The organism is Bacillus cereus group sp. BceL291 (assembly GCF_051776705.1).
GTDB classification, from domain to species: domain Bacteria; phylum Bacillota; class Bacilli; order Bacillales; family Bacillaceae_G; genus Bacillus_A; species Bacillus_A cereus.
In genome coordinates, this window is the sequence record NZ_JBPWAP010000042.1 from 1 (window position 1) to 48,432 (window position 48,432).

The window sequence follows — 48,432 nt, forward strand, 5'->3', positions numbered from 1 at the left end:
GTTCATCCTGAGCCAGGATCAAACTCTCCAATAAAGTTAGTTTGTCTAGCATCTAAAATAAAAATTGACGTTTCACGTTGTTTGTTTCGTTCAGTTTTCAAAGAACTACTTCGTCGCTCAGAGGCGACTTTATTAATATAACATTTCGTTATATTTTCGTCAACAACTTTTTTCAATAAGTTGTTTTTCGTTTGTTTTGTTTGTTACCTTTCGTGGCAACGAATATAAATATACCAGTTTGATTATTAAAATGCAATAGTTTTTCTAATAAAATTTTTAACTTAGTAAAAAAGTATAAAAACAGCACATTTCTTCTATATAAATATAATTTCTCGCACTATCAAGATTTACTATACCCACGCAACTCATGCTCAAATAAAAAAAGCTTTGGAGAAATCTCCAAAGCTTAGTCTTGTTTATGGCGCATAGCAGGGAATAATAATACATCACGAATAGATGGTGCATTTGTTAATAACATAACTAGACGATCAATACCGATTCCTAATCCACCCGTAGGAGGCATACCGTACTCAAGAGCTTCAATATAATCGTCATCCATCATGTGAGCTTCGTCATTACCTTGTTCGCGCTCTTTTAATTGCGCTTCAAAACGTTCTTTTTGATCGATTGGATCATTTAACTCAGTGAATGCATTTGCATGTTCACGCGCAACGATAAATAATTCGAAACGATCTGTAAATCTTGGATCTTCATCATTCTTTTTCGCAAGCGGCGAGATTTCTACCGGATGACCGTAAATAAATGTTGGTTGGATTAATTTATCTTCTACTTTTTGTTCGAAGAATTCATTTATAATATGACCAACTTCCATTGTATCTTTAATTTCTACATTATGTTCTTTTGCAAGTTCACGCGCTTCTTCTACACTCATCGGATTCCAGAAATCAGCTCCAGAGTATTGCTTAATCGCATCTACCATATGAAGACGTGTCCATTCTGGTTCTAGATTAATTTCATAATCACCATACTGGATTGTTGTTGTACCCAGTACTTTTTTCGCGATATGAGCAACCATATCTTCTGTTAACTTCATAATATCTTTATAATCAGCGTATGCTTCATATAATTCAATCATCGTAAACTCAGGGTTATGACGAGTTGATACACCCTCATTACGGAATACACGGCCGATCTCATATACTTTTTCTAAACCACCCACAATAAGACGCTTTAAATGTAGCTCAATTGCGATACGCATATATAATTCCATATCTAACGCATTATGGTGTGTAGTGAAAGGACGCGCAGAAGCTCCACCTGCAATTGCATGCATCATAGGTGTTTCCACTTCAAGATAACCGTTGTCATCTAGGTATCTTCTCATCTCACGAATGATTTTACTACGAGTAACGAACGTTTCACGACTTTCCATACTTGTAATTAAGTCTAAGTAACGTTGACGGTAGCGTTGTTCAACATCTTTTAATCCATGGTATTTATCTGGTAATGGACGAAGAGATTTCGTTAATAGCGTAAAGCCTGTTGCTTTTACTGAAAGTTCTCCAACGTTTGTTTTGAACACTTTACCTTCAATACCTACTAAATCACCTAAATCTGCTGTTTTAAATAATTCGTACTCGTCATCTCCAACAGCATCTTTACGAACATAAATTTGAACTTGTCCATGTAAATCTTGAACATGTGCAAATCCAGCTTTCCCTTTTCCGCGTTTTGTCATAATACGACCAGCGATAGAAACAGCGATTTCCTTCTCCTCTAATTCCTCTTTAGAGAACTCTCCATATAGACTCACTAAGTCAGTTGTTGAATTTGTGCGTTCAAATCTTTTACCGAACGGGTCAATTCCTTGTTCACGTAAATTATGTAGCTTTTCACGACGAACAATCAATTGGTCGTTTAATTCTTCGTGGTTCATGTTATCCATGATATTGATATCACTCCAGCTCTATTTAATTTTACAATATATACAGTATAGCATTTTCTACTCAACTAGAAAAACTGCCAGCAACTAACTGGCAGCTCTTCTTTCTTTCACGTAATTATAGGAAGTGTATAGAAGAATGTCAATCTCCTATGTCCATTATTAACCAACGTAAATTGTTTGTTGTTTCGCTTCCACTTCTTCTACAAATGTACCTAACACATTCGCAAGGTCTTCCCGTGTGTTACAAGCATTAATACCATTACGTACACTCGCATTACCACGAACACCTTTTAAATACCAAGCTGCATGTTTTCTCATCTCTCTTACAGCGACACTTTCATTCTTTAAGTCGATAAGACGATCTAGATGCAACATACATACATCAATTTTCTCGCGCACTGTTGGTTCCGGCATTAATTCACCTGTCTCCAAATACTTTACCGTACGATAAATCATCCACGGATCTCCAAGAGCAGCACGACCAATCATAACACCATCTACACCAATTTCATCAAGCATACGCTTTGCATCTTGCGGCGTTGCGACATCACCATTTCCGATAACCGGGATATTTACAGATTGTTTTACTTGTTTAATAATATCCCAATCCGCTTTTCCTTCATACATTTGCACTCGTGTACGTCCGTGAACCGCCACAGCTTGGCCACCAGCACGCTCAACAGCCCTAGCATTTTCTATTGCGAAAATATGTTCTTCATCCCAACCGATACGCATTTTAACTGTAACCGGCTTTTCAACAGCATCTACAACCGCTGCTACCATTTCATATATTTTATTCGGGTCTAAAAGCCACCTTGCTCCAGCATCACATTTAACGATTTTCGGCACTGGACAACCCATATTAATATCAATTATGTCTGCTGTCGTATATTTATCTACATATTTCGCAGCATCTACAAGAGTTTCTTTTTCTCCACCAAAAATTTGTAAACTTAATGGCTTTTCTCTCTCGTCGATATATAACATATCTAATGTTCTTTTATTATTAAGTAATATTGCCTTATCACTTACCATTTCAGCACAAACTAATCCGGCACCAAATTCTTTTACTGTTAAACGGAATGCAGAGTTACACACTCCCGCCATCGGTGCTAGTACAACCGGATTTTTCATCTCGATATTTGCAATCTTTAACAATCAATCTACTCCTTCCTGTACAATCACTTTGGCATTAATTCCTCTATCGAAACATTTAATGCCTTAGCAACTTCTACTACAAAATCTTGAGAAGGCGATCTATTCCCTCTCTCAACCTCACCTAAAACAGATACAGATACCCCTAGTGCTTTAGCAAAACCTTCTTGTGTGTAACCTTTTAGCTTTCGAAAAGCACGAATGCGTCTTCCCCATTTTTCTGCTTCCATACCGTTACTCCCTCTCGCCTTTTCATTTCTTCTACTTGTGAACATGAAATGTTTTGTTTTATGTCTTGATTAATTTCTAACAACGGAACGATAACAAAAGCTCTTTCAAACATCCGCGGATGCGGAACAATAAGATTCTCTGCTTCAATATTCTCTTGATTATAAAGTAAAATGTCAAGGTCGATAGTCCTCGGCCCCCACCTAATTTCCCTTTTTCTTCCTAGGTCATTTTCTACTTTTTGTGTTACTTTCAATAATTCTTGTGGTGATAAATTGGTAGAAATTTTTATAACTAAATTTAAAAAGCAACTTTGGTCAGTATAGCCAACTGGCTCAGTTTCATATACAGATGAAATATCATCAACCTGAATATAAGGATTTTTATTTAAAAACTGAATCGCTTCGGTTAGATACGTATAACGCTCTCCAATATTTGATCCTAATGCAATGTAAGCTATATTGTTCATGGACGTTCTCTCGTAATTTCTACTGCTACAGCACGATAATGACCCGGTATCGGTGGATCCGGCTTAATTACCTTAATTGTACAGCGCGAAATACTTTCATATTGTTTTAATATATCTGCAGCAATATTTTCAGCGATACTCTCCACAAGCTTATACTTTCTATCCTCAACAACTTTTCTACATAATTCGAAAAGCTCTCCATAATTGACCGAATGCTCTAAGTCATCACTTTCCCCTGCACGCTTTAAATCCAACTCCACCGTTAAGTCAACTTTAAATCTCTGACCTAATTTATTCTCCTCTGGGAACACGCCATGATAACCATAAAACTCCATATCATGGATATAAATTTTATCCAATTACCTTACCCCCTTACCAATCATCGCATCCATCATTTTAGCCATACGCGCCATTTCTTTCACATCATGGACACGAACAAACTCACAGCCCTTTTCAATACCAAGACAAACAGTAGCTCCCGTTCCCTCAAGGCGTTCCTCTACTGGCAAATCTAATACGTGCCCAATAAAGGACTTTCTCGAAGTACCTAAGAGAACCGGATAACCTAGCACATTTAACTGTTCTAAATTACGCATCGCCTCTAAGTTCTGCTCAGGTGTTTTAGCAAAACCGATACCTGGATCTAAAATAATATTCTCATCTCGCACACCAGCATTTTTAGCAATTTTAATACTGTCATACAAATCAGCAATCATATCCGCCATTAAATTACGATAATTCATGTCATCGCGGTTATGCATTAAAATGATGGGTACATCGTAATGAGCTGCGACTTCAGCAATTTTCGGCTCCGCCTTCGCTCCCCAAATATCATTAATAATATGAGCACCAGCCTCAATTGCTTGCTTTGCAACTTCAGCTTTATATGTATCGATAGATATAGGCAATTTTACTTCTTTTGAAACTGCTTGAATCATCGGGACAACTCGCTTTATTTCTTCTTCTACTGATACTTTAGCAAAACCCGGGCGAGTAGATTCGCCACCAATATCAATAATATGAGCACCTTCACCTTGCATTTCTTTTGCGTGACGTACCGCAGCATCTACCTCGTTGTAACTCCCACCATCAGAAAACGAATCTGGTGTTACATTTAAAATCCCCATAATTAATGTCTTTTCATTTAAATTCAATGTATATTCGCCGCAGCGTAAATCATAATCCCACTTCAAACTACACATCTCCTCTTCGTAATTCATTTTTGCTCCATAATTTCTCTCTTTGCATTCCATAAAGGTACATTAAACTTTTTGTAACCACTCCTACTTTACCCGGGAAATCCTGCGCTTCTATACGATAAAGCGGAACAATTTCTTGAATGGAGTTTGTTACGAAGACTTCATCCGCTGAAAGCAGCTCATCTTTTGTAAAGAAACCTTCCTTTACTTCTATATTTAATTCTTCAGCACTCTTTATAATAAACGCACGAGTGATACCATTTAAAATCCCTGTCTCTAACGAAGGTGTATATAAAACATCACCTTTCACAAAAAATAGATTGGAAACAATACCCTCTGCAACATAACCTGCTTCAGTAAGAAAAATACCTTCCTTACTCACAACATTTCCAATTTCACGCTTCCCTAAAATATTATTTAAATAATGATGAGACTTCAGACGAAATGTTCCTTCCGGTGTATTTCGCACTTGTTTTAGAATAACACCTTCTTTTTCCACTACATCTCCTGGAGCTGTTAAAGGTTTTATAAAAACAATAACCGAAGGCTCTTCATACATTTCCGTTTGTAATCCTATTTCATCTATACCCGCTGATACATTAAAACGTACATATGCATGCTTCAATTCATTCTTAGCGAGTAAATCTTTCAAAATAAGCATCACGTCATTTTTTGTCATTGTCCATTTAATTTGCAATGTATCCAGCGCTTCTATTAAACGGTCATAATGATCATCCAATAAGAAAGGGTGACCATTATAAATACGAAACGTTTCAAAAACTCCAAGACCATATAAATAACCATGATCATAAGGAGAAATTTTCGCTTCACTTGCTTCTACATACTGACCATTTACGTAAATTAACATAACGTTGCACTTGGACTGTATTTACAAATGAAATTCTGTAACAACTCTTTCCCATGAGAAGTCATAATAGATTCCGGATGGAATTGCACACCCTCTATCGGCAATGTCTTATGACGAAGTGCCATAATTTCTCCTTCCTCTGTCCAAGATGTTACCTCTAAGCAATCGGGTAACGTCTCTTTCTTAACAATAAGGGAATGATAGCGCGTCGCAGTAAACGGATTAGGAATATCCGAAAAAATCGTCTTTCCATCATGATGCATAAGCGACGTTTTCCCATGCATTAATCGTTCTGCACGGACAACCTCTCCACCAAACACTTGTGCAATGGATTGATGCCCTAGACAAACTCCAAAAATCGGAATCTTTCCAGCAAAGTATTTAATAACTTCCATACTAATCCCCGCTTCATTAGGACTACATGGACCTGGAGAAATCATTAGAAAATCTGGTTTCATATTCTCAATATCTGAAATGGTCACTTCATCGTTACGTTTAACAACGAGCTCTTGTCCAAGTTCTCCAAGAAACTGCACTAAATTAAATGTAAAAGAATCATAATTATCAATCATTAATATCATTTCTCTCACCTAACCGTTTCTTCGCTACGTTCTTTTGCACGCCATAAAGCAATCGCCTTTTTTAACGACTCTTTATATTCATTTTCTGGATTTGAATCAATTACAATTCCCGCCCCTGCTTGTACATGAGCTTTTCCATCTTTAGCAAGAAGCGTTCTAATTACAATATTCAATTCTGTATCTCCAGAATAACCAATCCAACCGATTGAACCTGTATAAATCCCTCTTCGCACAGGTTCTAATTCCTCAATAATTTCCATCGTACGTATTTTCGGGGCACCAGTAATTGTTCCCCCAGGGAATACAGCCTTCACTAAATCAAAAGCATCTTTATCTTCTTCCACCTCACCACGCACATTAGAAACAATATGCATAACATGTGAGTATTTCTCAATTACCATAAATTCATCCACTTCTACAGTGCCATATTTACAAACACGTCCTAAATCATTTCTTTCTAAATCCACAAGCATTACATGCTCTGCTCTTTCTTTTTCGTTCTCAATTAATTCTCTTGCTAATTCTTCATCCTCTTGCTCATCCGCGCCTCTAGATCTCGTTCCAGCAATTGGTCTTGTACTTACTTCAGTTCCTTGTTTCTTAATTAACAACTCTGGCGATCCACTAACAATTTGAAAATCCCCAAGCTCCAGGTAACCCATATATGGAGATGGATTAATTTCACGAAGACTTGTATAAATTTCTAGTGGGTGTGTCTGTAACGTTCTTTCTTGTCTCGTCGACAAGTTTACTTGGAACACATCACCCGCCCCAATATATTCTTGAATACATTCAACTGCCTTCATAAAGCTGGCTTCAGTAAAAGCAACTGCTTCACTTTTCTTTTCAGGACTTTCAAAGGGCACAGTCACTTCAGGCGCTTCTGTCATCCAAAGACTCTTCCACTCATTTAGCCGTTCTTTTGCCTCTTCATATTTATCTACATAATGCGTAATAACCCATAACACTTGTTCTTTTTGATCATAGACAAATACGTCATCAAATAATAAAAAGAAGATGTCAGGTATATTAATATCATCTTCCGCAAGAGAAGGCAGCTTTTCAATATAACGGATACAGTCATAACTGAAATAGCCAATTGCACCACCTTGAAAAGGCGGATACTCTGGGTTATAGTCCGTCTTCCATTGTTCCATATATTCTTGCATTAAATCTAACGGATTCCCTCGTTTTATTGTTTCCTTACCACTTTCACTTATATGTAACGTTTCATCCTTCCCTCGGATTACCGCTACTGGGTTCAGCCCTACAATGTTATAACGACCGCCACGGCCGCTTTCTAACAAAGTATGTTGCGATTTACCCTGAGAAAGAAATTTATATTGCTTAAAGAAATCTAACTGATATGGAATAGAAAGCGCTAAAGATTTTCTTCGTTGCATATCAACACCCCGTCTTCTTTTATCCCACCCTCTTAGATTAACCAGCTCAAACTACATAAGTTATTTATATAGAGATTGATTATACTCGAAGGCTAGTGAAAATAATTTAATTATACTACCTCTTATTTTACATGAAGTTTTCTAGTCATTCACTCTTTTCCTATTTCCAATCCCAAAAGAAAAAGCACCCTTTTTCAAGGATGCTTTTTCAATCGCGTTTAATTATGATTCAAATTGATAAAGTGGTGTACTTAAATAACGTTCACCGTTACTCGGGATAATAACAAGTACCTTTTTCCCTTTACCTAACTTTTTCGCAACTTCTGTTGCTGCATAAATAACTGCGCCTGAAGAGATACCAACTAAAATACCTTCCTCTTTAGCCACTCTTCTCGCATATTCAAATGCTTGCTCTGTTTTCACTTGAATAATTTCATCATATACTTCTACATCCAACGTCTCCGGAACAAATCCCGCCCCAATTCCTTGGATTTTATGTGGACCTGGTTTCCCACCAGATAATACTGGTGAATCTGCAGGTTCTACTGCATAAATTTTAATATCTTTATACGCTTCCTTCAGTACTTCACCAGCACCAGTAATCGTTCCACCTGTACCAATACCTGCAATAAACGCATCTAATTGGTCACCCATTTGTTCAATAATTTCTGGACCTGTTGTTAAACGGTGAATTTCTGGATTCGATTGGTTTTTGAACTGTTGTGGTATAAAGTAGCCATGCTCTTTTGCTAATTCAGTCGCTTTACGAATTGCTCCACCCATTCCTTCAGGCCCTGGAGTCAATACTAATTCCGCACCGTAAGCACGTAATAAATTACGACGCTCAATACTCATTGTTTCTGGCATTACTAAGATTGCATTATATCCTTTAGCAGCCGCTACCATCGCTAAACCAATTCCTGTGTTACCACTTGTCGGCTCAATGATTGTATCGCCCTCTTTTAATAATCCATTTTTTTCAGCATCTTCAATCATAGCTAATGCGATACGATCTTTAACGCTACTCCCCGGATTCATAAATTCTAATTTTAAGTATATATCTGCGCTGTCTGATTCTACGATGCGGTTCAACTTAACGATCGGCGTTTTCCCGATTAATTCTGAAACTGATTGTGCCACTCGCATTCCTGTCACTCCTAACACCGAGTATTTTTATTGGTTTTATCTATATTTAGATTTTGTCAGAAAATTCCCTGTTTGTCAATTCATTTGGAGGATTGCTCCTCTTAATTCCCTTATTACAAATTCTCGATTAAATTTGTAATATCTTCTTTAGAGAACTTGTATCGTTCATTACAGAAATGACAGTGAACTTCCGTCTCTTCCTCTTCTTCACGAACTTGCTCTAACTCTGTTTTACCTAAACTAATTAACACACTCTCAATACGCTCGCGTGAGCATGTGCAATTAAATTGAACATCCATTGTTTCTAATACTTTTACTTTATCTTCTCCAAGAACTGCATATAGTAGCTCTTCCGGAGAAAGTCCTTGTTCAATCAACGTTGATACAGGTGGAATCTTTTGTAAACGGTCTTCAATAAATGAAATCGTTTCATCTTGCGCACCCGGCATAATTTGAAGGATGAATCCACCTGCCGCTAATATGCTATCATCTCCATTTACAAGAACACCAACACCTACAGAAGAAGGCGTTTGTTCAGAAACTGCAAAATAATACGTAAAGTCTTCTCCTAATTCTCCTGAAACGATTGGAGATTGACCAATAAACGGCTCACGCATTCCAATATCTTTAATTACAGTTACAAACCCCTCTGTACCTACCGCTTGATATACACGTAACTTCCCTTGTTCTGTTCCTTCAAAATCAACATGCGGATTCGTTACATAACCACGTACATCTCCATTTGCATGAGCATCTACTAAGATAGGACCAATCGGACCGTTACCTTCTACCTTAATCGTTAACTTTTGCTCACCTTTTAACATTGCGCCCATCATTGTACCCGCAGTTAAAGAACGCCCTAGTGCCGCTGAAGCTGTTCTCCATGTATCATGACGTCTTTGCGCCTCACTTACTGTATTTGTTGTACGTACACTATACGCACGCACTTCTCCATCAAACGCTAACGCTTTTACTAAATAATCTTTCATACGTATTTATTCACCTTTCTCATGCTGTAAATTTGCATTACGTTCATATAACATGTATAAACCTTTTAACGTTAAAAATGGATCTACAATATCAATTACATTCGATTCTTCGGAAATTAATTTTGCTAATCCACCTGTTGCAATAACTTTAGGTTCTTGTCTAGCTTCTTCTTTCATACGCTTAACAATACCTTCCACTTGTCCAACATAACCATAAAGAATACCCGATTGCATCGCACTTACTGTATTTTTCCCAACTACACTGCTTGGTTTTGTAATTTCGATACGAGGAAGTTTTGCTGCTCTGCTATATAAAGCCTCTGCTGAAATCATAATTCCTGGCGTAATAACTCCACCCATATAATGCTTTTCTTCGTTAATATAACAATATGTAGTAGCCGTACCAAAATCAACAATAATAAGCGGACTTCCATATAAGTGGATTCCTGCTACTGCATTTACAATTCGGTCTGCGCCTACTTCACGCGGATTTTCATATTTAATATTTAGCCCTGTTTTTATCCCAGGCCCTACTACAAGCGGTTTAATTTTAAAATATTTTTCACACATGCGCTCTAAAGCAAACATAATTGGTGGTACGACTGAAGACACAATAATACCTTTCACATCTTCAAACGAAAGACCTTCATGCTCAAGCAATTGCTTTACAAGCATTCCATATTCATCTTCTGTCTTATGACGATCTGTTTCCATGCGCCAATGCTGACGAAGTTCCCCCTCTTCAAACACACCTAGTACAGCATTTGTGTTCCCTACATCCAATACAAAAATCATATTCTCACCACTTATCTTATTTAATCTATATTTGTGCAGTATGTATAAAACTTATAAAAACATCATATCACACATACTTATATAATCAGCTTTCCTATCCTCATCATTTTACAAAAAGATTGCTCTCTATTTCAATTTTTAATACTAGTTTTACTTAAATTACTTTATCCACTAAGTTCTCAATAGTAATTAACAAAGGTTTTAACAAACAAAAAAGGAGTGACGATAGTCACTCCTTCGTTTCTTACTTATCTTCTTTATCTTCATCGTCTTTCTTCATGTTGATGTTTACTTTCACATCATCTGAAGATGTTGGACGTTCTGGCAATCTGCCGTAATCACATAAATGATTGATTTGCTCAGCATCTAACGTTTCTACTTCAAGTAACGTTTTTGCAATAAGATCTAGCTTATCACGATTTTCAGTAAGAATGTCTTTTGCACGAGCATAACATTCTTTCATAATCGTTTGCATTTCTACATCGATATCGTGTGCAATTGCATCACTGTAGTTTTGCTCTGAATGGAAGTCTCTTCCTAAGAACACTTGACCACCTTGCGAACTACCAAATTGCATTGGTCCAAGCTTATCACTCATACCGAATTCTGTAACCATGCGTCTTGCAATGCCCGTCGCACGTTGGAAGTCGTTGTGAGCACCTGTACTCACTTCACCAAATACAATCTCCTCAGCTACTCGACCACCAAGTAAACCAGTGATTTTATCAAGTAACTCTGGCTTTGTCATGAAGTAACGATCTTCTTTCGGAAGCATTACTGCATATCCACCAGCTTGACCACGAGGGACAATTGTTACTTTATGAACGACATCAGCTTCATCAAGAACAACACCAATTACAGTATGACCCGCTTCATGGAAAGCAACGATATTACGTTCTTTTTCAGAGATAACACGACTTTTCTTAGCCGGACCTGCAATAACGCGATCCGTTGCTTCATCAATGTCACTCATATCAATTTTCTTCTTATCTTGACGCGCAGCTACTAAAGCAGCTTCGTTTAATAAGTTTTCAAGATCAGCACCAGAGAATCCTGGTGTACGAGTTGCAATTGCTCTTAAGTTGATATTCTCATCAAGCGGTTTATTACGAGCATGCACCTTCAGTACAGCTTCACGGCCATTTACATCTGGACGATCTACTGTAATTTGACGGTCAAAACGACCTGGACGTAATAATGCTGGATCAAGAATATCAGGACGGTTTGTCGCAGCGATGATAATAATACCTTCGTTTGCACCGAATCCATCCATTTCAACAAGTAATTGGTTCAACGTTTGCTCACGCTCATCATGGCCACCACCAAGACCTGCGCCACGTTGACGCCCTACTGCATCAATTTCATCAATGAAAATGATACAAGGAGCATTTTTCTTTGCATTTTCAAATAAATCACGTACACGTGATGCACCGACACCCACAAACATCTCTACGAAGTCAGAACCACTGATAGAGAAGAATGGAACGCCAGCCTCACCTGCAACAGCACGTGCTAATAAAGTTTTACCTGTACCTGGAGGTCCAACTAATAGGACACCCTTTGGAATACGAGCACCAACTTCAGAGAACTTACGAGGGTCTTTCAAGAATTCAACTACCTCAACAAGTTCTTGTTTCTCTTCATCCGCACCAGCAACATCTCTGAAACGAACTTTTTTCTTTTCATCATTATATAACTTCGCCTTACTTTTCCCGAAGTTCATAACACGGCTACCGCCGCCTTGAGCTTGGTTTAATAAGAAGAAGAATAAAATGAAGATGATGACAAATGGAATGATTGAAGTAAAGAATGTTACCCAGGCACTTGTTTCTTCTGCTGGTTGATACTTAACTTCGGCACCTTTCGCTTTATCATTAATTTTCTTTTGTAATTCCTCAGTATTTGGTGCATAAGTAACAAATTGTTCTCCTTGGCTAGAGTTATTAAATTGTCCTTTTACCTCAAATACACCATTTTTCGGTTGAAGTTGCACATTACGCACTTCACCGCTTTCTAGTTTAGTAATGAATTTGTCGTAGCTAACTGATGTCGTTTTTTGTGTCGAACCATTAAAATAGCTCACGATTCCAATTACTACTAAGAATATCAGTAAATAAAAGATGGTATTACGGAAGATACGATTCATTCCTAACCTCCTCTCACGGCATAAACACTATAGTAAATCGTAACATAGAAAAACTTTCCTATACAATTGTGAAGCCTATATTTAATTAATTTGAGTAAACGCTTGGTTTTAATACGCCTACATAAGGAAGATTACGGTACTGCTCTTTATAATCTAATCCATATCCTACTACAAATTCATGTGGAACAGTAAATCCAACATAATCCGCTTTCAGATCAACCTTACGGCCTGTTGGCTTATCTAATAATGTAACAATTTTTACAGACTTCGCTTTACGATATTTGAATAAGTCTACTAAGTAGCTTAGTGTAAGACCACTATCAATAATATCTTCGACGATTAAAATATCGCGACCTTCTACAGAAGTATCAAGATCTTTTAAAATCTTCACTTCGCCTGTTGAAACTGTAGAGTGACCGTAACTAGATACAGCCATAAAATCCATTTCAAGATATGTATCTGTTCTCTTTAATAAATCTGCCATGAATGGCATTGCGCCTTTTAATACACCAATTGCAAGAGGTACTGTGTTTTTATAATCCTCTGCAACAATTGCACCTAGTTCGCGCACCTTTTCTTGTATTTGCTCTTCAGAAATTAATACTTTTTCGATATCTTGATTCATCATTTCATTATCCTCCCGGAAGACTCCTTGCTTTTGTAGTGAATAATCATATATTTATCCTTCTTTGCCATCTCTTTCGAAATTGCAAATGCAGATCGCTTCAACAAGGGTACCCAAATAATGGTCCCACTTGCATCACAAACGACCGGCCATTCTTCTCTTTTTTCTTTCGGTACTTTTGCTTCGATAAAAATAGCTTTTATCTTTTTCGTGCCATTCATACCTTGTATTGACATGCGATCTCCATTTTCCCTAGAACGAATACGAAGTGGATATGATATATCATTATACTTAGCAACAAATACTGTTTCATTCATGTTACTTGGTATATCTTCGCTCACCTCTGTTACAAATTCATCCCCGTTCAATAGCGTAATGGTCCCGGGTACTGATAAATCTTGTAAAAAAGGAGAAACAATTTCTTGTTTAAATCTAAAGCTACACTCCTCGTATGTACGAACAATTTTCAAATCACCTGGAAAATCAAGTGAACCTGAAGGTTGTGTCCGCTTAAAAAACTCAATCACCTTGTCAATATGTATGGAAGAAAGAGAAGATGGAATCTTATATTCATAAAGATAGTTTAATATTAGTTGAATCCCTCTTCTTTGTAAAGGCATAGACATGGATTCAAAGGCAGGAATTGATAAGCTAATTTGTTTATCACTTTTTTTTGTAATTACTTTATTCATTTTCTCAAAAGCTAATTCCTGCAAATAAGCCTCATCCTCTTGCATCTGCACGCTAAATTTTTGGAATTTCTCATGCACTTGTGGATTTTCTTCTTTCAAATGAGGAAGGACATATTTACGTAATCGATTCCTTGTATATACTTCCTTTTTATTACTCGGATCTATACGTGGCATTAAATTTAGCTTATTACAGTAATCAACAATTTCTTCCTTCGTTACCCCAAGTAACGGCCTAATTAAATACCCATTATGAAAAGGACGCTTCACTGCAATTCCTGCATATCCTTTCGGAGTACTCCCTCTTACAAGACGCATTAAAATTGTCTCGACTTGATCATCTCCATGATGTCCAAGAGCAACATATCTTGCATCATATTTCTTCATTATTCTTTCCAAAAATGCATATCTGCATTCTCTAGCAGCAACCTGTGCATTCATTCCGTATTGCTGTTGATATTGTGATACATTAATCCTTATCGTTTCACAAATAATTCCCAGTTCTTCACAAAGGCCCTGCACAAACCGTAAATCCTCATGAGATTCATCACCTCTAAACATATGATCCACATGAGCTACTACAATTTCCAACTGTTTTTCCGCTCTTTTTTCTAATAAATAATATAAAAGCGCTAACGAGTCAGGACCACCAGAAACTCCCACAACAATTGTTGAATCATTCTTTAATACATCATGCTGCTTTACAAAGTCATCTACTTTTTCAACAAATGTATCTTTCAACTTCGTAATCACCTTTCATTAAACAAGAACAGCAACGTTAGTTGCCTTGTCTACAATGGTACAACTTTTACAAACATTGTGCAAAAAAAAGATATACAAAAATTACATTTTTATCTTACATCCTCCGTGTATATTCACAAAATTAATAACATTACCTTTTTCCACAAAAAAACCTAGGTATTCACCTAGGTTTTTAAAATCAAATTATAGATAAACATTCCACTTACATTTTACTGCGCCTGCATTCCTACAATCGGAATCGTAGCCCACTTCGGCATATTTTTCTTCACTTTTGCCACTACAATAGTCATATCATCATTTATATAACCATCACAAGAGCGAATCACTTCTTCCATAATGATATCAGCAATTTCTTGCGGGTCTTCGGTTTGCAATTCTTTAATTTTTCGTTTCATCCACAATTCATGATTCTCCACATGCTGTGCTCCTTCAAAAATCCCATCGCTCATCATAATAAGAATATCGCCCGTTTTTAATTGTTCACCCACCACATCAACTTCAACATCTTCAATGATTCCCATCGGCAAATTACTTGCTTCAATTTTCAAAATATTATTTGCGCGTTTAACAAAACTCGGCGTCGATCCAATCTTTAAAAACCTTGCACTCGCATCCCGCAAATCTACCATAGCTAAATCTAACGTCGTAAACATCTCTTCTGTCGTTCTCAAAGAAAGAATTGAATTGATAGACTTAATTGCTATTTCTTCATCAATGCCCGATTGGAGTATTTTTTGTAATAATTTCACCGTTTCCTTACTTTCCATATGAGCCCTTTGCCCATTCCCCATACCATCACTAATTGCAAGTGCATATTTACCAACACTTAAATCCATCATCGCATAAGAGTCACCCGAAACAAATCCACCGCCTTTTGCAGCTGTAGCCAATCCTGTATCAAGAGAATACGTCTTCGCCGAACCAAATGATATTAAACTATGGCCATTTGGATAAGAAGACTTTTCTTCATGTTTAACGACAATATTTTCTTTAAGGATATCCGAAAGCATCGGTGCAACTAACTTTTCACATTCACCATGTTCATTAGATGCAACTGGAATTAACATTTCAATATCAATACTTCCTCTATCTAAACAATAAATATCAACATGCTCTACTTCGACACCAAAATCACGGAATGCTTGCATAATCTGTTCTTCCTGCACTTGATGATTTTCACGCTCTCGTTGTATCTCCTTAGCAAAATCCTCCATAACCTTTGATACACCTAATAGTTGCTCCGCTACTATTCTACGATTTTCCTTCATTTGTTTTCGTAATTTTTGTCCCTCATAGAAGTGATCTAATTCACCCGCTACTAAATCCGTCACTTTTTTCCCTCTCACACAATGCTTGTCCCACTCACGAACTAATTTACGATTATGTTGCAGGGTTCCTTCTTCCGTTTCATTCATTATTTGTTTCATATAATCGTACGTTTTATCAAAATTCACTACCCAGCATTGATCCTTTTTAAAGCATGTTTGACATGTTTTCGCAGTAATTGTACTCAAAAACAAATCTGCTTCTGTCTCTTTATCTTCTTCCTCTACATACCCATATACAGAAAAGCTATTAGATAAAGCAGCAAATACATTTGCAAATTGGTTGATTTTATTTGCTGTAACATCACGCATCCTTCTTAAATATTGTTGTTGGTCTTGCGAATGCTCTTGTGTACCTGGCATAAATTTAGCAATACGATCCAAAACAAGCTTCGGTGTTAATAAGAAGATAACAATCGCTACACCTGACTCAATTAAAGTTGTTACAATATTTGTCTGTTTGTCCACATATAATGTAATTAAGCTTGTCCCAATTAATAAACCTAAACTAACACCTAAACGCTTCCCTTCTTTTAACAATCCACCAAGCAATCCAGAGAAAGCAAGAAGGCTAAGCTGAGACAAGCTAGACACATTTGCTAAACTTAATATTAGTCCTGTTACAACCCCTACTGTGGATCCTGTGGCAGCACCTGCAATAAATGCAAATACTAGCACTAAATACCTTGTAAAAATATGTTGAATAGAAGCATCATATACAAACCAATCTGTTGTACCCGTTAAAACAGATGCTAGTAATATAATCAAACAAACAATTTCTTCCGTCTCTAATGCCTGTTGTTTTCCTTTCCTTTCCACTAAAAGCGGGACGCTTTGTAAAAATATCATAGTTAATACGAAACTAAGCCCAGCCTCAATGGTACTAACGAGTAAATCGTACATGGTGACAGTTTGTTGCGCAAAATATACAACAACTAAGTGTGCGGTTAATGCGGAGATAAATACTTGAAATGGAACAAGTCCAACAGTTTTACGTGTAAATCGACTAAAGAAGATATTATAAATGAAGAAGGTAAAGATAGATGCAAAGGTAAAAAACAAATTATCTATCGATACCGAAAGAGCTCCTCCCATTAGAGCTAAAAATGCTAGCGGCATCTTATCCCGCTTCATAACATAAACAGCAGCAAAAAATGGCAGTGCAAACGGTAAAATATTTGTTAATATATATGCTCGTCCCAAAAGAAAACCAATAACAACAATAATAAATCCCCATCTAAAGAAAACTTGCTCAAATTTCATTCGCAACTTACTCGTCCACTTTATTCCTCCAAGCTGACTCTCATTCATTGCCAATGCACTTGTATTCATAGTATTCCTTCCTGCTTTAGGCATATTTTTAACACCACCTGCATAGTTTAATTACTGTCATTATAAAAGATGATTGTTGGTTTTTTTGTCAAAACAACAGTTTTCACTTTTATAATCGTTCGACTTTTTATTCGAAATAACTCTACAGATATACACGGTATGTAAGTTATTTTTGAGATTTTAATTAAATATTCAGAAAATATAGGGTGATTTTGTAGAAGTGTTGTATATCTTAATTTATTTAACAAAAAAAGATCATGCAAATTTGCATGATCTTTTTAGATGACCCGTACGGGATTCGAACCCGTGTTACCGCCGTGAAAGGGCGGTGTCTTAACCACTTGACCAACGGGCCGTTAAATTAAATATAGCGGCGGAGGGGATCGAACCCCCGACCTCACGGGTATGAACCGTACGCTCTAGCCAGCTGAGCTACACCGCCATGTCGTCTTATTTAACGGACAATTAGTATCTTACATCAGATACTAATTAAAGTCAACACATCTCAAAAACTTTTTTAAAAATATTTTTAACATATAAAAAAGCACCCTGAGCCATCACTCTGGGTACCTCTCTATATGTTAAAAACTAAACGTCCTTATTATCCACGACGCGCGCCACGGCCACCACGTTTAGACTCTGTGTTACGCTTTAAAGAAGTTAAACGATCTTCGCTATCTTTTAAGAAGCGTGCCATCTTTTGCTCAAATGTTTCTTTCGGAGCTCGGTCGTTACCGCCACCGCGATTATCTCTGTTGAAAGAGCGATTATTACGTTGTGGACGTCCAGAACGTTGTTGATCACCACCGCGTTGGTATTCACCGCGTGGACGATCTCCTTCTGTTTTTTCACGTTCTTTCGCTTTTTTGATAGATAAACCAATCTTTCCATCTTTTTCAACATTAATAACTTTTACTTCTACTTGGTCGCCCACTTTTAAGTGATCGTTAATATCTTTTACATAGTTATCAGCAACTTCACTAATATGAACAAGACCCGTTAAGCCCTCTGGCAGCTCCACAAAAGCCCCAAAATTTGTAATACCTGTTACTTTACCCTGTAACTTGCTGCCTACCTCGATTGACATAAAAAAAATGCTCCTCCTTAGTGGTTAAAAAGTCAAATTTTACTTTATTATATATAATCCTAAAATATAGTGTCAATAAGACATACTCTACTTAGAAACAGGAAAAATTATCTCCCCTTTACCAGAGAAGAAATAATCCCTTCTAGCAATCTTTAATACGTACTCTTCATCATTTAACTTTTGAACTTCGTCTTTTAGACTTTTTTCTTTATTCGTTAATGAATCCAGTTCTTTTTTCATGTCCTTAACTTTTGCTTCTTTTGCTTTAATGGAACTGTTTTGTTGATAAAACGTTACACTAATACTCGCAATAATTGTAAAAGTAAAGACAAGAAAAACCGCTAAACGGCGATAAAGTCGCTTCCTGTTCTCATCCGTTTGTATTATATGCTCTTTAACAGGATTTGGACTCTGTTTTTCGATTGTTCTTTGTCTCAGTTCCCTCATTTCCGAGGTCCCCCTAACTTCTTTTTTATATGCTCCCATAGTTGGAAGATATGTCCCTTCAATTTTGCTATATATTGCAGGAACCCTATATGTTTCACTATAAAAAGTTTAACACGATTAGGGAGAAGTTTCCATATGAGCGAAGCAATAAATCGAACAGGCCAGAAAAAAACTTTCCATATGAAAAGTAATATCCAAATCACCATTTTCCATAACACATGTCCAATTGAAAGCAGTATACGAAATAAGAATAATATAAATGCAATAAATAGCTGCGCTATAATAATAACAGGTTTTATCATGAGTAGCTGTATAATTCGAACAAAAAAATATGTTGTTTGCATAAAAATATAGATGAGAAAATTTAACAGCTTCATGTATAGTGCCTTCAGTAAGCTTTGATATGCCGCAAAACCACATAATAATGCCAAAAACACATATATACGTAGCTCAGCTTCATTTACGAGAAGCAATACATAAAAGACGGATAATGCTTGGACAATCCAAAATAATATATCATGTATAAATACAAGCCAACGTTTACGTTCTTGGCGCTTTAAAAAACGTTGATATGTATCTAAAGACGCTCCAATCCAAGCACCCATTCCAATCATTGAAAGCATTGTATACAACTGAATTGTTAAGCTCATTTAAACAACTTACTAAAGAAACCTTTAGTTTTTTCCCCTTGATTTTCATCAATATACAGCATCTCATTAACTTTCCCTTTAATCGACACAATACCTTTTTCCACATCTAAATTTTTCATTTGTAAATTTTGACCACGAATTGTTAAAAAACCCATTACGGTCTCTAGTAAAAACTCTTCGCTATCAAAACTCTCTACCTGCTTCACACCGGTAATATCAATTATACGCCTGCCACGCATAATAATGTCATGCTCTACAGAAACATTTTGTTGATTAGAAGACGTAGGTGAGTAACCATTATTCACGTAAATCCCCCCATAGGTTTTTACTAGCTAATAGTAATGTATGAGGGGATAAATGATTTTAGAACAAGCCTTCTTCCGCTTTTACTTTTTCTTCACGAACTAAGCTATACATATTTGCTGCATCTTCTTTTTTAGTTGTTTCTTTTAATTCATTTATTTTCACAGTCACTATTTTTTGACCAAAACGAATTGTTAATTCGTCAGCTACTTTCACATCAGAACTTGCTTTTGCCACTTGACCATTAATAGATATTCTTCCTTGATCAGCTACTTCTTTCGCTAATGTTCTTCTTTTAATTAAACGTGATACTTTTAAAAACTTATCTAGACGCATATCAAATCCCCCTATTAACGCTCTGTCTGTTTCGCTTCTTCCCATAAAACATCTAACTGTTCTAACGATAAATCTTTCATCTCTTTATTCATTTCAGCTACTTTTGCCTCCATGTATAAAAAACGACCAGTAAATTTCTCATTAGTTGAACGTAACGCCTCTTCTGGATCTATTTTGTAATGACGAGCTATATTAACAAATGCAAATAGTAAATCACCAAACTCACCCAGCATCTTTTTCTCATCCATATTTGTAACCTCTTGTTGGAACTCTTGCCATTCTTCCAAAGCTTTCTCTATCATCGGTTGCACATCAACCCAATCAAATCCAACCTTACCAGCTTTCTTCTGAATTTCATAGGCGCGTAGTAACTGCGGCAAACTTTTGGGAACGCCATTTAAAACAGATTCTTTCACGAATCCTTTTTCTTGTTTTTTAATTTCTTCCCAATTTGCAATCACTTCATCAGCGCTGTTTACATCCGTATTTCCAAACACATGCGGATGGCGACGAACCATTTTCTCAGATAGAGTTCGAATGATATCATCTATAGAGAACCAACCTTCATCTTCTCCGATTTGAGCATGAAGCATAACTTGTAATAATATATCACCTAATTCTTCTACTAAGTGATCATCATCCTCTTCATCGATTGCTTCCAACACTTCATAAGCTTCCTCAATTAAATATTTCTTTAATGATTGATGTGTTTGCTTTTTATCCCACGGACAACCATTTGGACCACGAAGTTCCGCAATAATTTCTCTAAGAACATCAAACTGTTGATACAAGGACGCACGCTCCTGAACTGGCGGCACGTACACACTCGTTAAATTATTCAATTCCGTTTCATGATCTAACATGTACAACGGTACCTTCTTTACTTGTTCAAATGAAGTTCCTGCAGCTGTTACGATATACACTTCATAATCATCTGGTAACATCTCCATTAATGTTAATTTCACATCAGATGCAACGAATGCATCATATACTTGGCAAAAGATTAAATGTTGACGCAGTTCTAATTGCCCTCTTTCAAATGATGTAGCATCAAGTAATTGGAATCCTTCAATCGGATCAATCTTTAGACTTGCAAACATAGGATCAAGGAAACTTTGTCCACCCTCAATTCGCACTTCAACATTTGAAACTTCTCCTTTTTCCAACAGTAGCTGAACTGTTCTTTCTGCTACAAGTGGATGCCCGGGAACAGCATAGATAATTTCTGTACCTTCAGCTTGTTCTAGCAATTTATTCGCAATTGTTTCATATACAATTTCAAACGTATCATGTGCTTCATATACAACATCAAAAGACGTATATTGTACGCCTTCTTTCTCCAATTCTTCTATAACTGGATGTTCTTTCGTTCTAACAAACAGATGGTCTGCTTCTTTTATTTTTCGATATACGCCCATCGTTAGCTGATCTAATTCACCAGCTCCTAAACCTAAAATAGTAATGATTCCACTCACAACCAGTCACCTCTATCCACTCTTCTTCAATGAACCTTCTTTTTTCTCTTGTTTCATAACGGTTCCTAATTCTTTTTTTGTAAATACACGTAATTTCAAAATAAAAAACATATATGTCAATCCGCCAATGGCTACACCTAACAACGCTTCAAGTGTCGCGCTTCCTCTATGTTCCGTATCAATTACTAATCCAGACATCTGTAACACACGTGTGAACATCATTAATACAAATCCCATACAGATACCACTAATTACTATCCCTAACATATTTCGCTTATTGATAAGTGACCCTGATACAGCTCTCGTAAGCAACAAAGTATTTAGTCCAGAGATTATAATTAACGCACATAAAGTCGCAAAGGCTGCACCTTTCACACCAAAATAAGGCATGAATATATAATTTAACGCTAACTTTAAGCAACCTCCAAATACAACAAATAATGCTGGCTTAAACGTTTGCCCCAATCCTTGTAAAATAGAAGCTGTCGTAATTGACAATGAACTAAATAAAATAGATAACGATAAAATAGATAAAACATCTGATCCATCACTGTTTTCAAACAACATAATATTCGTAGGTTGAATAATACAAGTTAGTCCAATAGCTGCTGCAAGTCCAATAACACATGTTATTTTCACTGCTAACTTTACCTTTTCTTGAATAAAGGAAAGATCTCCTCTTTCCTTCGCCGCTGTAATAATCGGAATAAGTGACAACGAGAAAGAAGTCGTCACAACAGTACCTAATTGCATTAGCGGAATACTTCTATCATAAACACCCTTTAATACCTTTGCATTTTCAACCTGTTCTCCCGCACCAATAAGTAAGCTGTAAAAGGACACTGAATCAGCCATCTGTATAAAAATAAGCACTAAATTACTAACACAAATCGCTAACCCCTGCCAAAAAAGGATTTTAACTATTTTCCTTTTACCCTTAATTCTCGCTGCACTTTTGAAGAATATAGAACGAAAATCTTGACGCATATACAATATAAGTACAATAATCCCAATAAGACCACCCGCAATTGAGCCTAACATAGCCCCTGCACCAACTGTATATAAATCAAATCCGTGAGCAATTAGGAATAGCGATAAAAATACAATAATAGAAACTCGAATTGTTTGTTCTATTACTTGCGAAACAGCCGTTGGCATCATATTATTAAATCCTTGAAAATACCCTCTTGCTACAGACAAAAATGGCATCAATAAGAATGAAAATGAAATAACACGTAGTAACTTATCTAAGTGTATATCGCCCATAGCTACCGCAATTGTTTCGGCCCCAAAAAACAATGTAAAGAAGCCTATAAAACCAATTCCTAATAAGAACCAAAAAGATACACAAATAATTTCTTCTGCTTCTTTTTGTTTTCCCCGCTCTAATCGTTCTGCAACCATTTTCGAAATGATAACAGGAAATCCATAAGTAGCTAAAATTAAACAAAATCCATAAAACGGGTAAATTTGTTGGTAAATATAAAACCCAATATCCCCCGCTATATTTTGATATGGAATACGGTAAAAAGCGCTTAATACTTTTGTAACGAAACTTGCAATCGTTAATATAATAGCCCCACGCCAAAAGGCTTGATACTTCTTCGCTTCCATACAAGAAAACTCCTTTTTCTATTCTCACCTCTCGTATTATATCATAAAGAAAAGAACAAACTCCCTTCCCAACACGGGTAATAATGAGTTCCTACACGTTAAAAATATTCAACGAAAAAAGGTAGCAAAGTGCTACCTTCATTCAATATACATATATCTCCAAATAATTGATTTCTCAAAAAGAAAGATCATAATTAGGAAAGATTGCTACTTCTAAAATCAATATACCCTTACTGTTCCATTTGTTTCGCTAAGAAACTGGCAGCAGTATTAACCGCTTTATGCTCGATCTCGCTTATAATAGCTTCTTTTGAAAAAATAATGACGGCTCCAATCGGATCTCCGTTTGCAACAATTGGTCCAACTGTATAAGAATGAACCTTTTCTGTTACACCATCAATAATGGAAATATCACTTTCATCCGTCATAATAACAGACTTTCGTTCTTCCATCGTTTTTTCAATTAAATCGCCAACACTTTTATTTAAGTATTCTTTTTTCGATACGCCTGATACTGCGATGATAGAATCTCGATCACACACAAGCACATTATGTCCTAAGCTGTCATATAAAGCATCAGCATATTCTTTTGCAAAATCACCTAGCTCACTAATTGGAGAATACTTCTTTAAAATTACCTCTCCATCGCGATCAACAAATATTTCTAGTGGGTCTCCTTCTCGAATACGTAAAGTTCTACGAATTTCCTTCGGGATTACGACCCTGCCTAAATCATCAATTCGACGTACGATTCCAGTTGCTTTCATTCTAATGCTGCCTCACTTTCTACTGATGATCAAAGTGGTGAATTTACCTGTTCATGTAAAAATCACCAACTGTTAGATATAGTATTTTACACATTAGTTCTTCTATGCACGTCGAATTGTATTTTTTTATCTTATTTTAGGCATTTATTACTTCTTTTTTTACATCTGGTAAGCCTTTTAATAAATTTTCAGCAATCGTTAACCACTTCGATGTCTCTAAGCCATTTGTTTTCATAACAATTTTCAATTGTGATCCTTCCATTCCTAAACCAATCATACGTCCAAAACTATTTCCGAGCATGAATAATTTTCCACCATCAATATTTTGACTTGCTTGTTCAGAAAACAGGAATGTTACTTCAAATTTATTCTGCTTAATTAATTCAATTTGTTCTTTCATTGCCAACACTTTAATATTTGCAATTTGTAATAAATAACCAACTTCTTGTGGATAATCGCCAAATCTATCGATCATTTCTTCCTGCAATTCTTCAATATCCTCAATTGCAGAAACACCTCTAAATTGTTTATACATCATAATTTTTTGCTTACTATCTGAAATATAAGCATCTGGTAAGTATGCATCTACCTCTAAGTCAATTTCAACATTAACTATATTTTCAGCCCCATCTGTTCCTCTACGCTGTTCAATTGCATCTTTTAACATTTGAGAATATAGATCAAATCCGACAGAATCAATAAATCCATGCTGTTCTGCCCCTAACAAATTACCTGCTCCACGAATAGATAAATCTCTCATCGCAATTTTGAAACCAGATCCAAGTTCCGTGAACTCTTTAATTGCTTGTAGACGCTTCTCTGCAACCTCTGACAGCACTTTGTCACGTTTATATGCAAAGTATGCATATGCAACACGATTAGAACGTCCAACACGCCCACGAAGCTGATACAACTGTGATAATCCCATACGATCTGCATCAAATACAATTAACGTATTTACATTCGGAATATCTACACCCGTCTCAATAATTGTTGTACTTACAAGAACATCATGCTGTCCTTCTAAAAATGATAGCATAACAGACTCTAATTCGCTTTCGTTCATTTTCCCATGTGCGTACGTTACGCGGGCATCTGGAACTAACATCGAAATTTCATCTGCTTTTCTTTCAATATCCTCTACACGGTTATATAGGAAGTAAACTTGACCACCTCTTGCAAGCTCTCGCTCTATCGCCTCTCGCATTAACGCTGGATTATACTCGACTACATACGTTTGGACTGGGAAACGATTTTCTGGTGGTGTCTCAATAACAGATAAGTCGCGCACACCAAGCATAGACATATGAAGCGTCCGCGGAATCGGAGTTGCCGTTAATGTTAATACGTCAACATTCGCCTTCAATTGTTTAATTTTTTCTTTATGTGTCACACCAAATCTTTGTTCTTCATCAATAATAAGAAGCCCTAAATCTTTATAAGTAACATCTTTAGATAAAATACGATGTGTTCCGATTACAATATCTACTGTTCCATCCTTTAAGCCCTTAATTGTTTCATTTTGTTGTTTCCTCGTACGGAATCTACTTAATAAGCCTATATTGATTGGATAATCTTGAAAACGCTCTCGAATTGTTTCATAGTGTTGCTGCGCAAGAATCGTTGTCGGTACTAAAATTGCAACTTGTTTTTCATCCATAATCGCTTTAAATGCCGCACGAATAGCCACTTCAGTCTTTCCATACCCTACATCACCACAAAGGAGCCTATCCATCGGGCGTCCGCGTTCCATATCTTTTTTAATCTCGTCAATAGAACGTAACTGATCCTCTGTCTCTTGGTATGGGAAAGATGATTCGAACTCTTGTTGTTCTGCCGTATCTGGCGTATATGCATAGCCTTTTGAAGCTTCGCGCTCAGCATATAGTTTAATTAGGTCATCCGCAATGTCTTGTACAGATTTTTCAACTTTCGTTTTAACCTTTTTCCAATCATTCCCACCTAATTTGTAAACTTTCGGATCCTTACCTTCAGATCCTACATATTTTTGAACTTGATCAATTTGTTCAATTGGAACGTATAGCTTATCATTACCTTGATATTTAATATTTAAATAATCTTTATGAACACCATTAATCTCTAATGTCTCAATACCTAAAAATTTACCTATACCATGATTTACATGAACTACATAATCTCCAACTTTTAATTCCGAATAACTTTTAATACGTTCAGCATTCGATAGCTTTTGTTTACGTTGTGATTTTTTAACTTTCTTATGAAAAAGCTCCTTTTCAGTAATGACAACAAGCTTTTGCATCGGCATTTCAAATCCTGCATGTAAATCACCTACAGCAATTTGTAACCTTCCAGGTAATAAAATATCTGTACCTTCTACAATATCTGCCTCAATATCATAATCACTTAAAATATGTTGTAATTTTTTCACACGTTCATCATCTGTTCCGAGTACAACAGTCGTAAAATGCCCTTCATTCCATCTATCAATTTCTGTTTTTAACAAATTCATCTGTCCATGGAAATCTTGCATTGTTTTACATGTTACATTAACAATATTTTGCGGATGTGTGTGTGCGATATGACGCAAGAATAACGTTAAATATACAAAACTTCTTTTTTTATGATGCAGAAACCCCTCGAATGGGTGAGAGAAAGATAAATCTTGAATAATTGTTCCTTCACCAAGAAGTGATATATACCATTCCGCCTCTTCTGTTTCAAGATGTGATGCTGTTTCTTGAATACGGGAAATCTCATCTAAAATTACAACACCATCTTCTGGTAAATAATCTATCAGACTAGCAGGTTCTTTATAGAAAATAGATAAGTATTTAAACATCTGTTCTATACTTTGCCCGTTTTTCAACATCTCAATTTCATGACTTACCGTCTCAAGCACTTTAGTCTTTAGTTTATCATCAGAAAGTTTTTGCATCGTCTTAGTCAAGCCTTCTTCAAGATGCTGAATTCCTGATTTTAATTCTTCCTGTGAAAATAAAAACTCTGTTGCCGGACCAAACCTAACGTTTTCTTTTTTACCTTGAGAACGCTGTTCATCCACATCAAATAATCGAATAGAATCGACTTCTGTATCAAAGAATTCAATACGAAATGGTAGTTCTTCAGTTAAAGGATAAATATCTAATATTCCCCCACGCAAACTGAACTCCCCTGGAGCTTCTACCATCGACTTACGTTCATAGCCAATATGATGTAAAGTATGCAAGAGCGCATCTAAATCAATCTCTTGCCCTAGATTGATTTCAACTTGCTTTTGCTTCCACAATTCTTTTATTGGTAAAAATCTACGCAATCCTGCCACTGGCGCTACAATGATTCCATTCTCTCCCGCAGCCAAGCGATTTAACACTTCTATACGTTGCGCCTTCAATTCTGGACTTGCAACTCCAATTTCCGATGCTATCAGTTCATTCACTGGATATAACCACACATCTTTTTCACCAAGTAACGCCACTAAATCTTCATGTACTTTTTGTGCTTGGTATAAGTTATGTGTCACGATTAATTGTGATTTTTTTGTTTTTTTATATAAAGCCGCCATTAATAATGAACGAGAAGACGTTGCCATCCCTGATATAAGTTGTTCTTTTAACCCATCTTCTAACCCATTAATAACCGATTGTATCTCTTCATTTTTATAAAATTGCTCTAATAAACCTATCATTTTTAAAACTCCTCTCAACATAAAGAGCAAGTCATTCTATTTTATGCAAATATTTTGGAAAAGGAAAACAGAAAAATGCTTTGGACATGCCAAAGCGACAACATTTTATTGCAGAAATTTTTCATACTCATAATACTCAGGATAAGATGCGAGCGTTTCTTGACACGATTCACAAATCGTTTTTATATATATATTTCCATTCTCATGAAAATGAATCATTTCTACTACTTCTTGCTCCGTTAGTTGAAATAAAACGTCGCTATATACTTTTTCTGCGTTAATGGAGCCTACATTACCTCCGCAGTGTCTGCAATAATAATACCCTTCCATACTAGCCTCCTAAAAATTCAATTACTACTAGTATGGGTAAAACAAAAGAGAAATATTCCCAATCTCATTTTTAACTATTGAAAGTATTCATGATTTGAAGAAAAGGCTTATTTAGCCACTCTTCACATGCATCCGCTGCTTTTTCAATAGAATGGTTAACATCCGGAATCTCTTCAGATGTAAAGCGTCCTAATACATAATCGACTACCTTCATTCCATTTTTCGGGCGATCAATTCCCATACGGATACGCTGAAATTCTTGTGTTCCTAAATGCGAAATCGTTGACTTTACACCATTATGTCCACCAGCACTACCTTTCATGCGAAGACGCAATTTACCTACAGGAATGTCTAAATCGTCGTACATAACAACGAAGTCCTCAACATCAATTTTATAATAATCCATAAGTGGACGAATACTTTCCCCAGATAAATTCATGTATGTTAGCGGCTTTAATAAGATTACCTTTTCTCCATTAACAAACCCTGCACCAAATACACCTTTAAATTTTTGTTCATTCAAAGAAATGTTCCAACGCTTCGCAAGTTCATCAATGGCCATAAATCCAATATTATGCCTTGTTAATTCATATTCTCTACCTGGGTTCCCAAGTCCTACTATCAATTTCATTCTTGTACCACTACTTTCTTTTTTCGATACGAAAAGACGTAACCAATTTTGGTTACGTCTCATTCTATCCAATTAATTGAATAATACACTCACAGATTCTTCTTCGTATACACGAATGATTGCTTCTCCGATTAATGGAGCAACTGAAAGTTCATGTACTTTGTCGATTTTCTTCTCTTCTGGTAATACGATAGAGTTCGTTACAACTAACTCTTTAATGTTTGAATTTTGAATACGCTCAATTGCTGGACCAGATAATACTGGGTGTGTACAGCAAGCATATACTTCAGAAGCACCGTTCTCAACAAGAGCGTTTGCTGCTAATGTAATTGTACCAGCTGTATCAATGATGTCATCAATTAAAATCGCTGTTTTGCCTTCAATATTACCGATAATGTTCATTACCTCTGAAACGTTCGGGCGAGGACGACGCTTATCAATAATAGCGATTGGCGCTTTTAGACGATCTGCCATTTTTCTCGCACGAGTTACACCACCATGATCAGGAGATACGATTACGATATCTTTAAGACCTTTTGTTTCAAAGTAATCAGAAAGAATCGGTACACCCATTAAGTGGTCGATTGGGATATCAAAGAACCCTTGAATTTGTGGAGCATGTAAATCTAGAGTGATTACACGAGTTGCACCTGCTGTTTCAAGCAAGTTTGCTACAAGTTTCGATGTAATTGGTTCACGAGAACGCGCTTTACGGTCTTGACGCGCATAACCATAGTAAGGAATAACAATATTAATTGTTTTCGCAGATGCACGTTTTAATGCATCGATCATAATAAGTAATTCCATGATATGTTCGTTTACTGGGAAGCTTGTAGATTGAATAATGAATACATCGCAACCACGGATACTTTCTTCAATGTTAATTTGAACTTCTCCATCACTAAAACGATCAACAGAACATTTTCCTAGTCCTACTCCAATATGCTTTGCAATCTGCTCAGCAAGTTCCTTATTAGAGTTTAAAGAGAATACTTTCAAATTAGAATTTAGATATTGAGTCGACATCTAGATTAACCCTCCACATTATTATGATTTTTTCTTATTCAGCAATTGATCAACATAGTCTTCTTTGTTAACTTGACGTGCACGTGCTACCGATAATGCTTTTGATGGAACATTCTCTGTAATTGTAGAGCCTGCCGCCACATAAGCACCATCTTCAACTGTTACTGGAGCAACAAGGTTTGAATTACATCCAATAAATACCCCATTACCAATCACAGTTTTGAATTTATTCTTACCGTCATAGTTCACCGTAATTGAACCACAACCAAGATTCACGTCTTCTCCAACTTGTGCATCCCCGATATAACTCAAGTGTGAAGCTTTACTTCTATTACCAAAGACAGTTTTTTTGATTTCCACGAAGTTTCCAACGCGTACTTCGTCTCCAATAACTGAATCTGGGCGAATATGTGCAAATGGACCAACCGATACTTCTGTACCAAGCTTACTATCATGTACAGTAGATTGTCGAATTGTCGTACGATCTCCAATTTCACTATCGCGAATTACTGTATGCGGTCCAATTTCACAATCAGAACCAATTACAGTGTTCCCCTCAATAATTGTTCCTGGATGAAGAACTGTATCGCTACCGATAATTGCATCAGCAGAAATATAAGTGTTACTTGGATCAATAATTGTAACACCATTTACCATGTTCTTTCGGTTGATACGGTTTTTCATAATAATTTCCGCTTGCGATAGAGCGACTCTGTCGTTAACACCTAACGTTTCATCGAACTGTTCTGTTTGATAAGCTGATACGATATGACCTTCATTTTTTAAAATCTCAATAACATCTGGAAGGTAATATTCACCTTGCACGTTATCATTTGAAACTTTAGAAAGTGAAGCAAATAAAGCCTTATTATCAAAACAATACGTACCTGTATTGATTTCTTTAATAGCTAATTCTTTCTCATTTGCATCTTTATGCTCAACAATCTTTTCAACATGACCATTCTCATTACGAACAATACGGCCATATCCAGCAGGCTCTTCTATGTATGCTGTTAGCACCGTCGCCATTGCTCCTGCTTCTTTATGTTGCTGAAGTAATGCTTCCATTGTTTCAGCAGTTATTAGAGGCGTATCACCACAAATAACTAAAGTTGTTCCTTCTTCATTTGCAAGTACACTTGCAGCTTGATCTACAGCATGTGCTGTACCAAGTTGTTCTGCTTGTAATGCAAATTCACTTACGTTCCCTAGCTGTTCTTGTACCATTTCAGCACCATGTCCAACAACCGTTACAAGTTTCTGCAATCCTAATTGAGATACTTGATCGACTACGTGTTGTACCATAGGTTTTCCACATACAGGATGCAGCACTTTGTATAGCTTAGACTTCATACGTGTGCCTTTACCTGCAGCTAGAATCACTGCAAATCTGTTTGACATATAGACCCTCCATCGCAACCTATTTATCCATTAAAGATATTATCCTAAATCATCATATATTTCAAGAAACACATTTTAACTATTAAATTTTACCATAATTCTTATAAGATGTTTTACTCTTTAGTATCTTTTTTAAGAAATAAGCTATACTATTTAAAATGATTTTGAAAAAATTAGTAGTTTCTTCTTTTTATGTTAATAAATTATACAGTTTCCAAATATAAAGCAAAAAAAACAAACCCCTGTAAATGCTTACAGGAGTTTGTTACAAAATTATAAGGCTTTTTGTCAAAAGCCCTTTTCATTCGAATTTTACGAAGCACCTGCTTCTTCAAACTCAACCTCTTCTAACTCGCCTAAACGATGATACTCTGTTAAAACCGCATCTTGAATTTTAGAGCGTGTACCAGAATTAATTGGATGTGCAATGTCACGGAACTCTCCATCTGGAGTACGTTTACTTGGCATTGCTACAAATAATCCATTATTACCATCAATTACACGAATATCATGAACAACAAATTCATGGTCTAGAGTAATAGAGGCAATTGCTCTCATGCGGCCTTCTGTGTTTACGCGGCGTAATCTTACGTCAGTCACTTCCATCTTGTGTTCACCACCCTTTTCTAAATAAGCGATATATTTGTATAAATTCCACAAATTTTCTATTTTCCCTTTAATTTTTTAAAAATTTTTAAGATAAAAATTTTTAAAGCAGTTGAATATAGAGATTAGTGGAGGTTATCGCTTACAAAAGGTTACTTAACTAGGGCGATTACTTCAATTTCAACGGAAACATCTTTCGGTAATTTTGCTACTTGCACACAAGATCGAGCTGGTTTATGAGTAGAGAAATAAGAGCTATACACTTCATTCACAGCATTAAAATCATCCATGTCCTTTAAAAATACTGTTGTTTTTACGACTGTATCAAATGAAGCACCTGCTTCCTCTAATACCGCTTGTAAATTTTGAAATACTTGTTCTGTTTGTACTGTTACATCTCCTGTTACAAGCTCCCCATTTGCCATCAATGGAATTTGTCCTGAGCTATAGAACATGTTATTTACAATAATCCCCTGTGAATAAGGTCCAATTGCTTGTGGTGCCTTGCTTGTTTGAACAACTTTCATACTTTTCACCCTTTTATTATTTATTTTACTCTTTAAAAATAGTGTACGAAAGGCAGTTTGTCCATCTATTTTATAATCTATAAATAAAATAAAAAAGATAGAGCTATCTGCTCTATCTTTTATTCCGCCTCTACAAGCCCTTCATCAAATGGTGCAAGAGAATAATTCCCTTTTTCCACTTGAATCGTTTTTTCTTTCACATCAACTTCCGATAGACGAATTAATGATACAAAATTATTAATTAGTCGTTCTTCAATATCTGTGGATTCTACTAATACACCAATACCAACAACATTAGCCTTGAATTCTTCTAGCATACTCATCATACCTTGAATTGTTCCGCCAGCTTTCATGAAGTCATCAATAATTAAAACATTCGACCCTTCTGGAAGACTGCGTTTTGCTAACGTCATTGTTTGAATTCGTTTAGAAGAACCCGACACATAGTTAATACTAACAGTCGGACCTTCTGTTACCTTATTATCTTTCCTTGCAATTACAACTGGTACATCTAAGTAATTTGCCACTGCATAAGCAAGTGGAATCCCCTTCGTTGCCACCGTCATAACTGCATCAATTGGTTGCCTAGCAAAAACAGAAGCAAACAAACGACCTGCGCCATTAATATGGCGAGGATTACTCAATAAATCTGTCATGTATAAGTAACCGCCAGGCAAAATACGATCTGGGTTTTCAAATAAGCCACAAAGCTCATCAATAATTAGATCTGCCTCTTCTTCACTTATATACGGTATATATTTCACTCCTCCTGCTGCTCCTGGTATCGTTTGCAATGTGCCGACCCCTTGTTGTTCAAACGTTTGCTTAATAATAACTAAATCTTCACTAATGGAAGACTTAGCCGATTGATACCTTTCAGCAAAAAAAGTGAGAGATACTAGCTGACGAGGGTTTTGTAGCAAGTAATAAGTCATATCGACTAATCTTGTACTTCTTCTAATTTTCATACTCTCACCTCAAATCACGAATATTCTAAACAAATCATAACGTATTATACGTCTTTATTCAAGCGTTTCTCGCTCTCCTAATAAACGTACCGCATAGACTTGTTCACAAAATCCTTTTAATCCGTTATAAATGCGATGCATTCGTGAATCATGGTGTACAAGTCCAAATACAGTTGGACCACTTCCACTCATTAATACAGCATCCGCTCCAAATCGCTTCATCTGTGATTTAATACGGGCAACTTCAGGATGCATTCCAAATGTTACATCTTCTAAAACGTTACCAACAGTATCACAAATTCCTTTATAATCACCAGAATTTATGACATCAACCATTTTATCTACATTTGGATGTGTAACTCGATTTAACTTTAAATTTCCATACACATCAGCAGTAGATACACCTATATGTGGTTTCGCTAAAATAACCCAACAAGAAGGCGGAGTCTTTATATGCTCAATTTTCTCTCCTCTTCCAGTGGCAATTGCTGTGCCTCCGTATACACAGAACGATACATCTGATCCAATTTCTGCACCAAGCTCTGCTAACTCATCAATTGTAAGCCCTAAATTCCATAATTTATTAAGACCACGTAATGTCGCTGCTGCATCACTACTTCCACCTGCTAATCCAGCTGCTACTGGAATCGTTTTTTCAATAGTAATAGATACACCTTTTTTTACATTAAACTTCTCTTTTAATAATTTCGCTGCCTGATAAGCTAAATTTCGTTGGTCGTCTGGGACATACCGATTATGGGATAAAATTTCAATACGGTCTTCTGCTAATTCCGTTAGTTCTAGACGATCTGCTAAATCAATGGTTGTCATAATCATTTTCACTTCATGATATCCGTCTTGTCTTTTTCCCAGTACATCTAACGACAGATTAATCTTTGCTGGTGCTTTCACTAGTAGCTTCAATCTATTCACCCACTCTATGTACTCAATCTTTTATCGTTTATTTTACCATAAATTTATAGTAAGACGATGACACTTCCCTAATTATAACGAAAAGCATTCAGAATGAAACTACTTATGTAAAATGATGGCACCTTTTAGAGTACAAAAAGCCGAGGAATGTCTCCTCGGCTACCGTAGCACAGAAAGTATCTTACAACTACTGGTTTCGTTTCATTAATTGCTGTTCTGCAATTTCTATAGCACGTTTCACCATGTTACCAGCATCTTTCGCACGAATTCCGCCCCATCCTTCTTTCTGAACAACATCATAAAAGCCAAGCTCTTTTGCTAGCTCTTCTTTAAATTGGTTTGACATGACACCTCTTCGTCTACTCAATGCAGAGTCCCTCCTTATTTTGCTACGGTATAGTTAGTATGCAAAATAATATAGCTTTTCATTTATGGGAATATATGTAATGATATATGGATTATAAAATGACCTCATTATGAGGGTCTCCATAAAATGTTAACTCTACTGTCTCTGTTAAAACATCTGCATAACTATAAGATACACGTTGCAACGCATCTTCTTGTTGATCCAATTGTACAACAAAAACGGAACGGTATGTTTCTGCTAGTACACCTGATTGCTCCACAGTTTTTCTTCTTCCACTATTTGCTTTTAACATAAGTCGCTGTCCAAGATGGTGATCTAATTCGCTTTTAATTTCATCTAAACGTTTTGACATATACTTCGCTACACCTCGCTGTAATTTAGATTGAACACTTAAAGCACGATATATCTATCCTAATTATTAACCGCGATTCACAGCTAATATCATCCTGCGTTTGAATAGATAGAAGAAATACTATATTGTAAAAGTATCATTACGTAGTCTTTACGTTCTTACCTCTTTTTATCCAAATTCATTTAAATCCTTCCATACAAAAAGCAAGATACATATGTATCCTGCTTACTCTTCGTAATGTTGAAAAGGTAATCCCGTTCGTAAAATCCCTCTCGTTTCAATTCCACCTAGTCCCTTTTCACCAGTAATTGTATTACGTACGACATCCCATACATTGACTCTCTCCATAAATGAAGTAAAACTAATTTTACCAACTACATATACAGGATCTAGTGCATGAATATTAATTCTAGATGGTGAACTAGCGAAATTGGCCCCTGCACGAATTAGTGCCTCAAAATGTGATTGACATGCCCCAGCAAAAATAACAAGTTGATCCAATGATGGATATTTTTTTCGCACTTCACGAACAGCCTGTACAAAATGCCTTGAATGCCTATATGCCGCTAAATCTCCCTTCACTCCTTTTGATTTTGTATATGCATCATGTCCTGTAATAACGAGAATGTCTGGGCGAAAGTGATCTATTAAGTCTACTACTTTTTCATGCATCTCCGTTTCTTTACAATGAATACCTTGAACAGGAACGCCAATTTTATTATATAAATCTAAGCACTTGCGCAAATATAAAGGGTCTCCATCTATATGCAATACACGTCCCGGCATTTGAAAATAATTTACCTCACTTGTGTATCCACCAGTTGAAGTATGTTCATGCCTTTGTTTCATCAGTACATAATCTTGTTGAAACAAACGATACGTGCGCTCCATTGTTTCTTTCTCACGCTTCACCCTTTTTTTATGTTCTCTTTGATCTATACTAATTAAATCTTCAAGTGGCGCATCCGCCACCAGTCTAATTTCTTCTCCAAACAATATAGCTATCTCGCCTTTTATTTCTATAATACGAAAAAGAATATCCCTCTTATGAGAATATCGTTCCACTAATTCTCCAACATGTAAAACCATTCTCCTACCTCCAAACTCATTAGGCCATCTTACCTGTTTTTAAAGTATGAATTTAGAGAGAGAAAGGTGACAAAAGGGACAGTTCAACTTGAACTGTCCCTTTCATATTCTTATGATAATTTATGAAGAACTAATGCATTACTTAATGTTGCAAACTCTTCAATAGATAGCGTTTCGCCTCTTCGCTTTGGATCAATTCCTACTTCTGTTAAAATTCGATCCAATAACTCCTTATCTTTCGGGAAACCATTTAAATTATTTGATAAATTATTCATTAAAGTTTTACGGCGCTGTGCGAAACTTGCTCGTACTACTTCAAAGAAAAACGTTTCATCTGTCACCTCTACAACCGGTTTAGGACGCTTTAGAAGGCGGATAATTGCAGAATCAACGTTTGGCTGTGGTACAAACACTGTACGCGGTACAGTCATAACTGTTTCAACCTCTGTATAGTACTGAATGGCAATCGATAAAGAACCATACTCTTTCGTTCCAGGTTTAGCAGCTAAACGATCTCCAACTTCTTTTTGCATCATAACAACAAATCCACGAACTGGTAACTTTTCTTCAAGCAATTTAAATAAAATTGGCGTTGTAATATAGTATGGTAAGTTAGCTACTACCATTACATCTTGCCCTTCTTCAAATTGCTCATTAAATACTTCATGTACATCTGCTTTTAGTACGTCTTTATTAATAACTGTAACATTACCATATGGCGCTAACGTCTCATCTAAAATTGGTAATAGTCTTTGATCAATTTCAAAAGCCACTACTTTTTTAGCACGCTTCGCTAATTGCTCTGTTAATGCACCAATACCTGGTCCAATTTCAATTGCACCACTTTCTGAACCAATTTCTGCATGATCGACAATACGATTTAATACATTTGTATCAATTAAAAAGTTTTGTCCTAAACTTTTTTTGAATGAAAATCCATACTTTTCAACAATGTCTTTTGTACGATTTGGCGTTGCGATATCCTTCATTTTTTTTCCTCCTGTATTACTTGCTTATAAGCTTCTGCAAATGATTCCTTTGAAACTTGAAACATCTGTAATCGTTTATGTAACTGTTTTGCATTTGTATAACCAATCTTTAATAGCTTACCCATTCTTTCTCTGCGGCTCTTTGCCATTTCTCCGCCCACTAAGCCTGCATCGACTAAATCACTCCAACTAATTTCACTTGTGTAAGCTTCCATTTCTTCATGTATATTCTCTAGAGCACGGCGAATCGACTCATTAGAAGCATGTTCAATCCCAACACCCTTTTTCCTTTTAGCAAGCGCTTCTTCCTTCGGTAAAAAAGCATGCTTACAGCCAGGAACCTTGTCAGAAATAATTTTTCGAATACGCTCTCCAGGATAATCCGGATCTGTGAAAATAATAACGCCCCTTTTTTGCTGCGCTAATTTAACTTGCTCAATAACATGATCACCGATTGCTGAACCGTTCGTTTCAATTGTATCCGCATCAACAGCACGCTTAATCGCAACTGTATCATCTTTACCTTCTACAACGATAATCTCTTTTATTTTCATGCTTGCCTCCACACTCATTTCGTCTCTACTTAGTAAAACAAAAAAATGACGACTTTTCCATTATTATTTTCCCCATTCTTATATTTTAAAAAATAGAATAGAAAAATCTTTGTTCTCTGTCCTTATTGTAACACTTCATCATTCACATTTATTTTCTTGATTACTTCTACTAGTTTTTCTCAAAATAAAAAAGAACAGGTTTCCCCCGTTCTTTTTATTCAACACCAAATAAAACTTTTGCATTTTTAGTTGTCATTTCTGCTACTTCCTCATAAGAAATTCCTTTTAAATTCGCAATTTCTTCTGCTACGAGTTTTACATAACTCGGTTCATTTCGTTTCCCGCGAAATGGATGCGGCGTTAAATAGGGACAATCCGTCTCTATTAACAATTTCTCTAATGGAATCTCCGTAGCAACTTCTTTCGGTTTCTTAGCGTTTTTAAATGTAACTGGTCCACCTAACGAAATTAAAAAGTTCATATCAACACATCGCTCTGCTACTTCTACGCTACCGCTAAAGCAATGCATAATGCCTCCTACTTCAGCTGCATTCTCTTCTTCTAGAATATCGACAATATCTTGAGTTGCATCGCGGTTATGTATAATAATCGGCAAATTTACTTTTTTCGCTAATGCAATTTGTTTACGAAATACTTCTTTCTGTATTTCTTTTGGAGACTTATCCCAGTGATAATCTAAGCCCATTTCTCCAAGTGCAACGACTTTAGGATGAGAAGCAAGTTCTTCTAACCAAGCTAAATGTTCTTCTGTCATGTCGATTGCATCAACTGGATGCCAGCCAACCGCAGCGTAAATAAAATCATAGGCTTCAGCTAATTCCATCGCCTTTTTTATCGTTACTTCATCAAAACCAACAACAACTGTATAAGTAACTCCCGCTTCTTTCATTCGGGCAATAACCTCTTGCAAATCTTCTTCGAATTGCTCTGCATTCAAATGTGAATGTGTATCAAACAACATAATACATAACTCCTTTTATATTGAAATCAAGTTTATTCTACAAAAATAAGTTCTTTAATAACTTAACGATAACAATACTACAATCTTAATGCAAAAATAGAGAGTGTAAAAAGAAAAAAGACGCTTCACACATGTTACACGTGAAACATCTCTTTTCTTGTCTTAATTACTTGATTTTTGTACCATTTGGTAGATTTTGGTCAATTGATGCTAATGACAATACGCCATTCTCTTCACCCGCTAAAATCATACCTTGCGATAATTCACCGCGTAATTTTACAGGTTTTAAGTTTGTTACACAAATAACCTTTTTACCTTTTAAGTCTTCCGGCGAATAGAATTTTGCAATTCCAGAAACAACTTGACGCTTTTCTGTGCCTAAGTCTAGTTGAATTTTTAACAACTTGTCTGCTTTTTTCACAGGTTCAGCAGATAGTACTTCAGCTACGCGTAATTCTACTTTAAAGAAATCATCAATTGTAATTTCTTCTGCCTTCGGTTCTTCTTCTTTTTTCTCTTCTACTTTAGGAGCAGAGCTTTTCATTTGTTCTTTAATGTACTCTACTTCCACTTCCATTTCTAAACGAGGGAAAATTGGGTTTCCTTTTTCTACTTTTGTTCCAGCTGGAATGCAGCCAATTGTAGATAGACTTTCCCAAGATTTATGAGCTTCATCAGTAAGGCCAAGCTGAGCAAACATCTTGCTTGGTGCTACTGTTAAGAATGGCATAAGCATAATACCTGTTTGACGAAGTACTTCTGCTAAATGAGCCATTACAGAAGCTAACTTTTCACGATCATTCTCATCTTTTGCTAATACCCATGGTTGTGTTTCATCAATATATTTATTCGTACGACTAACTAGTTGCCAAATAGATCCTAACGCTACAGAGAACTCCATATTCTCCATTGCTTCTTCTACTTTTTTCAAAGTATCTTGTGCAAACGCTACTAACGTTTCATCAAATTCCGTCACATTTTCTTTAAATGCAGGGATTTCTCCGTTAAAATACTTATCAATCATAGCTACTGTACGATTTAATAAATTACCTAAGTCATTTGCTAAGTCGAAATTAATACGCTCCACAAATCCTTCTGGTGTGAATACACCATCAGATCCAAATGGAACTTCACGAAGTAGGTAATAACGTAATGCATCTAATCCGTAACGATCGATTAATGTAACTGGATCTACTACGTTTCCTTTTGACTTACTCATCTTTCCATCCTTCATTAAAATCCAGCCATGAGCAAAGACTTTCTTCGGAAGAGGTAAATCTAATGCCATTAAAATTATCGGCCAATAAATTGTATGGAAACGAACAATTTCTTTCCCAACTAAATGCACATCTGCAGGCCAGAATTTTTTATATTTCTCTTCATTTGCTGTTCCATAACCTAACGCCGTAATATAATTAGATAATGCGTCAACCCATACGTAAATAACATGTTTTGGGTTACCAGGAACACGAACTCCCCAGTCAAATGAAGTACGAGAAACCGCTAAATCTTCTAATCCTGGTTTAATAAAATTATTAATCATTTCATTTTTACGAGACTCCGGCTGAATGAAATGTGGATTATCTTCATAGAACTTTAATAGTCTGTCGACATATTTACCCATTCTAAAGAAATAAGATTCTTCACGAACAAGTTCTACATCATGACCACTATCTGGGCTTTTTCCTCCAACTACTTTGTCGCCTTCCATAATTGGATCTACTAATTGATGCTCTGTATAGAACGTCTCATCTTGTACAGAATACCAACCTTCATATTCATCAAGATAAATGTCACCTTGATCTACTAATTGCTTAAAGATTTTTTCGACAACATCTTTATGACGATCTTCAGTTGTACGAATAAAATCATCATAAGAAATATCCATCTTCTCCCAAAGCTCTTTAATTCCTGCAACAATGTTATCAACATATGCCTGTGGCGTAATATTTAACTCTTCTGCTTTCTTTTGGATCTTCTGTCCATGCTCATCAGTTCCTGTTAAATAATGCACATTATAACCTTGCATACGCTTATATCGTGCCATCGCATCTCCTGCTACTGTCGTATAAGCATGTCCAATGTGTAATTTTCCACTTGGATAATAAATTGGGGTAGTAATATAAAAGGACTTATTTTCCTCTGTCATTGTTTTGGACCTCCCGAATAACCTCATATGTATTTATAAACAGTATATCAAAAACTCATATATAAAGTGAAACTTTAATCAGTAGGGTTTTTGTTCCTCCCCACTAATTATTAGCCCACATTAATTGGGCTTTTACGAGCAGCCCAAATCTAACTTATCTTCTTTACGCCAACCTAATTTTAAATTTAGGTCTTAATGCTCGATATCTTTATCATCTATTGCTCATATTTCACAAAAATATACAATCTCCACTTTTAATTTATTATTTTTTCAGAAAATAATGTAAATAATTGTGGAATTTCCTCTCAATCTATTATATATAAGAAATAAGAAATCTATAAATCTTTTTAAAAAATATAGAATTTAAGAATTGACGGAAATGTAAATGATTGGTATCATATGTCCATAGGGTATTTTGTCGAAAAATGACGAATCTAAAAATAGACTCGAAACTTATAAACTATTTATTTAGGAGGAAAAAAATTATGAAATCTACTGGTATTGTTCGTAAAGTTGATGAATTAGGTCGTGTAGTAATTCCAATCGAATTACGCCGTACTTTAGGTATTGCAGAAAAGGACGCTCTTGAAATCTATGTTGATGACGAAAAAATCATCTTAAAGAAATATAAACCAAACATGACTTGCCAAGTAACTGGTGAAGTATCTGACGGTAACCTTTCTTTAGCTGAAGGTAAAATCATCTTAAGCAAAGAAGGCGCTGAGCAAATCTTAAACGAACTTCAAGATTATATCGAAACAGCAAAATAAGCTTCTCAATTATGAGAAGCTTATTTTTTATCGACATGATAGATTTGATATACATCTCTTTTCGACAAATCTCGATCTTTAGCGACTGTTTTAATCGCTTCTTTTGAATTCATACTTTTTTCATTTATATAATATTCAATATGATCATATACCGAAAGAGATTCCCACCATTGTTCTTCTGGAGCAGGTTCTTCTGTTGAACCAGCTACTAAAATACAAAACTCACCACGTACTTCATTTTGCTTCGTCCACTCAATTGCTTCTTCGATTGTTCCTCGAATAAATTCCTCAAATTTTTTCGTTAACTCTCGACATAATACAATCTCTCTATTTCCCAACACTTCCTGCATCGAAATTAAAGTATCATCTAAACGATGAGGTGCTTCATAAAACATCATTGTAGTTTGTACATACCGAAGCTTTTCTAACTCCATCTTCCGTTCCTTTTTGTTTCTCTGCAAGAAACCATAGAAATAAAACTGCTTTGTTTCAAGACCGGATGCAATTAATGCTGTAAGGGCTGCATTTGCTCCAGGAAGCGGAATTACATGATATTGCTCAGCTACTGCCTCAACAACAATATCGTAACCTGGATCAGAAATACACGGCATACCAGCGTCGCTAACAAGTGCTACATTCTTTCCATCCTCTAATTTCTCTAATAGTTTCTTCCCACTTACTTCTTTATTGTGCTCATGATAACTCGTAACAGGTGTTTCAATTTCAAAATAATTACAAAGTTTTTTCGTTTGTCTCGTATCTTCAGCAGCAATTAAATCAACTTCTTTTAAAATTCGGATTGCACGAAATGTCATATCTTCTAGATTTCCAATAGGAGTTGGTACTAAATATAAAACTCCCTTTTCATTTTGTTGAAAGCTTTTTTGTTGCCACATAGCGTTCTCCTTTTTGCATATATGCCTCTTTTTGTTTTCTCGTTAATTGCTTAAAGTAATACTCCGCTTGCATAGCTGTACGCTTATCATCGTGGGTCTCTACATATTTTAAAACAACAGGAAGCCTGACGCGTGTATACTTAGCCCCTTTGCCGCTATTATGAGTCTGAATTCTCTTTTCTATATGGTTTGTATATCCAGCATAATAACTTCCATCAGAGCACTCTACCACATAAAAAAAGTGCTTATTCTTCTCCATATAAAATCGAACGTAGCTCCTTTGTATATTCGTTATTGTTCTCATATACAACGAGAGGCGGTAAAATTTTCAAATCTGCATTTCCATCCTTAATTCCTTCAATTAACAATGTATTTGCTTCTTTTCCAACCTTAGGATAAACAAATTGCACACGCTTTGGTTCAATTTTATATTTACGCATTAATGTGACAATGTCTAGTAATCGCCCTGGACGATGTACAAACGCTACTTTCCCACCTTGTTTTACTAACTGACTACTTACAGATACAACATCTTCTAATGTACACATAATTTCATGACGAGCTATCGCTAAATGTTCATTCATATTTTTCTCTGAAGTTTGAGGTGTTTGAAAATATGGTGGATTACATGTAACAACATCATATTGATGACGCCCAAGTTTCTCTGGCATATCTTTCAAATCTCCATGTATGAGGTGAATTCTTTCCTCCAACCCATTGTATTGAACACTTCTTACTCCCATATCATATAAGCGTTCTTGAATTTCCACCCCAGTAATATTTCCTTTTGTTCTTGTACTTAATAGAAGGGGAACAACCGCGTTACCTGTACACAAATCAAGTAAATTCCCCTTTTGAATTGGTACCCATGCAAAATCTGCAAGTAAAACGGCATCTAAAGAAAAATTAAATACTGATGGGCTTTGTATAATCTTCATGTCTTGTGCTAATAAGTAATCTAAACGTTCATCTTCATATAAATTCATATACTGCTCCTTTTCTTACCCTTAACCTACTCTATTTCATGTATAAAAAATTACCTTTCCAATTATAATTGGAAAGGTAATTTCACTTTTTATTTAAGAATGACAGACAGAATAAACAATCTCCCTCTTTACGTACACTTCCATAATGTAGATTGCAAATATGAAAACCTTCTTGATACAGTCTCGCTAAATTGTCATAGCCTTCACCAATATCTGTTTTCGGCTTCACTTCTTTACGTTTTTGAGTTTTTTGCTTTTCTTTATTCTGCACTTCTTCAAAACGGTGTCGCAAATTGTTATTTTCCATTTTTATATGCTGGTTTTCTTCCAACAACTCTGCAAGATGCTGTTTTAACTCTCCCAACTGTTTATATAAATGTCCAATTTGCTCTTCCATACTAGAAACCGATTCAAAAATATCTTTTTTCTCCACAAGCACCCACCTCATTAATCTGTGGTTTGACTCGAAACGACCCCTTTATTCACTAACTCATCTAACGTATATTCTACTATCCGTTCCTTGTCTACTAGTTCCACTTGAATTAATCTTTCTAAAATATTTAATCCGATAACACGGCCAGTACCATGCGGGGTTTGTATACGTTGATCTAAATCAGGAAGTTGTTCCTTTGCTGCCTCATATTCATCATTCTCATATTTTAAGCAACACATTAAGCGACCACATAAACCAGAGATTTTTGCAGGATTTAATGATAAATTTTGATCCTTTGCCATTTTAATGGATACAGGTTCAAAATCCCCTAAAAAAGTAGAACAACAAAGCATACGACCACATGGACCAATACCACCTAGCATCTTCGCTTCATCACGAACACCAATTTGTCTTAGTTCAATTCTTGTTCTAAAAATTGCGGCTAAGTCCTTCACTAGTTCGCGGAAATCGATCCGACCATCCGCAGTAAAATAGAAAATAATCTTATTACGATCGAATGTATACTCTACATCTACAAGTTTCATATCAAGATTATGCTCTACTACCTTTTGTTGACAGACTTGATATGCTTCTTTGGCAGCATGTTTGTTCTCTTCAACAATGGTACGATCATTTTCATTTGCAATACGAATAACCTTTTTTAGCGGTAATACAACGTCGTTTTCATCAACTTGTTTTTTGGTAATAACTACTTTTCCGTATTCAATACCTCTTACCGTTTCTACAATGACAAACTCATTTTCAGAGATATCGAACTGGTTTGGATCAAAGTAATATACCTTTCCGGCCTTCTTAAAGCGAACACCTACTACATCATACAAAACGGTCATCCCTCCTGCAACCGCAACACTAACTGTTCGAACACAAGCTGCGCATTTACATTAGCGTTGATTCTATTTTTTGCCTCTAATATATTAAAGAGAGCTGATACAATGCGCTTCTGAGCATAGGAAAACGATTCAAACATCTCTTTCTGATCATGAAAAACAAGACGATCTTCTTCTCCAAGTTGAACATATAATAAATCCTTATAAATAAGGAGTAACATATCTAAACCTTGCTGTAATTGTTCTTTCTCTCCAAAGTGTTTTCCCCATTTTTCTTGTACAAAAAAAATAGAGGTTTTATCTTTTTCGAGCGCTTCACATAATTTTATCACTAAAGCTCGTGCTTGTGCAAACCATTCATCACTACATAAAGCTAAAGCTTCATCAAAACTATTTGTAAGTTGAGCAGCAAGTGTCGATAAAGATGCTGTAATCCCTTCATCCTGTAATCTTCTAATTAAAGATTCCGTAGGTAACGGTCTAAACGTAACAACTTGGCAACGAGATAAAATCGTATTTAAAATTTGATGACTTTGTTCAGTAAGTAAAATAGCAGTTGTATCACTACTTGGTTCTTCTAAAAATTTCAAAAGTGTATTTGCCGCATTTGCTGTCATACGATCTGCGTGCTCAATAATATATAATTTTTTATTTGCCTCTAATCCTGTTTTTGAAAACTCTTCTTGTAAATCATGAATTTGCTGCTTTTTAATAGATAATCCGTCTGGTTTTACAATATGTAAGTTAGGGTGGTTACCTGAATCAATTCGCTTACAGTTTGTACATACATGGCAGGGCTCTACCCCATTCCGCTCAGAACAGAGGAAACTCTTTGCCATTTGAATTGCTGTCGCAAACTTTCCTGTCCCTTTCCCTCCCTCTAACAAGTAAGCGTGGGATATACGCTCTTTTGCAATGCTATTCATCAACATTTTTACACCGATGGGTTGTATAGCAGAAAGCTGCTCCCACGTCTTCGTCATAATGCATACCTCACTTATTTCATTCTTTCCTTCTATTATAACAATTTATCTTCTATAATCTGAACAACTTCTTCTATAAGTTTTTCCATCGGCTGATCAGCATTTACCAATACAATACGATCCGAGAAACGTTCTACAACTTGTAAATACCCTTCGCGCACACGTTTATGGAAAGAGATATCTTCCATATCTAGTCGATTTACTTCACGTCCTGCATCTTTTTCAATCCGAGCCAAACCAACCTCAGGCTCAATGTCTAGATAAATTGTTAAACTAGGCATACAGTCCTCTGTTGCGAAACGATTTATTTCAAATACCTTATCCATACCCAATCCTCTTGCATAGCCTTGGTATGCTAAAGAGCTATCTATAAAACGATCACATAACACGAGGTAGTTCTCATTAAGTGCTGGCATAACTTTTTCTACTAAATGTTGTCTGCGCGCAGCAGCATAAAGAAGCGCTTCTGTACGTGCTTCCATCATCGTATATTCTTGTTTATGTAAAATCGTCCTAATGTCCTCAGAAATTGCAATACCGCCTGGTTCCCTTGTCGCCATTACCTTTTGTGCTTTTTTTTCAAAATATGGCAATAAGCTTTTAATTAACGTTGTTTTACCTGAACCTTCTGGGCCCTCAATTGTTACAAATAATCCCTTCATCCTAAAACCTACTTTCTATATCATACACTTTCATATATTTCGTATTACCTTGAAAACGAGCTCCTGCTCTCTCTAAATACATAATTTGCTCTTTATGCTCTGAAGTAATTCTCTCTCCATACATAATCAATGGAATTCCAGGTGGATACGGAATCACCATTTCCGCCGCTATCATTCCAACAGCCTCTTCTATAGATACTATCTTTGTTTCATATCCGTCTAGTTGTTTATACGTATACGGTAAAAGAGAGAATTCACCTTTATAAGTATAACGAATAGATTCCCTCTTGTCTTTCACCTCATAATGTTGCAATGCTACTCGGATCATCTCTATAACCTTCATATATCCCTCATTTACTTGTAAGGGTAAAATAAATAGGACATTGTACGGATCAGCCATCTCTGTATATATACCGACCTTTTCAAATACAGACTGTAATTCGTACCCTGATAACTGACAACGAGTTTGTACGGTGACCTTTAACTCATCTTGCAACGGATATTCTAAAATGGCGATTTGGGGAATAGAACGTAATTGTTCCTTAAATCTTCGTAAAAACTCAACAATTTCACTGTGACCTTCTTCTTTTATACGCGCCATTGTAAAGCGTGCTATATCCAAGGAAGCCATAATTGGATACGATGGACTACTAGATTGTAGCATACTTAAATAAGTAGTAACCTTCTCTTCGTCTACTAAGTGACTATTTATATGTAAATAGGAACCCATTGTCATTGCGGGTAATGTTTTATGTGCAGAATGAACTACAATATCTGCACCATATGTTAATGCTGACTTTGGGAATGGTTCTCCCAAGCACAGATGTGCCCCATGTGCCTCATCTACCAAAACAGGGATTTTATATGCATGTGCAAAAGCGATGCTTGCCTCTAGATCCATACCCATACCATAATAATTAGGATGCGTTAAAATGAGTGCTTTCGCATTTGGATACTTTTCAATTGCTTTCTTAATAATTTCGTTACGAACTCCCACCGGTACGTTATAAGCTTCATCAATCCATGGATCTAAAAAAATGGGATTTGCTCCCGCAAGTTTTAAAGCATTAATAATTGATTTATGGCAATTTCTTTGTACAAGAACAATATCATGTTCCCCACAACAAGACAAAATCATTGCTAAGTTCCCGACTGTTGAACCATTAATTAAAAAATAGCTCCTCTTTGTATTATAAACTTCAGCCAATAATTGTTGTGCCTCATCTATACATTCAAACGGACTATGCAAATCATCTAGTCCTGCTAACTCAGTTACATCAATAGATAGAATATCTTTAAACTCTCTTATTGCCTCCTGAGGGAAGTTTAAACCATTCTTATGACCTGGAACATGAAAGGATAACGGCCCTCTTTCTTTAAACTCTATTAACGCCTCATATAAAGGCATACGATTTTGATTCATCTACATCTCTTCCTTATTATTCATTCTCTATCTATTATACAGAACAAAAAAAATAATAGGCATATGCCTATTTAAAAATATGATACTTCTAATTTTCGAAGCTGCTTTAAATAATGTATATATTTCGGATCATCTGTCTCTGTATTCACCATATCCTTTTCACATTCATAGCATATTAAATTATTATAAACATATATACCTTCTTTTCTTTTTGTCTCACAAACAATACAAACTTCACTTTGTAATTTCATAGCCTTCCCTCCCTATTTTAGTGAACCTATTTTATACTTCTAATCCTTAACAATTTACAGAAAAATATACACCCATCTCTTATATAATATGATTAACTCTTGGGCAACGTGTTTGTATCACCCTTACTTCTTTCCCGTTCTTTTTAACAATACAAAAAAACACAAGTCAAATGACTTGTGTTTTTAGTTGCTTGGCGACGCCCTACTCTCACAGGGACAAGGTCCCAACTACCATCGGCGCTAGAGAGCTTAACTTCCGTGTTCGGTATGGGAACGGGTGTGACCTCTCTGCCATCATCACCAAACTATGAA

General features: G+C 36.0%; 50 protein-coding genes, 2 tRNA genes and 1 rRNA gene. 1 reads left to right on the forward strand and 52 read right to left on the reverse strand.

The window, feature by feature from the left end; genetic code table 11:
- Positions 1 to 406: 406 nt before the first annotated feature.
- The 42 genes from lysS to metG all read right to left on the reverse strand — a co-directional run bounded on the left by lysS (position 407) and on the right by metG (position 40,868).
- Positions 407 to 1,906 carry a lysine--tRNA ligase gene (lysS, locus tag ACS2CR_RS22560; RefSeq protein WP_000369668.1) on the reverse strand — a complete coding sequence of 500 codons (1,500 nt, stop codon included), beginning with the start codon at positions 1,904 to 1,906 and terminating at the stop codon, positions 407 to 409.
- 159 nt (positions 1,907 to 2,065) lie between these two features.
- The gene (gene dusB, locus ACS2CR_RS22565) at positions 2,066 to 3,064 is read right to left on the reverse strand and encodes a tRNA dihydrouridine synthase DusB (protein ID WP_000912251.1); all 999 of its coding nucleotides are present in this window, start codon (positions 3,062 to 3,064) and stop codon (positions 2,066 to 2,068) included.
- Between the two features lie 23 nt (positions 3,065 to 3,087).
- On the reverse strand, positions 3,088 to 3,291 hold the full coding sequence (locus tag ACS2CR_RS22570; protein WP_000387024.1) for a helix-turn-helix domain-containing protein: 204 nt from the start codon (positions 3,289 to 3,291) through the stop codon (positions 3,088 to 3,090).
- Positions 3,243 to 3,758, reverse strand: coding sequence for a 2-amino-4-hydroxy-6-hydroxymethyldihydropteridine diphosphokinase (gene folK / locus ACS2CR_RS22575; RefSeq protein ID WP_001059447.1), 516 nt, complete (start codon positions 3,756 to 3,758; stop codon positions 3,243 to 3,245). Before folK ends, ACS2CR_RS22570 begins: the two co-directional genes overlap by 49 nt.
- Positions 3,755 to 4,117 carry a dihydroneopterin aldolase gene (gene folB / locus ACS2CR_RS22580; protein WP_000358062.1) on the reverse strand — a complete coding sequence of 121 codons (363 nt, stop codon included), beginning with the start codon at positions 4,115 to 4,117 and terminating at the stop codon, positions 3,755 to 3,757. Before folB ends, folK begins: the two co-directional genes overlap by 4 nt.
- Positions 4,118 to 4,978: a dihydropteroate synthase gene (gene folP, locus ACS2CR_RS22585; RefSeq protein WP_002101619.1), complete on the reverse strand. Its 861-nt coding sequence runs from the start codon at positions 4,976 to 4,978 to the stop codon at positions 4,118 to 4,120.
- Positions 4,953 to 5,825 carry an aminodeoxychorismate lyase gene (pabC, locus tag ACS2CR_RS22590; RefSeq protein WP_000909872.1) on the reverse strand — a complete coding sequence of 291 codons (873 nt, stop codon included), beginning with the start codon at positions 5,823 to 5,825 and terminating at the stop codon, positions 4,953 to 4,955. Before pabC ends, folP begins: the two co-directional genes overlap by 26 nt.
- Positions 5,819 to 6,406 (reverse strand): aminodeoxychorismate/anthranilate synthase component II, encoded by a 588-nt coding sequence (gene pabA / locus ACS2CR_RS22595; RefSeq protein WP_000602296.1) that lies wholly within the window; start codon positions 6,404 to 6,406, stop codon positions 5,819 to 5,821. Before pabA ends, pabC begins: the two co-directional genes overlap by 7 nt.
- Before the next feature lie 5 nt (positions 6,407 to 6,411).
- A complete protein-coding gene (gene pabB / locus ACS2CR_RS22600; protein WP_053513344.1) occupies positions 6,412 to 7,809 on the reverse strand; it encodes an aminodeoxychorismate synthase component I in 1,398 nt (465 codons plus the stop codon).
- Positions 7,810 to 8,031: 222 nt separating this feature from the next.
- Positions 8,032 to 8,955: a cysteine synthase A gene (gene cysK / locus ACS2CR_RS22605; RefSeq protein WP_001261719.1), complete on the reverse strand. Its 924-nt coding sequence runs from the start codon at positions 8,953 to 8,955 to the stop codon at positions 8,032 to 8,034.
- Positions 8,956 to 9,068: 113 nt separating this feature from the next.
- Positions 9,069 to 9,944 (reverse strand): redox-regulated molecular chaperone HslO, encoded by an 876-nt coding sequence (hslO, locus tag ACS2CR_RS22610; protein WP_000656372.1) that lies wholly within the window; start codon positions 9,942 to 9,944, stop codon positions 9,069 to 9,071.
- 6 nt (positions 9,945 to 9,950) lie between these two features.
- Positions 9,951 to 10,739, reverse strand: coding sequence for a type III pantothenate kinase (locus ACS2CR_RS22615; RefSeq protein WP_000578368.1), 789 nt, complete (start codon positions 10,737 to 10,739; stop codon positions 9,951 to 9,953).
- A 244-nt stretch (positions 10,740 to 10,983) separates the two neighbouring features.
- Positions 10,984 to 12,885 carry an ATP-dependent zinc metalloprotease FtsH gene (gene ftsH, locus ACS2CR_RS22620; protein ID WP_001079672.1) on the reverse strand — a complete coding sequence of 634 codons (1,902 nt, stop codon included), beginning with the start codon at positions 12,883 to 12,885 and terminating at the stop codon, positions 10,984 to 10,986.
- Between the two features lie 85 nt (positions 12,886 to 12,970).
- Entirely contained in the window at positions 12,971 to 13,513 is a 543-nt protein-coding gene (hpt, locus tag ACS2CR_RS22625; RefSeq protein ID WP_000981844.1) for a hypoxanthine phosphoribosyltransferase, read from the reverse strand.
- A complete protein-coding gene (tilS, locus tag ACS2CR_RS22630) occupies positions 13,510 to 14,940 on the reverse strand; it encodes a tRNA lysidine(34) synthetase TilS (protein ID WP_000655458.1) in 1,431 nt (476 codons plus the stop codon). The genes hpt and tilS overlap by 4 nt, the downstream gene beginning before the upstream one ends.
- Positions 14,941 to 15,170: 230 nt before the next feature.
- Complete coding sequence (gene spoIIE / locus ACS2CR_RS22635; RefSeq protein ID WP_001123552.1) at positions 15,171 to 17,642, reverse strand: stage II sporulation protein E; 2,472 nt, start codon at positions 17,640 to 17,642, stop codon at positions 15,171 to 15,173.
- 259 nt (positions 17,643 to 17,901) lie between these two features.
- Positions 17,902 to 17,973, reverse strand: a tRNA-Glu gene (locus tag ACS2CR_RS22640).
- A gap of 13 nt (positions 17,974 to 17,986) precedes the next feature.
- Positions 17,987 to 18,060: transfer RNA gene (locus ACS2CR_RS22645), tRNA-Met, on the reverse strand.
- Between the two features lie 159 nt (positions 18,061 to 18,219).
- Positions 18,220 to 18,705: a S1 domain-containing RNA-binding protein gene (locus ACS2CR_RS22650; protein WP_000021451.1), complete on the reverse strand. Its 486-nt coding sequence runs from the start codon at positions 18,703 to 18,705 to the stop codon at positions 18,220 to 18,222.
- 87 nt (positions 18,706 to 18,792) lie between these two features.
- Entirely contained in the window at positions 18,793 to 19,152 is a 360-nt protein-coding gene (gene divIC, locus ACS2CR_RS22655) for a cell division protein DivIC (RefSeq protein ID WP_001208739.1), read from the reverse strand.
- The gene (gene yabQ / locus ACS2CR_RS22660; RefSeq protein WP_000059777.1) at positions 19,149 to 19,802 is read right to left on the reverse strand and encodes a spore cortex biosynthesis protein YabQ; all 654 of its coding nucleotides are present in this window, start codon (positions 19,800 to 19,802) and stop codon (positions 19,149 to 19,151) included. The genes divIC and yabQ overlap by 4 nt, the downstream gene beginning before the upstream one ends.
- Positions 19,799 to 20,107, reverse strand: a complete 309-nt coding sequence (yabP, locus tag ACS2CR_RS22665) for a sporulation protein YabP (RefSeq protein WP_001059104.1) — start codon at positions 20,105 to 20,107, stop codon at positions 19,799 to 19,801. The genes yabQ and yabP overlap by 4 nt, the downstream gene beginning before the upstream one ends.
- A 58-nt stretch (positions 20,108 to 20,165) precedes the next feature.
- Positions 20,166 to 20,441, reverse strand: a complete 276-nt coding sequence (locus ACS2CR_RS22670; RefSeq protein WP_001234876.1) for an RNA-binding S4 domain-containing protein — start codon at positions 20,439 to 20,441, stop codon at positions 20,166 to 20,168.
- A gap of 14 nt (positions 20,442 to 20,455) precedes the next feature.
- Entirely contained in the window at positions 20,456 to 21,916 is a 1,461-nt protein-coding gene (gene mazG / locus ACS2CR_RS22675; protein WP_053513333.1) for a nucleoside triphosphate pyrophosphohydrolase, read from the reverse strand.
- A gap of 12 nt (positions 21,917 to 21,928) precedes the next feature.
- On the reverse strand, positions 21,929 to 23,530 hold the full coding sequence (locus ACS2CR_RS22680) for a putative polysaccharide biosynthesis protein (RefSeq protein ID WP_074644030.1): 1,602 nt from the start codon (positions 23,528 to 23,530) through the stop codon (positions 21,929 to 21,931).
- A 230-nt stretch (positions 23,531 to 23,760) separates the two neighbouring features.
- Positions 23,761 to 24,297, reverse strand: a complete 537-nt coding sequence (gene spoVT, locus ACS2CR_RS22685) for a stage V sporulation protein T (RefSeq protein WP_000648302.1) — start codon at positions 24,295 to 24,297, stop codon at positions 23,761 to 23,763.
- Positions 24,298 to 24,433: 136 nt separating this feature from the next.
- Positions 24,434 to 27,964, reverse strand: coding sequence for a transcription-repair coupling factor (gene mfd / locus ACS2CR_RS22690; protein WP_000579678.1), 3,531 nt, complete (start codon positions 27,962 to 27,964; stop codon positions 24,434 to 24,436).
- Positions 27,965 to 28,069: 105 nt separating this feature from the next.
- A complete protein-coding gene (locus ACS2CR_RS22695) occupies positions 28,070 to 28,294 on the reverse strand; it encodes an anti-sigma-F factor Fin family protein (RefSeq protein WP_000399438.1) in 225 nt (74 codons plus the stop codon).
- 70 nt (positions 28,295 to 28,364) lie between these two features.
- Positions 28,365 to 28,925 (reverse strand): aminoacyl-tRNA hydrolase, encoded by a 561-nt coding sequence (gene pth, locus ACS2CR_RS22700; protein ID WP_000767702.1) that lies wholly within the window; start codon positions 28,923 to 28,925, stop codon positions 28,365 to 28,367.
- A gap of 72 nt (positions 28,926 to 28,997) precedes the next feature.
- A complete protein-coding gene (locus tag ACS2CR_RS22705; protein WP_000107420.1) occupies positions 28,998 to 29,951 on the reverse strand; it encodes a ribose-phosphate diphosphokinase in 954 nt (317 codons plus the stop codon).
- A gap of 21 nt (positions 29,952 to 29,972) precedes the next feature.
- Positions 29,973 to 31,352 (reverse strand): bifunctional UDP-N-acetylglucosamine diphosphorylase/glucosamine-1-phosphate N-acetyltransferase GlmU, encoded by a 1,380-nt coding sequence (gene glmU / locus ACS2CR_RS22710; protein ID WP_000071039.1) that lies wholly within the window; start codon positions 31,350 to 31,352, stop codon positions 29,973 to 29,975.
- Positions 31,353 to 31,664: 312 nt separating this feature from the next.
- A complete protein-coding gene (gene spoVG / locus ACS2CR_RS22715; RefSeq protein WP_000454041.1) occupies positions 31,665 to 31,958 on the reverse strand; it encodes a septation regulator SpoVG in 294 nt (97 codons plus the stop codon).
- Positions 31,959 to 32,110: 152 nt separating this feature from the next.
- The gene (locus ACS2CR_RS22720) at positions 32,111 to 32,485 is read right to left on the reverse strand and encodes a RidA family protein (protein WP_000869811.1); all 375 of its coding nucleotides are present in this window, start codon (positions 32,483 to 32,485) and stop codon (positions 32,111 to 32,113) included.
- A gap of 119 nt (positions 32,486 to 32,604) precedes the next feature.
- Positions 32,605 to 33,453, reverse strand: a complete 849-nt coding sequence (purR, locus tag ACS2CR_RS22725) for a pur operon repressor (RefSeq protein ID WP_000702466.1) — start codon at positions 33,451 to 33,453, stop codon at positions 32,605 to 32,607.
- Positions 33,454 to 33,507: 54 nt separating this feature from the next.
- Positions 33,508 to 34,377, reverse strand: coding sequence for a 4-(cytidine 5'-diphospho)-2-C-methyl-D-erythritol kinase (gene ispE / locus ACS2CR_RS22730; protein ID WP_000772104.1), 870 nt, complete (start codon positions 34,375 to 34,377; stop codon positions 33,508 to 33,510).
- 196 nt (positions 34,378 to 34,573) lie between these two features.
- Positions 34,574 to 34,753: an acid-soluble spore protein SspF gene (gene sspF, locus ACS2CR_RS22735; protein WP_002094215.1), complete on the reverse strand. Its 180-nt coding sequence runs from the start codon at positions 34,751 to 34,753 to the stop codon at positions 34,574 to 34,576.
- 91 nt (positions 34,754 to 34,844) lie between these two features.
- Positions 34,845 to 35,105 carry a biofilm formation stimulator Veg gene (gene veg, locus ACS2CR_RS22740; RefSeq protein WP_000044347.1) on the reverse strand — a complete coding sequence of 87 codons (261 nt, stop codon included), beginning with the start codon at positions 35,103 to 35,105 and terminating at the stop codon, positions 34,845 to 34,847.
- A 225-nt stretch (positions 35,106 to 35,330) separates the two neighbouring features.
- Positions 35,331 to 36,194 (reverse strand): sporulation peptidase YabG, encoded by an 864-nt coding sequence (gene yabG, locus ACS2CR_RS22745; RefSeq protein WP_000242868.1) that lies wholly within the window; start codon positions 36,192 to 36,194, stop codon positions 35,331 to 35,333.
- Between the two features lie 110 nt (positions 36,195 to 36,304).
- Positions 36,305 to 37,183, reverse strand: coding sequence for a 16S rRNA (adenine(1518)-N(6)/adenine(1519)-N(6))-dimethyltransferase RsmA (gene rsmA, locus ACS2CR_RS22750; RefSeq protein WP_000651548.1), 879 nt, complete (start codon positions 37,181 to 37,183; stop codon positions 36,305 to 36,307).
- Positions 37,180 to 37,737 (reverse strand): ribonuclease M5, encoded by a 558-nt coding sequence (rnmV, locus tag ACS2CR_RS22755; protein ID WP_000692835.1) that lies wholly within the window; start codon positions 37,735 to 37,737, stop codon positions 37,180 to 37,182. The genes rsmA and rnmV overlap by 4 nt, the downstream gene beginning before the upstream one ends.
- A 214-nt stretch (positions 37,738 to 37,951) precedes the next feature.
- The gene (locus ACS2CR_RS22760) at positions 37,952 to 38,719 is read right to left on the reverse strand and encodes a TatD family hydrolase (protein WP_000895843.1); all 768 of its coding nucleotides are present in this window, start codon (positions 38,717 to 38,719) and stop codon (positions 37,952 to 37,954) included.
- A gap of 166 nt (positions 38,720 to 38,885) precedes the next feature.
- A complete protein-coding gene (gene metG, locus ACS2CR_RS22765) occupies positions 38,886 to 40,868 on the reverse strand; it encodes a methionine--tRNA ligase (RefSeq protein ID WP_000134135.1) in 1,983 nt (660 codons plus the stop codon).
- A gap of 485 nt (positions 40,869 to 41,353) precedes the next feature.
- On the opposite strand from metG, the gene ACS2CR_RS22770 reads away from it, so the two are divergent.
- Positions 41,354 to 41,638 carry an AbrB/MazE/SpoVT family DNA-binding domain-containing protein gene (locus ACS2CR_RS22770; protein WP_000843036.1) on the forward strand — a complete coding sequence of 95 codons (285 nt, stop codon included), beginning with the start codon at positions 41,354 to 41,356 and terminating at the stop codon, positions 41,636 to 41,638.
- A 20-nt stretch (positions 41,639 to 41,658) separates the two neighbouring features.
- Here ACS2CR_RS22770 and rsmI read toward each other — a convergent pair whose 3' ends face one another.
- From rsmI to rrf, 10 genes are all read right to left on the reverse strand, one after another.
- A complete protein-coding gene (rsmI, locus tag ACS2CR_RS22775) occupies positions 41,659 to 42,534 on the reverse strand; it encodes a 16S rRNA (cytidine(1402)-2'-O)-methyltransferase (RefSeq protein WP_000267821.1) in 876 nt (291 codons plus the stop codon).
- Positions 42,503 to 42,793: a GIY-YIG nuclease family protein gene (locus ACS2CR_RS22780; RefSeq protein ID WP_000414350.1), complete on the reverse strand. Its 291-nt coding sequence runs from the start codon at positions 42,791 to 42,793 to the stop codon at positions 42,503 to 42,505. Before ACS2CR_RS22780 ends, rsmI begins: the two co-directional genes overlap by 32 nt.
- Entirely contained in the window at positions 42,780 to 43,520 is a 741-nt protein-coding gene (locus tag ACS2CR_RS22785) for a tRNA1(Val) (adenine(37)-N6)-methyltransferase (protein ID WP_001055367.1), read from the reverse strand. Before ACS2CR_RS22785 ends, ACS2CR_RS22780 begins: the two co-directional genes overlap by 14 nt.
- 82 nt (positions 43,521 to 43,602) lie before the next feature.
- Positions 43,603 to 43,953, reverse strand: coding sequence for a DNA replication initiation control protein YabA (yabA, locus tag ACS2CR_RS22790; protein ID WP_000412063.1), 351 nt, complete (start codon positions 43,951 to 43,953; stop codon positions 43,603 to 43,605).
- A gap of 14 nt (positions 43,954 to 43,967) precedes the next feature.
- Entirely contained in the window at positions 43,968 to 44,795 is an 828-nt protein-coding gene (locus ACS2CR_RS22795) for a PSP1 domain-containing protein (RefSeq protein ID WP_000272429.1), read from the reverse strand.
- Positions 44,796 to 44,800: 5 nt separating this feature from the next.
- Positions 44,801 to 45,784, reverse strand: a complete 984-nt coding sequence (gene holB / locus ACS2CR_RS22800) for a DNA polymerase III subunit delta' (RefSeq protein WP_000169563.1) — start codon at positions 45,782 to 45,784, stop codon at positions 44,801 to 44,803.
- Positions 45,785 to 45,819: 35 nt separating this feature from the next.
- Positions 45,820 to 46,446 carry a dTMP kinase gene (gene tmk / locus ACS2CR_RS22805; protein ID WP_000677214.1) on the reverse strand — a complete coding sequence of 209 codons (627 nt, stop codon included), beginning with the start codon at positions 46,444 to 46,446 and terminating at the stop codon, positions 45,820 to 45,822.
- A 1-nt stretch (position 46,447) separates the two neighbouring features.
- Positions 46,448 to 47,869 carry an aminotransferase class I/II-fold pyridoxal phosphate-dependent enzyme gene (locus ACS2CR_RS22810; protein ID WP_053513331.1) on the reverse strand — a complete coding sequence of 474 codons (1,422 nt, stop codon included), beginning with the start codon at positions 47,867 to 47,869 and terminating at the stop codon, positions 46,448 to 46,450.
- Positions 47,870 to 47,940: 71 nt separating this feature from the next.
- The gene (locus ACS2CR_RS22815) at positions 47,941 to 48,120 is read right to left on the reverse strand and encodes a sigma factor G inhibitor Gin (protein WP_000776279.1); all 180 of its coding nucleotides are present in this window, start codon (positions 48,118 to 48,120) and stop codon (positions 47,941 to 47,943) included.
- 189 nt (positions 48,121 to 48,309) lie between these two features.
- Positions 48,310 to 48,425 (reverse strand): 5S ribosomal RNA (gene rrf, locus ACS2CR_RS22820).
- Positions 48,426 to 48,432: the final 7 nt, after the last annotated feature.

Excerpts from the sequence above, each read along its gene's own strand:
- spoIIE (WP_001123552.1), bottom strand. The coding sequence starts at position 17,642 with ATGCCTAAAGCAGGAAGGAATACTATGAATACAAGTGCATTGGCAATG.
- mfd (WP_000579678.1), bottom strand. The coding sequence starts at position 27,964 with ATGATAGGTTTATTAGAGCAATTTTATAAAAATGAAGAGATACAATCG.
- ACS2CR_RS22695 (WP_000399438.1), bottom strand. The coding sequence starts at position 28,294 with ATGGAAGGGTATTATTATTGCAGACACTGCGGAGGTAATGTAGGCTCC.
- ACS2CR_RS22680 (WP_074644030.1), bottom strand. The coding sequence starts at position 23,530 with ATGGAAGCGAAGAAGTATCAAGCCTTTTGGCGTGGGGCTATTATATTA.
- hslO (WP_000656372.1), bottom strand. The coding sequence starts at position 9,944 with ATGAAAGATTATTTAGTAAAAGCGTTAGCGTTTGATGGAGAAGTGCGT.
- pth (WP_000767702.1), bottom strand. The coding sequence starts at position 28,925 with ATGAAATTGATAGTAGGACTTGGGAACCCAGGTAGAGAATATGAATTA.
- lysS (WP_000369668.1), bottom strand. The coding sequence starts at position 1,906 with ATGGATAACATGAACCACGAAGAATTAAACGACCAATTGATTGTTCGT.
- hpt (WP_000981844.1), bottom strand. The coding sequence starts at position 13,513 with ATGATGAATCAAGATATCGAAAAAGTATTAATTTCTGAAGAGCAAATA.
- divIC (WP_001208739.1), bottom strand. The coding sequence starts at position 19,152 with ATGAGGGAACTGAGACAAAGAACAATCGAAAAACAGAGTCCAAATCCT.
- ACS2CR_RS22785 (WP_001055367.1), bottom strand. The coding sequence starts at position 43,520 with ATGAATTTATATGAAGATGAACGTTTAGATTACTTATTAGCACAAGAC.
- ftsH (WP_001079672.1), bottom strand. The coding sequence starts at position 12,885 with ATGAATCGTATCTTCCGTAATACCATCTTTTATTTACTGATATTCTTA.
- purR (WP_000702466.1), bottom strand. The coding sequence starts at position 33,453 with ATGAAAATTAGAAGAAGTACAAGATTAGTCGATATGACTTATTACTTG.
- ACS2CR_RS22570 (WP_000387024.1), bottom strand. The coding sequence starts at position 3,291 with ATGGAAGCAGAAAAATGGGGAAGACGCATTCGTGCTTTTCGAAAGCTA.
- ACS2CR_RS22615 (WP_000578368.1), bottom strand. The coding sequence starts at position 10,739 with ATGATTTTTGTATTGGATGTAGGGAACACAAATGCTGTACTAGGTGTG.
- ACS2CR_RS22720 (WP_000869811.1), bottom strand. The coding sequence starts at position 32,485 with ATGAAAGTTGTTCAAACAAGCAAGGCACCACAAGCAATTGGACCTTAT.
- pabC (WP_000909872.1), bottom strand. The coding sequence starts at position 5,825 with ATGTTAATTTACGTAAATGGTCAGTATGTAGAAGCAAGTGAAGCGAAA.
- ACS2CR_RS22810 (WP_053513331.1), bottom strand. The coding sequence starts at position 47,869 with ATGAATCAAAATCGTATGCCTTTATATGAGGCGTTAATAGAGTTTAAA.
- yabG (WP_000242868.1), bottom strand. The coding sequence starts at position 36,194 with ATGGTTTTACATGTTGGAGAATTAGTGGAACGATATTCTCATAAGAGG.
- tmk (WP_000677214.1), bottom strand. The coding sequence starts at position 46,446 with ATGAAGGGATTATTTGTAACAATTGAGGGCCCAGAAGGTTCAGGTAAA.
- ACS2CR_RS22770 (WP_000843036.1), top strand. The coding sequence starts at position 41,354 with ATGAAATCTACTGGTATTGTTCGTAAAGTTGATGAATTAGGTCGTGTA.
- yabQ (WP_000059777.1), bottom strand. The coding sequence starts at position 19,802 with ATGAGCTTAACAATTCAGTTGTATACAATGCTTTCAATGATTGGAATG.
- pabB (WP_053513344.1), bottom strand. The coding sequence starts at position 7,809 with ATGCAACGAAGAAAATCTTTAGCGCTTTCTATTCCATATCAGTTAGAT.
- spoVG (WP_000454041.1), bottom strand. The coding sequence starts at position 31,958 with ATGGAAGTGACTGACGTAAGATTACGCCGCGTAAACACAGAAGGCCGC.
- ACS2CR_RS22650 (WP_000021451.1), bottom strand. The coding sequence starts at position 18,705 with ATGTCAATCGAGGTAGGCAGCAAGTTACAGGGTAAAGTAACAGGTATT.
- rnmV (WP_000692835.1), bottom strand. The coding sequence starts at position 37,737 with ATGAAAATAAAAGAGATTATCGTTGTAGAAGGTAAAGATGATACAGTT.
- folK (WP_001059447.1), bottom strand. The coding sequence starts at position 3,758 with ATGAACAATATAGCTTACATTGCATTAGGATCAAATATTGGAGAGCGT.
- cysK (WP_001261719.1), bottom strand. The coding sequence starts at position 8,955 with ATGCGAGTGGCACAATCAGTTTCAGAATTAATCGGGAAAACGCCGATC.
- metG (WP_000134135.1), bottom strand. The coding sequence starts at position 40,868 with ATGACAGAGGAAAATAAGTCCTTTTATATTACTACCCCAATTTATTAT.
- ACS2CR_RS22670 (WP_001234876.1), bottom strand. The coding sequence starts at position 20,441 with ATGCGTCTAGATAAGTTTTTAAAAGTATCACGTTTAATTAAAAGAAGA.
- glmU (WP_000071039.1), bottom strand. The coding sequence starts at position 31,352 with ATGTCAAACAGATTTGCAGTGATTCTAGCTGCAGGTAAAGGCACACGT.
- ACS2CR_RS22705 (WP_000107420.1), bottom strand. The coding sequence starts at position 29,951 with ATGTCGACTCAATATCTAAATTCTAATTTGAAAGTATTCTCTTTAAAC.
- folP (WP_002101619.1), bottom strand. The coding sequence starts at position 4,978 with ATGAATTACGAAGAGGAGATGTGTAGTTTGAAGTGGGATTATGATTTA.
- ACS2CR_RS22780 (WP_000414350.1), bottom strand. The coding sequence starts at position 42,793 with ATGGAGAAGAATAAGCACTTTTTTTATGTGGTAGAGTGCTCTGATGGA.
- rsmI (WP_000267821.1), bottom strand. The coding sequence starts at position 42,534 with ATGTGGCAACAAAAAAGCTTTCAACAAAATGAAAAGGGAGTTTTATAT.
- rsmA (WP_000651548.1), bottom strand. The coding sequence starts at position 37,183 with ATGAAGGATATCGCAACGCCAAATCGTACAAAAGACATTGTTGAAAAG.
- holB (WP_000169563.1), bottom strand. The coding sequence starts at position 45,784 with ATGACGAAGACGTGGGAGCAGCTTTCTGCTATACAACCCATCGGTGTA.
- spoVT (WP_000648302.1), bottom strand. The coding sequence starts at position 24,297 with ATGAAAGCAACTGGAATCGTACGTCGAATTGATGATTTAGGCAGGGTC.
- pabA (WP_000602296.1), bottom strand. The coding sequence starts at position 6,406 with ATGATATTAATGATTGATAATTATGATTCTTTTACATTTAATTTAGTG.
- ACS2CR_RS22760 (WP_000895843.1), bottom strand. The coding sequence starts at position 38,719 with ATGTTGTTTGATACACATTCACATTTGAATGCAGAGCAATTCGAAGAA.
- ACS2CR_RS22815 (WP_000776279.1), bottom strand. The coding sequence starts at position 48,120 with ATGAAATTACAAAGTGAAGTTTGTATTGTTTGTGAGACAAAAAGAAAA.
- veg (WP_000044347.1), bottom strand. The coding sequence starts at position 35,105 with ATGTCAAAACGTTTAGATGAAATTAAAAGCGAATTAGATCACCATCTT.